Source organism: Cytobacillus sp. S13-E01 (assembly GCF_029193815.1).
Classification (GTDB): domain Bacteria; phylum Bacillota; class Bacilli; order Bacillales; family Bacillaceae_L; genus Bacillus_BV.
The window spans coordinates 1-40,951 of the sequence record NZ_JARFVC010000036.1 but is presented as its reverse complement, the minus strand read 5'-3'; the positions used below and the strand labels follow the sequence as shown (position 1 = coordinate 40,951).

General features: G+C 35.9%; 34 protein-coding genes, 1 tRNA gene and 1 riboswitch. Of the genes, 23 read left to right on the top strand and 12 right to left on the bottom strand.

Annotated elements, in window-relative coordinates; all coding sequences use genetic code 11:
• Positions 1-1,056: 1,056 nt before the first annotated feature.
• Positions 1,057-1,174: riboswitch (SAM riboswitch) on the top strand.
• Between the two features lie 736 nt (positions 1,175-1,910).
• The 7 genes from PY093_RS17715 (at position 1,911) to PY093_RS17685 (ending at position 9,561) form a co-directional block, all read left to right on the top strand.
• Positions 1,911-3,026, top strand: a complete 1,116-nt coding sequence (locus PY093_RS17715) for a methionine biosynthesis PLP-dependent protein (RefSeq protein WP_275647139.1) — start codon at positions 1,911-1,913, stop codon at positions 3,024-3,026.
• Positions 3,023-4,228 carry a cystathionine beta-lyase gene (gene metC / locus PY093_RS17710; protein WP_275647138.1) on the top strand — a complete coding sequence of 402 codons (1,206 nt, stop codon included), beginning with the start codon at positions 3,023-3,025 and terminating at the stop codon, positions 4,226-4,228. Before PY093_RS17715 ends, metC begins: the two co-directional genes overlap by 4 nt.
• A 138-nt stretch (positions 4,229-4,366) precedes the next feature.
• Complete coding sequence (locus PY093_RS17705) at positions 4,367-5,311, top strand: TAXI family TRAP transporter solute-binding subunit (RefSeq protein WP_275647137.1); 945 nt, start codon at positions 4,367-4,369, stop codon at positions 5,309-5,311.
• Positions 5,312-5,384: 73 nt separating this feature from the next.
• Entirely contained in the window at positions 5,385-5,900 is a 516-nt protein-coding gene (locus PY093_RS17700) for a DUF1850 domain-containing protein (protein ID WP_275647136.1), read from the top strand.
• Positions 5,893-7,869 (top strand): TRAP transporter permease, encoded by a 1,977-nt coding sequence (locus PY093_RS17695; protein WP_275647135.1) that lies wholly within the window; start codon positions 5,893-5,895, stop codon positions 7,867-7,869. Before PY093_RS17700 ends, PY093_RS17695 begins: the two co-directional genes overlap by 8 nt.
• A 150-nt stretch (positions 7,870-8,019) precedes the next feature.
• A complete protein-coding gene (locus PY093_RS17690; RefSeq protein ID WP_275647134.1) occupies positions 8,020-8,961 on the top strand; it encodes an RpnC/YadD family protein in 942 nt (313 codons plus the stop codon).
• 528 nt (positions 8,962-9,489) lie between these two features.
• Positions 9,490-9,561, top strand: a tRNA-Val gene (locus PY093_RS17685).
• 395 nt (positions 9,562-9,956) lie between these two features.
• On the opposite strand, the gene PY093_RS17675 is transcribed toward PY093_RS17685, so the two are convergent.
• On the bottom strand, positions 9,957-10,157 hold the full coding sequence (locus tag PY093_RS17675; RefSeq protein WP_275647140.1) for a site-specific integrase: 201 nt from the start codon (positions 10,155-10,157) through the stop codon (positions 9,957-9,959).
• A 32-nt stretch (positions 10,158-10,189) separates the two neighbouring features.
• Entirely contained in the window at positions 10,190-10,831 is a 642-nt protein-coding gene (locus tag PY093_RS17670; RefSeq protein WP_275647133.1) for a site-specific integrase, read from the bottom strand.
• 1,420 nt (positions 10,832-12,251) lie between these two features.
• Here PY093_RS17670 and PY093_RS17660 point away from each other — a divergent pair.
• Complete coding sequence (locus tag PY093_RS17660; RefSeq protein WP_275647132.1) at positions 12,252-12,428, top strand: hypothetical protein; 177 nt, start codon at positions 12,252-12,254, stop codon at positions 12,426-12,428.
• A gap of 302 nt (positions 12,429-12,730) precedes the next feature.
• Positions 12,731-13,558 carry a DUF2332 domain-containing protein gene (locus tag PY093_RS17655; protein ID WP_275647131.1) on the top strand — a complete coding sequence of 276 codons (828 nt, stop codon included), beginning with the start codon at positions 12,731-12,733 and terminating at the stop codon, positions 13,556-13,558.
• Between the two features lie 344 nt (positions 13,559-13,902).
• Here the strand turns inward: PY093_RS17655 and PY093_RS17650 are convergent, their stop codons facing one another.
• Entirely contained in the window at positions 13,903-14,511 is a 609-nt protein-coding gene (locus PY093_RS17650; protein WP_275647130.1) for a restriction endonuclease, read from the bottom strand.
• 101 nt (positions 14,512-14,612) lie between these two features.
• On the bottom strand, positions 14,613-15,746 hold the full coding sequence (locus PY093_RS17645) for a S8 family peptidase (protein ID WP_275647129.1): 1,134 nt from the start codon (positions 15,744-15,746) through the stop codon (positions 14,613-14,615).
• 421 nt (positions 15,747-16,167) lie between these two features.
• Here PY093_RS17645 and PY093_RS17640 point away from each other — a divergent pair, with 421 nt between their 5' ends.
• Positions 16,168-17,430 (top strand): helix-turn-helix transcriptional regulator, encoded by a 1,263-nt coding sequence (locus PY093_RS17640; RefSeq protein WP_275647128.1) that lies wholly within the window; start codon positions 16,168-16,170, stop codon positions 17,428-17,430.
• Positions 17,431-17,442: 12 nt separating this feature from the next.
• Positions 17,443-17,568, top strand: a complete 126-nt coding sequence (locus tag PY093_RS17635; RefSeq protein WP_275647127.1) for a hypothetical protein — start codon at positions 17,443-17,445, stop codon at positions 17,566-17,568.
• A 144-nt stretch (positions 17,569-17,712) separates the two neighbouring features.
• On the opposite strand, the gene cudC is transcribed toward PY093_RS17635, so the two are convergent.
• The gene (gene cudC, locus PY093_RS17630) at positions 17,713-18,243 is read right to left on the bottom strand and encodes a choline uptake/conversion transcriptional regulator CudC (RefSeq protein ID WP_275647126.1); all 531 of its coding nucleotides are present in this window, start codon (positions 18,241-18,243) and stop codon (positions 17,713-17,715) included.
• A gap of 299 nt (positions 18,244-18,542) precedes the next feature.
• Between cudC and proV the strand changes: the two genes are divergently transcribed.
• The 5 genes from proV to PY093_RS17605 all read left to right on the top strand — a co-directional run bounded on the left by proV (position 18,543) and on the right by PY093_RS17605 (position 27,117).
• Positions 18,543-19,793, top strand: coding sequence for a glycine betaine/L-proline ABC transporter ATP-binding protein ProV (gene proV / locus PY093_RS17625; RefSeq protein WP_275647125.1), 1,251 nt, complete (start codon positions 18,543-18,545; stop codon positions 19,791-19,793).
• Entirely contained in the window at positions 19,794-20,642 is an 849-nt protein-coding gene (locus PY093_RS17620; protein ID WP_275647124.1) for an ABC transporter permease, read from the top strand.
• Complete coding sequence (locus tag PY093_RS17615) at positions 20,642-21,532, top strand: glycine betaine ABC transporter substrate-binding protein (protein WP_275647123.1); 891 nt, start codon at positions 20,642-20,644, stop codon at positions 21,530-21,532. Before PY093_RS17620 ends, PY093_RS17615 begins: the two co-directional genes overlap by 1 nt.
• A 598-nt stretch (positions 21,533-22,130) precedes the next feature.
• Positions 22,131-23,168: a YeiH family protein gene (locus tag PY093_RS17610; protein WP_275647122.1), complete on the top strand. Its 1,038-nt coding sequence runs from the start codon at positions 22,131-22,133 to the stop codon at positions 23,166-23,168.
• Between the two features lie 658 nt (positions 23,169-23,826).
• Positions 23,827-27,117: an efflux RND transporter permease subunit gene (locus PY093_RS17605; RefSeq protein WP_275647121.1), complete on the top strand. Its 3,291-nt coding sequence runs from the start codon at positions 23,827-23,829 to the stop codon at positions 27,115-27,117.
• A gap of 55 nt (positions 27,118-27,172) precedes the next feature.
• Here PY093_RS17605 and PY093_RS17600 read toward each other — a convergent pair whose 3' ends face one another.
• The 4 genes from PY093_RS17600 to ku form a co-directional block, all read right to left on the bottom strand.
• Positions 27,173-27,685, bottom strand: coding sequence for a MarR family transcriptional regulator (locus PY093_RS17600; RefSeq protein ID WP_275647120.1), 513 nt, complete (start codon positions 27,683-27,685; stop codon positions 27,173-27,175).
• A gap of 24 nt (positions 27,686-27,709) precedes the next feature.
• Entirely contained in the window at positions 27,710-28,072 is a 363-nt protein-coding gene (locus PY093_RS17595) for a response regulator (RefSeq protein ID WP_275647119.1), read from the bottom strand.
• Positions 28,073-28,191: 119 nt separating this feature from the next.
• Entirely contained in the window at positions 28,192-29,400 is a 1,209-nt protein-coding gene (gene ligD, locus PY093_RS17590; RefSeq protein WP_275647118.1) for a DNA ligase D, read from the bottom strand.
• A gap of 157 nt (positions 29,401-29,557) precedes the next feature.
• Positions 29,558-30,442 carry a non-homologous end joining protein Ku gene (ku, locus tag PY093_RS17585; RefSeq protein WP_275647117.1) on the bottom strand — a complete coding sequence of 295 codons (885 nt, stop codon included), beginning with the start codon at positions 30,440-30,442 and terminating at the stop codon, positions 29,558-29,560.
• A 242-nt stretch (positions 30,443-30,684) separates the two neighbouring features.
• On the opposite strand from ku, the gene PY093_RS17580 reads away from it, so the two are divergent.
• The 6 genes from PY093_RS17580 (at position 30,685) to PY093_RS17555 (ending at position 36,440) form a co-directional block, all read left to right on the top strand.
• Positions 30,685-31,284 (top strand): DedA family protein, encoded by a 600-nt coding sequence (locus PY093_RS17580; RefSeq protein WP_275647116.1) that lies wholly within the window; start codon positions 30,685-30,687, stop codon positions 31,282-31,284.
• Between the two features lie 310 nt (positions 31,285-31,594).
• Positions 31,595-32,392, top strand: coding sequence for a TerC family protein (locus PY093_RS17575; RefSeq protein ID WP_275647115.1), 798 nt, complete (start codon positions 31,595-31,597; stop codon positions 32,390-32,392).
• A 159-nt stretch (positions 32,393-32,551) separates the two neighbouring features.
• Complete coding sequence (locus PY093_RS17570; RefSeq protein ID WP_275647114.1) at positions 32,552-33,688, top strand: DUF5667 domain-containing protein; 1,137 nt, start codon at positions 32,552-32,554, stop codon at positions 33,686-33,688.
• Between the two features lie 321 nt (positions 33,689-34,009).
• On the top strand, positions 34,010-34,753 hold the full coding sequence (gene sigI, locus PY093_RS17565) for an RNA polymerase sigma factor SigI (protein WP_481769318.1): 744 nt from the start codon (positions 34,010-34,012) through the stop codon (positions 34,751-34,753).
• On the top strand, positions 34,750-35,823 hold the full coding sequence (locus tag PY093_RS17560; protein ID WP_275647112.1) for an anti-sigma factor domain-containing protein: 1,074 nt from the start codon (positions 34,750-34,752) through the stop codon (positions 35,821-35,823). The genes sigI and PY093_RS17560 overlap by 4 nt, the downstream gene beginning before the upstream one ends.
• Before the next feature lie 110 nt (positions 35,824-35,933).
• Positions 35,934-36,440: a ferritin gene (locus PY093_RS17555; protein ID WP_275647111.1), complete on the top strand. Its 507-nt coding sequence runs from the start codon at positions 35,934-35,936 to the stop codon at positions 36,438-36,440.
• Positions 36,441-36,503: 63 nt separating this feature from the next.
• Here PY093_RS17555 and PY093_RS17550 read toward each other — a convergent pair whose 3' ends face one another.
• Positions 36,504-36,692, bottom strand: a complete 189-nt coding sequence (locus tag PY093_RS17550) for an alpha/beta-type small acid-soluble spore protein (protein WP_275647110.1) — start codon at positions 36,690-36,692, stop codon at positions 36,504-36,506.
• Positions 36,693-36,854: 162 nt separating this feature from the next.
• Positions 36,855-37,556, bottom strand: a complete 702-nt coding sequence (locus tag PY093_RS17545; RefSeq protein WP_275647109.1) for a DUF1836 domain-containing protein — start codon at positions 37,554-37,556, stop codon at positions 36,855-36,857.
• Between the two features lie 308 nt (positions 37,557-37,864).
• Between PY093_RS17545 and htpX the strand changes: the two genes are divergently transcribed.
• Positions 37,865-38,743 carry a protease HtpX gene (gene htpX, locus PY093_RS17540; RefSeq protein ID WP_275647108.1) on the top strand — a complete coding sequence of 293 codons (879 nt, stop codon included), beginning with the start codon at positions 37,865-37,867 and terminating at the stop codon, positions 38,741-38,743.
• Positions 38,744-39,540: 797 nt separating this feature from the next.
• Here the strand turns inward: htpX and PY093_RS17535 are convergent.
• Entirely contained in the window at positions 39,541-40,824 is a 1,284-nt protein-coding gene (locus PY093_RS17535) for an IS110 family RNA-guided transposase (protein ID WP_275645258.1), read from the bottom strand.
• Between the last annotated feature and the right edge of the window lie 127 nt (positions 40,825-40,951).

Here is a 40,951-nt window from a genome sequence, read left to right as displayed (position 1 = left end):
ATGGATATATCCGCAAAATACCAGTTTGTACACTCAAATTATTGAACCGCCGTATACGGGTCCGTACGTACGGTGGTGTGAGAGGGTCGAACGAATCAATCTTCTGATTCGTTCACTCTACTCGATTTATATAGGGATTTATAATACCTCTTATAGTAAAATAAAACCACTAATGACAAGATAAATTTAAAGGACAATGCTTATTGGACACTCAAAATTAAATGTCAATTGGGATGTCAATTCTTACACATTTCCATATACATCAGAAGTCATCTCCTAAATTAGTAACCAGTGATAGTTAAAATAAGAGGAGATTTTCCGGTTAAACTACGTAATAAGGCTTGGTTCGGGGTATATAAGCGGAGGTTTTCCGCTTAAGCAATGCAAAATGATCGCATTTTGACGTTTTTTGTGTAAATAGTCGGAATTCTTCCGTCTATTTAAGCTATTTTAAGTGCTATTTCGAAATTAAGAGAAATTTCTCCGCTTATTTATTAAACCATGCTGATTCCCTCATCTCTTGGTCCTTGAGGCTCGTCTTATGCTTGACTTGCACAGGATGTGCTGATGTCGATGTTCGCCACAGGACGTGGTGGGTTTTAATCGACGCGCCGATAAGCGGGCGCCCTGCGCTTTTTTTTAAAGATAAGAAAGTATAAAAGTTTGTACCTAGTTTTAGTGTCTAGCTCCGGGCGCCATCGGCTCGAGGTCATAAGCCAATCCGTCTGGAAGGTCAAAGAACAACCTTCCAGACGGCTCGTCTTATGCTTGTCGCCGATAAGCGGGCGCCCTGCGCTTTTCTTATTGTCATTTATAGGATTTGCACCTCAAAACGGAACCCATTAGATTACATGAACCCGGCGCTTTTTTTAAATATAATACATTAATGTAAATAGGAAAAAGCGGGAAAACAACAACTAAATACACGGTATCTTAACGGTACCATTCAACCAAATTAGCGAAGACAAAAAACTAAACTAAAAAAACCCTTGCAATTCATACTTCAGTAAGTTAAATTGGTAAATAGGAATTCAGAAAATTAAATAAACATATAAATTCTTATCAAGAGAAGCAGAGGGACTGGCCCAATGAAGCTTCAGCAACCATCCACGAGGAAAGGTCTGATACACCCTAAGTGTATCTTCTAGACCGGAACCAAATTTGTTTATAAATGCTTAGGAAATTCATTTCCCAAGCATTTATAAACAAATTCGATTCCTTTCAGCGACAGCTGAAATGCGCAGGCACTGTGCAGTTCTAGAAGATACTTACTAACCTACAAAAGACCTTTACGAGTCCACCCAGCGATGAAATGATTGGCCCCGCCAATCATTTCATCGCGACCATCCCATACAAGGGATGCAAACTCAAAACCTCAAACCGACCAGGTGCTAAATCCAGCGAATTGTCAAAACCAATTCGAAAGATAAGGAGAAGCCTGTGTAAATACAAAAGCCTTCTTCTTATAGAAGGCTTTTTTTGTATTTTTAACCGGATTACAAAGTATAAATTTCACCTAGTTTTAGTGTCTAGCTCCAGGCGCCATCGGACCTGAGATCATAAGCCTGTCTAGCTCCAGCGCCTAGAAACGAGGGGAAACTTCAACTCCTCCTACAGAAGCAAAGAACGCTTCTTTCGGCGGAGTCTCCAGTTTTCTCGTTTCTGACCAAGGCGCTTACGCATTTCGGGCAATCCGTCCGGAAGGTTAAAGAACAACCTTCTTAAAGGAACCGTCTTATGCTTGACTTGCACAGGATGTGCTGATGTCGATGTTCGCCACAGGACGTGGCGAGTTTTAATCGACGCGGGCGCGCCTTTCGTTTTACTTGCCTAGGAAGTTGATATTTGCCTGCCCGAATATTGCAGGAATTGGCTCGATTTACCTAATACACTATAAGGGGATGGAACAAATGACAAATAATAACATCGAAACAACACTAGCTCAAATCGGAAATAGAAGTGAAAACACAACTGGAACAGTAAATCCACCGGTCTATTTCTCAACAGCGTATCGACATGCGGGAATAGGAGAGTCAACTGGCTTTGATTATGTACGAACAGGTAACCCAACCCGACAAATCTTAGAATCTGCTATTGCGACATTAGAAAACGGAGATAGAGGCTTTGCGTTTAGTTCAGGAATGGCGGCAATTCAAACGGTATTATCCCTATTTAAAAGTGGAGATGAATTACTTGTATCCGCCGATCTATATGGTGGTACCTACCGCTTATTTGAAGGTTCAAGAAAATATGGTTTGTCATTTACCTATAGTTCTTTTCATAATATAGATGAAGTTGAAAGTAGTATAACCGACCAAACAAAAGCAATTTTTATAGAAACACCAACCAATCCCTTAATGCAAGAGATTGACATCAAAGCTATTGCGAATCTGGCAAAAAAACACTCTCTCCTTTGTATAGTTGACAATACATTTTATACTCCGGTACTTCAAAAACCTATTGACCTTGGTGCGGATCTTGTAATACATAGTGCAACAAAATATTTAGGAGGTCACAATGATGTATTAGCAGGTTTAATTGTTGCAAGAGGGGAAGAGTTATGTGAGGAACTTGGTAAACAACATAATGCGATAGGTGGGGTTTTATCACCATTTGATTCATGGCTGTTAATCCGTGGGATGAAAACACTGGCGTTAAGAATGAGGCAACATGAACAAAATGCGAAACGAATAAATGAATACCTACAAACAGCACCAGAAGTTACTGATGTGTTATACCCTGGAAGAGGGGGCATGCTTTCATTTAGAGTGGAAAATGAGGCGTGGGTTAATCCCTTCCTTAAAAGTCTAAAACTTATTACATTTGCTGAAAGCTTAGGTGGTGTGGAGAGTTTTATTACTTATCCAGCCACACAAACCCATATGGATATACCCGAGGAGATTCGTATAAAGAATGGAGTTTGCAATAGATTACTTCGGTTTTCAGTGGGAATTGAACATGAAGAAGATATTATAAGTGATTTACATCAAGCTTTTACTAATATGAAAGTGGGGGAATACAAATGAGTAAAAAAGAATATTCATTTCAGACAAATTTACTCCACAATAATTCAAAAGTAGATAAATATACAGGAGCCGTAAGTGTATCAATTCAACACGCTTCAACCTTTCATCAATCTGATTTCGATAGCTTTGGAAAATATGATTATAGTAGATCGGGAAATCCGACTAGGGAAGCGTTAGAAGAAATGATAGCAGAATTAGAGGGAGGGGCACGTGGTCTAGCCTTTTCATCAGGGATGGCTGCGATTTCGACCGCATTTTTGCTATTATCAAAGGGTGATCATGTCCTTATTACAGAGGATGTGTATGGTGGCACCTATCGCATGATTACCCAAGTTCTTAGTCGTTTTGGTGTAGAATACACATTTGTGGATATGACGGACCTCAATCAAGTAGCTTCACAAATAAAAAATAATACAAAAGTATTATATATAGAAACACCTTCCAATCCTCTTCTAAAGGTGACAGATATTAGAGGTATTGTGAAGTTAGCAAAGGCAAATGGATGTTTAACTTTCCTTGATAATACTTTCTTAACGCCAGCACTGCAAAGACCACTTGACTTAGGTGTGGATATTGTTCTTCATAGTGCGACGAAATTTTTATCAGGACATAGTGATGTGGTAGCAGGTTTGGCAGTAGTTAAGGACGCGGAATTAGGTCAGAAACTATACACATTACAAAATTCATTTGGGGCTATTCTAGGCGTACAGGACGCTTGGTTAGTCCTCCGAGGGTTAAAAACCTTGCATGTTCGGATTCAACAATCTTCTCAATCGGCGGAAAAACTGGCGAACTACTTAGCTAACCATCCTAAGGTTGAAGAAACCTACTATCCAGGATTAACACAACATAACGGGTATTCAATCCAACGTCATCAAACAGAAGGACCTGGTGCTGTTTTATCATTCCGATTAAGAGATGAGAAAGCCGTTAGAAATTTTGTTAACAGTGTTAAGATCCCAGTGTTTGCAGTTAGCTTAGGAGCAGTTGAATCGATTTTATCTTATCCAGCAAAAATGTCACATGCAGCAATGCCTTTAGAAGAACGGTTAAAAAGAGGTATTACTGATGGTTTGTTGCGACTATCTGTAGGCTTAGAAAATCCTGCTGATTTAATTGCTGATTTTGAGCAAGCTTTTGATATAGTAGAGAAAATTAGTCCAGATAATTTTCAAGCTGAACCGATAATCAATAAACTATAATAGAGTCGATCCGTATAAATTGTGAAGAATCAGTAGGACGTTAGAATATTATAATAACTTAAAATTATATTTATTGACAACTATCATAATACTTATGTACCATTAAGCTAGTATTAATTAAAATAAGGGGGAAAAGAAATGAGAAAAAGTAGATTATTTATCTCGTTTATAATGTTGTTAGGACTAACTATGATTCTTGCTGCATGTGGTGGAAAAGCCCAGCTAGCGCTTGTTACTGGTGGAACTGGTGGTACATACTATCCGCTAGGTGGTGAACTTGCAAACATAATCAATGATAACACAGACGCTGAAGTTACAAGTCAATCTTCAAACGCATCAGCTGACAACATGAAGGATATTCAAAAGGGTGAAGCTGACATAGCCTTTACTCAAACTGATATTGCAGCATATGCAGTTGAAGGAAAATTAATGTTTGAAGGTGCAGCAATCGAAAATGCACTAGCAATTGGAACTCTTTATCCTGAAACAATTCAAATCGTTACTTTAAAAGACAGTGGTATTACTTCTGTTGAAGACTTAAGAGGAAAAACAGTATCTGTAGGTGCTCCTGGTAGTGGGACATACGCAAATGCAGAGCAAATCTTAGAAATTCATGGTTTGACAATGGAGGATTTAGATGCTCAAAACTTAGCATTTGATGAGTCAACAGATGGTCTTCAAGATGGTAACATTGACGCAGCGTTTATTACAGCTGGTGCACCAACTGGAGCTGTTGAAGGACTTGCTGCATTAAAGGATGTTTCAATCGTTCCTTTAGCTCAAGATAAAATTGATGAACTAATTGCAAAATATCCATATTATGCACAGGACGTTGTACCAGCTGGAACTTATAAATTAGACGCTGAAGTAGCAACTGTTGCAGTTTCTGCAATGCTTGTTGCAAGCTCTGAATTAGATGAAGATTTAGTTTACAATATGACTAAAGCAATTTTTGAAAATGCTGATAAAATTTCCCATGCAAAAGGTGCTTTAGTAACAGCGGAATCTGCTGTTAAAGGTGTTGGAATTGAATTCCACCCAGGAGCAGCAAAATACTTTAAAGAAGAAGGCCTTATTGATTAATTAGTTATGAGGACCATGTTAATACAAGATAGGCCGATGTAATCGGTCTATCTTTTGTTAGGTAGGGTATAATATGAACGTAAAAAAGTATTTTAAAATAGCCATTCCAAGTGCAATTATTATTATGATTTTATTTATACCGTATAAACAAGTCCTTTCTTTTAGCTTCCAAAATACAAATAATGTACTAACGTATATACCTGTAGATATGAGGGGCAAAACATTTCAAATAAAGTTTACCCACACCATTCACCTTTCTGATGTAGTTGAAACCTATTCAATTGATTCAGAAAATACAATCCATCAAACGGAATTTATGTATGAAGATTTCAATGTAGGAATGCCTTCAAATGCAACTGGAGATGAAAAGTTTGTTGAGGAGGACGGAAAATATTATATTAAAAATATGAATAGAACCTTTCCTTTTATAGATATTAAGATAGCACAAACAATTCCGAAGCATCTTGTTATTTATAACGGAAAAGAATATTCGCTCTTAACGAATATCGAACCAGGCACATGGACAAGGGTTCAAAGTAAGAAAATAAGTTTATGGCAATTGATGAAAGGAGTGAATATGCTTGAGTAAAAACGATGAAAAGTTAGAAGCGTTAACAGCAGAAGAACAACAAGAGCTATTGGAAAAGTATGATCCAGAGGCAGCCACGAGGAAGCTAACAGGACTATTACGATGGGTTGTATTTATTGGTTTGCTCTCATTTTCTTTATTCCAGCTATATACAGCAGTTTTTGGGGTGTTTACTGCACAAGTACAACGATCAATTCACTTAGGTTTTGCATTAGCATTAATTTTTTTACTTTTCCCAGCTAAAAAAGGTACTATGAAAGAGGGTAAACTCCAAATCGAATGGTATGATGCGATATTATCCTTATTAGCTATCGGAGTCGGATTATACTGGCCCCTTTTTATTAATGACTTAGTACTTCGTGTAAGCGATTTAACAGCGTTAGATATGTTTATCGGTTTAAGTGCCATTGTTTTAGTCCTTGAAGCAACGCGGCGTGCAGTTGGTTTACCAATTACGATTATAGCGATGGTTTTCATGGGCTACTCTTTACTGGGCCCTTATATGCCAGGCTTTTTAAGTCATAGAGGATTAAGTATTGAAAAACTTATTCAAACGATGTTTTATACAACTGAGGGGATATTAGGAACCCCATTAGCAGTCTCGTCAACCTTTATTTTCCTATTTCTATTATTTGGAGCATTTTTAGTGAAAACAGGTGTAGGTCAATATTTTAACGATCTTGCTGTATCTATTGCAGGTAGAAGAATCGGGGGACCAGCAAAAGTAGCAATATTCTCAAGTGCTCTTCAAGGGACTATTAGTGGTAGTTCAGTTGCAAACGTGGTTACATCAGGTTCATTTACCATTCCAATGATGAAAAAGCTTGGTTACCGTAAAGAATTTGCTGGTGCAGTTGAGGCTGCAGCTTCAACCGGTGGTCAGTTAATGCCTCCAATTATGGGAGCAGCTGCATTCCTAATGGTTGAATTTATTGGTAATGGTATTACATATTGGGAAATTGCAAAGGCAGCCGCCATTCCAGCTGTTTTATATTTTACCGGAATTTGGATTATGACTCATTTTGAAGCGAAGCGTATAGGTTTGCGTGGACTTTCTAAAGAAGAAATGCCAAACCGTATCGAAGTATTAAAGAAAATTTATTTACTTATCCCAATTTTAGCAGTAGTCGTTTTACTAATGTCAGGTATGAGTGTAACAAGAGCTGCACTTTGGGCAATTGTTGTCACTGTCGTAGTAAGTGCGATAAGAAAAGAAACTCGAATCGGATTGGCCGGGATTATAGCTGCACTAGTCGATGGTGCTAGAACAGCTTTAGCAGTAGCAGCTGCAACTGCAGCCGCAGGGATGATTGTTGGTGTAGTCACAAAAACAGGATTAGGTCTAAAGCTTGCAAATGGTTTATTAGATCTTTCAGGTGGATATATCTTGCCGACACTATTCTTTACGATGATTGCTGCATTAGTGCTTGGTATGGGTTCCCCAACAACGGCTAACTATGTAATTACGTCAACAATTGCAGCACCAGCGATTATTTTATTAGGTTTCCCTGATCTCTCTGCACATTTATTCGTATTTTACTTTGGTATTGTAGCAGACGTTACACCGCCAGTTGCATTAGCGGCATTTGCTGCAGCAGGCGTATCTGGTGGAGAACCGATACGAACAGGGGTACAATCAGCGAGACTTGCGATTGCAGCATTCATCATACCGTATATATTTGTATTATCACCAGAGCTGTTAATGATTGATACGACCATACCGCAAACTCTATGGGTTGTTACCACTTCAGTAATGGGGATGATTGCAATAGGTGCAGGTTTGATTGGATACTGGATGAGAAGCACCCACTGGATAGAACGTATTCTTGCAGTAGCTGCTGGTTTACTATTGATTTATCCTGAAGGGTATAGTGACACAATAGGTTTAATTATGTTTATTGGACTGTTGGTGCTTCAGTATGTGATAAAAAGAGATGATGCACAGAAGCCCGTACCGGCAAACACATAAAAAGTACACGAAAAATGATAGGGATTTAAATTCCCTGTCATTTTTTTGTTTTCTATAAATGAAATACAATTGTAAAAAATATAATATCGAACATATGTTTTATTTGTGGTATTATTAATGTATAAAACTGAAATATAATGTGGTAAGCTAATGGTAAAGAACTATGTGTTAGAAAGGCCTCGAGAATATGATGCGGTCGATTATGACGGTCTTTGGAAAAAGCTGATTTATGAGTTGTTTGAGGAGTTTGTCCTGTTTTTTGCTCCTGATTTGTTTGAAGGGATTGATTTTTTAAAGGAACCAGAGTTTTTGCAGCAGGAGCTTTTTCAGGAGATTATTCAAGAAAAGAAAGGTAAACAAATTGCCGATCAATTCGTGAAAGTTTTTCTTAAGAGTGGCGAGGAAAAGTGGATGTTGATTCACATTGAAGTGCAAGGAGACCCTGATCCGAATTTTTCAAAAAGAATGTTTCGTTATTACTATCGTATATTTGACATCTACGATAGAGATATTGTGGCCATCGCACTTTTTACGGATGCCTCCAATCAGTTTAGACCGAGCGTATATCAACGCTCATCTTATGGAACAGCGTTAACTTATGAATATAATATTTACAAATTTAATGATCAAGATGAAGCAGGGCTTACCAATTCAAATAATCCGTTTGCTATTGCTGTGCTAGCTGGAAGATATGCAAATGAGGCAAAGAAGGATGCCGAGAAACGCTATCGCTTCAAAAGCAAACTTATTCGTCTACTATTACAAAAAAACGATTATCCCAAAGAAGAACGCCACATATATTTGTCAGCATTAATATACTTCATTGATTACTTATTACAAATTCCAATCGAGTTAACACAAAAGCTACGAAATGAAATTATTATTTCAGAGGAGGAAATGGAAATGATGTATCTAGATCGAAAAAATCCACCACCCACCTGGGGTGAAGTAAAAAAATTGGAAAGAGAAGAAGGAAGAGAGGAAGGACAAAGACTTGTTGCGCTTGAACTATTGAAAGACGGTATGCCGGTTGAACTAGTGTCAAAATATGTAAAGCTTCCAATTGAAGAATTGGAAAAGTTGGTGGAATAACACAACTACACCATAGCTTTAAAGATGTAAATTGTAAAAAATTTGCACGAAAAATGACAGAGAGGTAAATTCTCTGTCATTTTTATTGTTTAGGAATTTATAAAATTGTAAGGTTGTGTATAACTTCGTGTCTTTGTCTATCTACTTCTAGCTCCAGGCGACATCGGACCTGAGGTCATAAGCCATTTCCTTTAAGAAGGAAAAATCACCTTCTTGAATAAACCGTCTTATGCATGACTTGCACAGGATGTGCTGATGTTGATGTTCGCCACGGGACGTGGCGGGTTTTAATCGACGCACCGAAAGGCGGGCGCCCTGCGCTTTTCTTATGTTTATTTAAGCTTTTTTATCTTGTTTTTCTCAGATTCTATTCAAGCAATTGTCGAATAATATTTACTGCAGTTCTTGCCATAGCAAGTAATCGATCAATACTTTTAGAAGATTTTTCGAGAAACATTCCCTTTGACAATTCAAATAAGAGAGGCTATAATTCTATTATACAAGCAATGTATTTTCAATTTTCATATAGACTTGTTAGCTCAGTGGGAGAGCACTTCCTTGACAGGGAAGGGGTCGTGGGTTCAAGTCCCTCACAGGTCATCAGAAAATAAGAGCCGGAAACCTTAATTTAATAGGGATTCTGGTTTTTTTATTGTATAAAGGCATATGTACAATGTAGTTAATTAAAATGCATTTGCTAACATTCTAAACATGATTTAGTGCATTGTGAAAAATATCTGCCACATCATTATCTTTATTCGGTATTAAGTGAGCGTAAAATTCAAGGGTTACCTTTGGAGTTGAATGTCCTAACCTTGAAGAAACTTTTACTATATCTACACCCTCTGATAGAAGAATAGAAGCGTGAGTGTGTCGGTTATGGAGAGCTCAACATAATGTCTTAAATCATGAAATCTAATAGCCGATACCCCAGCGTTTTTTATAGCCCTTTTCATAACTCTCATCAAATTTTTTGGATCCTGGAAGGTTCCTGTTTAAGTACAAACGACTAAGTTACTGTCTTGGTAAAGAAGACCAAATCGTTTCTTAACTGTTTCTTGAGCAGCATTGAGTTTCTTTAATTCGTTAACGATAGTATCAGAAATAGGAATTTGTCTCATAGAATTTTTTGTTTTTACACTTGTTAATTGATATCCTGATTTAGGAATATGTGACAGAGTTCTCTCAACTCTGATTGTCCTATTAGAAAAATTTATATCAGACCACTTTAACCCAAGAATTTCTCCTTTCCTCCTTTCCTCATTCCCGTATATATTGCTAAAAGAAAAGCAATATATAGCCTTTCTTCTGAACAGCTCTTAAGAAATAACCTTATTTCTTCAAATGACCAAATCAATATTTCTTTATTAGTGTCACTAGGTGGATCGGTATTTTGAACCGGATTAAATTTAATTTTGTTCCATTTTACTGCTTGGTTTAGTGCAAGGTTAAGGATTTGGTGAATTTTTCTAACTGTACTTTTGCTGTAGCCTTCCTCTAATTTAACATTATAAAAGTTATCAATATGTTTGGTTGTAATGTGTAACAGAGGAACAGAAGAAAATGTATTTTCTTTGATTAAATGTTTTTCAATTAAGTATTTTCTACTTGAAAAGGTAGTTTCTTTAACTCTCCGTTTATAATGGTTCTCCATCCAATTCACAATGAAATATGAAAATATCTCACGACTTGGTTCGATAAAAGAGTCTTCATTTATTTCTGATAAAATTTTACTTAATGCTGATTGGGCATCCTTTTTCTTATGAAAACCACCTTTTGTCTTTTGTTTTCTTTTACCTGTAACCTGGTCTCTACCAGTATCAACGATATATGTATAGGTTTTTCCTCTTTTTACAATTGATCCTCTCATAAAGGCCTCCTTAATGAAAATTATTATTAACTTTTATTCCCATGATGTAAGAGGCTTATATCCTTTTTTAAAAAAATAGGAAGGTCTGCAAACGGGTTGTGATTCTTTCATACGAACGGGTACTGATCAAAGCAGGGTTAGTGCCCCTTCTTGTTGAAGGTCAGTTATATGTAGTATCTGTTCAAAAACATTGATATGGTGCACCCCTTATCATTATTTACATGTAACCATAGATAAGCCGTTTAAGGACTTGGCTTGGAGCCTCTGTGGGCATGATTGGTCTTGAAAGGCTGAAGCAAGTGTTTCAGTGGCGGATCAGTCTATCATACCCACCCCTCCAAGTAAAGTCCTATCGTTGTTTAAGTTGGAAACTATAATTAATAACTATATATAACTAGTAAACAAAGATAGGAAATAGGCTGTATTTGTAGCTTTATTAACGTTAATTACGGTCCAAAACCATACTAAATATAAGGGTCAGGATAGTTGTGCGAATTGTTCTTAGTTTAAATTGAGGATGGCAACATCACTCTGGTAAAGGCTAGGCAGATCCTATTTTGAACCTGAACTCTAGGGAATGACGGTACTATTACACTACGTTCTCATGAAGGAAAGAGAATAATGGAGTTGCTATCTTTGCTCAGTTGACTTTTAAACCATAAAACAAAGCACTCGCAGGAATCAGATATAATCTTTCTCACATCTAACTATTTTTTGACCACATTTATCCTAAATTATTAATTAGTTTTTGGAGGTTGATATTTTGAAGATAGAATTTAAAGACAATGATGGTGGAGATACTATTCACTGGAACTCCGGAAGAAATTTTAATGATATTTATCGGAAAATAATAAATCATTTTGAGGCTCTCATTCATATGAGGGCTTTATTATTTAAGAGAGAAGAGAATAATTATTCGAAAATTCTATTTTTAACTTCCTATATAAGTTAAGTATGGAACGATGGATGAAGGTTATGATTACACACCTATTTATCAACAACTTCTTCAAATGGATGCACATTTAATTATTGCCTATAACAAACGCAGAGAAGGAGAAATTGAAGGATTTGATTAACAGTTTGCTCCTACAAGTATAAAAGGGTAAGAATTATCCAGCTTTTAAGTGAAACACCTTATATGAATAGAAAGGGAGGTAACTCCCTATTATCGGAAATCGAACTTAGTGTGAAATCTCTATTGATATCCTTTGACGGGGGATTGTGCTGAAAAGGAATGCTCCCACTTGATTACTTTAATTTAGGGAATATTGACCCCAAAAAAACGTTTTTTGTCTAAAAAGTTAGAATTTTCAAAATATATAACAGATAATAAATGCATGTAATTTAATTCAAAAAGGAGGCTAAGTTTTTGTTTTGTACAAAGAAATAAAATTTATACTTTTAGGAGGGAATACTTAATTTGAAGAAGTTAAAAAAGTGGATTTCAATATTGGTCATTTCTCTTTTGTTTGTTCAATATTTACCTACAGCTACATTAGCAAATAGCTCTGAGTCATCTGTAGAATCACTCGTAGAATACGAGGAACCACAACTAACTGAGGAAATAAAAAAAGAAGCGAATATATTTTGCTCCTAAATAGGGATGCCATTTTTCTTATTGAATAAACGGGGTAATTAGTGGAAGAGGAAGCGATGAAATATATTGTAGTTAAGTGGACGAAGGTAAAATAAAATGATAGAGAAAAAAAGTGGAATGATTAACGAGATAGTATACAATAACACTGTTTACTATAACGGAAAATATAGATATTACCCAACGATTACAGATTTAAAGAGTATGTTAGATGAGATAATTAGTTCTAAATCAACTACCGATTATTTAAGAATTACTCCATTTTATATAAATGAATTATTGGATATGCAAATTGAGTTTGAAGAATGGTATGTCAACACTTAAATTATCAAAGTATAGTTGAGCAACCAAAAGTACCCAAAGAATCTTTTCCGCATTTTAGGGATTTTTGTTCAAAATATAAAGATCAAATCATATCTATTTTAAAAGAAAAAATGGTACAGACAAATGAGATTAGACGTTGTGGATACCTCTATCCAAGTTTCTCCTATGTTTATAACAAAGTAAAAAAGCCGTTAGCGTTGATAGAAATAGGAACCAGTGCAGGATTTCAACTTTTATGGGATAAATACTCTTATTCGTATTATTCGGATGAAGTATATGGGAAAATGGAGTCAAATGTTTACATTAAATCAGAAATTAAAGGAGAAAACTTACCAACGTTTTCTAAAAAAATCCCCCCCGTTTTTAACAGATATGGGTTAGATTTGCACATCAATGATCTATCCAACATCGAAGACTCCTTGTGGTTAAATTCTTTAATCTGGCCAGAACATAAAGAGAGAAGGGCATTATTCGAACAGGCTTTTGGGTGTGTTATGAATAATAAAGATGAACTCAATTTAATTGAAGGGGATGGTCTAGAATTACTCCCCCGTATTATCGAGCAAATTCCAACCGATTCGATTATATGTATATTCCATACTCATGTTGCTAATCAAATTTCAGAAGATGAAAAACATAAATTATTAGATAATGTTAAGAATATTGCGATTAAAAGGGATGTCTTTCATATCTATAACAATATTTGGGATAGAGACCTTCACCTTGACTACTTTATTAACAGTATTGAGCATAATGAAATATTAGCTGAAACTGATGGACTTGGAAGATGGTTTAGATGGATGCTTTAAATTGAAAATTCACATGAACGTGACTACAAAGACCTTCAATGGAAGGCTGTAGAGCCTATCCCCAATTACATTAAAGTTAGGGGACGACACCAAGTAAGGAGTAGAAACAATGCAAATTAGAGAATTGAATGTTAATGAGGAACCTCCTATTGGTTTATTGATACTGGCTGATCCTTCCCCTAAACTGATAAAATTTTGTGCTTAGTTTTAGTGTCTAGCTCCGGGCGCCATCGGACCTGAGGTCATAAGCCAATCCCTTTCCGAAGGCAAAAAACGCCTTCAGTCAGGGCTTGTCTTATGCTTGTCGCCGATAGGCGGGCGCGCCTTGCGCTTTTCTTGTTTAATTAAACTAATTCAGGTGTTGATTTTATTGTGTTTATTTTTACATTTTTATCCTCAAGGCCACGGATCCAATATTTCACAAGTTGTGTTCCTTGGATTAATTCGATATTTAAATCTTCTGCATATGATCTTGCAAGATTTGTAAAATCTCCAGTTGTGACAATGTAACCACCTTTTGCTTTTTTTTTAAGGATTTGGGAATGAAGAATAGCTATTGATTCAAAGCCAAGGTCTTTTTCTAAGCATTTTACTTGTCCTAGAAATAAACCATCTTCTCGTTCATGTTCAATGTTAACTCCGTAGTCAGATGGGGGGCTTAAATATACAATCCCTCCATAGTACCCTTCCAAAACATTCCCAACAAAGTTCTCAAATTCGGTGGAACTTTGTTTTATAAAAAGAGATGATAAATTTTGACTTGAAATGTCACTTGATTCTTTTCTAAACCGATAAAACAATCCCATCGCTAATGTTTTTTTAATTTCACTACTAGTTGAAATAGAGTCTGTGATCATTGATCGCAGCTGATCATTTTCCTTTTTACGTCTTATCACATCGAATGCCGCTAGAACTAAAAGAATTGCACTAACAATTGAAATAAATGTATCCATGTGGTCACTCCTTTACATCTTTAGTTTAGACGAAAGGAACTCATATAAACCTAAAAGTGAAAAGTGGCACTCTGAACTAAGTACCACCATGACAAAAGTTGTTATTGAATTGCTTTAAAGACGTTAATTACACCATTTCCGTAATAGAAGGAATCTCCAAGAGAGGTAGCGGTAGTATTTAGGCGTTCACGCACTTCAACATTTGTCAGTGTTGGGTGCTTAGCTAATATAAGTGCAGCTGCACCGGCAACATGTGGTGAAGCCATTGAAGTTCCGTTGTATGAATCATAGCTATTTCCTGGAACTGTACTAAGGATGTTAACACCTGGAGCCATTACTTCAATCTCACTTCCTACACTTGAGAAAGAGGCTCTAGTATTAGTAGAGTCAACCGCTCCAACAGCTATAACAGATGCGTATTTTGCAGGGTAGCCGATTGTATTACGCTTACCCTTTGAACCGCTGTTTCCAGCAGCGGCTACAACCACAATTCCACTGTTATATGCGTTATCAACTGCTTGTTGTAGGGCTGTTGAACCTTGACTACCACCTAAGCTCATATTAATAATATCCATATCATTTTCGATTGCCCACTCAATTCCTTGTGCAATCCCGCTATATGATCCACTACCAGCACTATCTAATACTTTTACTGCATAAAGCTCTGCAGCTGGAGCAACACCAAGCACTCCAAGTGAATTATTTAACCCAGCGACCGTACCAGCAACATGTGTGCCGTGACTATTACCATCTTCTAGGGCATTAGGTTCTCCGGCTATGAAACTAGCACCACCTGCTACATTTAAATCTTCATGACTAGCGTCGATGCCTGTGTCTAAAATAGCTACCTTAACGCCATTGCCTGTAACACCAGTTGACTGTACGGTATCAGCTTCAATATGAGGAATGCCCCAAGGTGTTGTTTGACCAATAGCTTCCATAGTTCCGTCTGCTTCCACAAAAGCAATGTTTGGGTTTTTAAGGAGGGCATTAACTGCTTGATCAGGTAATTTTGCAAGAATAACATTCATGTATTTATATTGAAGTTTTACTTTTCCGCCCGCGCCTTTTACTTCAGCTAACTCATCCTCTGATACTTTGGAGTTAAAACCAATTAAGTAATCTTTTGGAGCATTATCAGATTTAGCACTTACTGGTGATGTCGTACCAATGATCATTGCAAATGCTAGAATAAAGCTAAATAGAATACCTACAATCTTATTACTCTTTTTCATTCCATGACCTCCAACTTTTATTTGGCAACAATCAAATAAGAATGAATGGCTTAGGAGAAGGAAACTAAAAGTAGATTATTGTAATTCAATATGAGTCCCGGGAAGTCCAAATTGAATTATGATTATTGCTGGATTAAATCGTAACATTAATCTGAATGTTTTGTTATTGGGAAAATCACAACAAATAATAGTAACTAACAAAGAGTAACAGAATGAATTTTCCCAATCGTAAAAGTAAGTTTTCCGCAATATACTACTATGTAATAGTACAGTTTTAAAATGTAATCTCGGGATTTGGGATAATTGGTACTCTACATAGGATAAGAGCAGGATTTGAAGTTCAATTTTCCAAATATGTAAAAGCGAGATTATCAGAATATTATAAAGAATCAATACTATACTTAAAAGAGAGGAATGTGTTATGGAAATAGGAAATAGACTTCGCTTTTATCGAATACAGCAAAACATGACACAAGAGGAGCTAGCAAGTGGTATCATCTCTATCTCATATCTATCAAAGATCGAGAATAACCAGACCTCTGCAAGTGTAGAGGTTTTAGAAATGCTTTGTAAGAGGCTTGGCATACAATTGATTGAGGAGAGTGAGTATTCTCTTTTAAAAGAATTACATGATTGGTACTTTACTATTGTTAGCCGTAATAAAGAAGAAGCAGATTCCAGGTACGAGAAGTATGTTAATGTTGTTCAAAGCACAAATGATTCAACTGCATACATACATTTTGTTCTATTTGAATTGAGATATTTTTTATTACAAAGAGATCTCGAGAAAGCAGAATTACAGCTTAACAAAATTAATACATTTAAAGATATTTTCGATGATCAAATGAACTACTTCTATAGTAAATTTTTTGGTTTGTATAACTATATGAAAAACAAATTTACTACAGCGAAGGACTATTACAAGCTGGCGGAACGAATCTTAAATAAAAGTATTAACATCGAAAAATGGGAAGAAGCTGATTTATACTACTCCATTGGATTGACTTATAGTCAATTGGGAAAAATGGCTCTAAGCAATAGCTATACACATTTAGCACTAGCGATATATCAGTCTCGCTATGATTTAAAAAGAAGTGCTGAATGTCATGTTTTATTAGGTATTTGTTATTTAAGAACAGAAGAGTATGAGTTGTCTGAAGAAAATTACTTACTAGCAAATAAAGTGGTTGAAAGTATGAATGATTCGAACTTAAGAGGAATCATTTATCATAATCTTGGATATTTGTATTCGATACAAAAGAGGCCGAATGAAGCAGTTAAAAAATATGAGAAGAGCTTGAGTTATAAATTAGAATCAAATATTGAAGGAAAACTTGTTTCTATTCATGGAATTATAACTGAGTATTACTCAATAGAAGAGTATGGTTTTTGTAAGATTTGGCTTTTAGAAGCTAAAAGATTGCAAGAGGAATATGGTTTTAAGGAGTATAACGTCCATTTTGAAATTTATAACTTCCTAATCAATGATCCATCAGAAGAATTTGAGAAATTCATGCAGGATATTGCGTTACCTTATTTTCAGACAAAAGAAAATATGCAGTATTTGATAAAATACTCAGAGATATTAGGTAATTACTTTGAAAAAAAGTTTAAATATAAGCAAGCAAATCGTTATTATAATATAACGATTAAAGCGCTTAGGAAACTAAATTATATATACTAAGGAGAGAGTAGAATGAAAAAATTGTTAGTATTAGTTGTTGGTGTCGTTTTAACTTTAGGGATAAACCTTGCTTCAGATAATTTTGCAGGTGAAGCCGAACATCCGGATCCAACATCATATAGCCCTTATACTATCTAATAAATTAACCAGGCCAGGAGAATGTTTCCTGGTCTGTTTTTTATTTTAAACACGGAGTTAAAAGGCTTACACGCTCGTGTAAGCCTTTGAATAGTTCTATTTCAATTGATAAATACCATGGAAGTTACTATTATCCTCCATTTATTATCTAGGTATATAATTAAATATTTCTTTTGATTCAAAGCTATCGACTAACCGGTTTAACCAGTTGTAATAATCAAGAGCATTATGTAGCTTGTTGATGTCAGATTTAGCAGCATCCTTTATTTCTGTTGTTATGTTTTCTTGTGCGAGCAAGTCCTCTAGTTCTTTAAGTGACTTTTCTATTGCGGAGATATTTATTGAAACCCCAGTGCGCCATTTAATTGTAAAGAAATCAATAAACGTTTGGTGCCAATCCTCTTGAACCATATAAAGATCTTTTCGTACGCCCTTTTTCCATACTTTATCGACCATTTTAAGATCTACTAAGTTTCGTACAGAAGTACTCATGCTCGTTTTACTCATGCCAAGCTCTTCCTTCATGTCATCGAGAGTCATTGGTCCATCTTCAAAGTACATAAGACCATAAAGTCTCCCTACAGAAGGAGTCATCCCATATAAATTCATGTTTTGAGCAACCGCTTCTATCACACGTTCACGCGCTGTTTCAAGCTGATCCTTACCTTCCAACATCCTTCACATCCCATTATATTAACTATTAACTATAGCCTACCCATTTGTCCAATGAAAGTAAAGTTGCGTAATATGAAGGATGAAGGAGGAAATTAGATTAATTGTATGTAAACACTTTGTATAGTTCATACAGTATATTCTGTACGAAGTTTATGGCTGATTTCACCTCTATATCGGCTTTGAGTAAATTGGTAATTACTTCTACAATTATAAGGTCAAGTAAAAAATCATTGGTTTGGACGACTAGCCAATGTAAGATTATTTGTTTTACGAAGGAAAGGTTGACAAGAGGTGAAGGTATGGAAGAAGGCAAAAAAGTAAAGATTAGTGTAAATGATGTCACAAAGGTTTTTGGAAAAAATCCTAAAAAAGCTATAGAACTTTTAAAAAAGGGAAAAACAAAGCAAGAAATTCTACAAAAAACCGGCTCGACAGTTGGTGTAAATCAGGCTAATTTCGAAGTTTACTCAGGTGAAATATTCGTTATAATGGGTCTTTCAGGGAGTGGTAAGTCGACGCTTGTTCGCTTATTAAATCGTCTTATTGAACCAACCAGTGGGAAAATCCTACTTGATGGAGTAGATGTTGTCAAGATGAATAAGGAAGAGCTTCGGAATGTTCGAAGAAAAAAGCTAAGTATGGTATTCCAGCGATTTGCACTATTCCCACATAGGACTGTGCTAGAAAATGCAGGGTACGGACTTGAAATACAGGGGTTTCCTACATCTGAAATTGCAAGTAAAGCACAGGAATCATTAGAGCTTGTAGGGCTAAAAGGATATGAAAATCAATATCCTGACCAACTAAGTGGAGGTATGCAGCAACGTGTTGGTCTTGCAAGAGCTTTAGCAAATGATCCTGATATTTTACTTATGGATGAAGCATTTAGTGCTCTTGATCCACTAATACGAAAAGATATGCAGGATGAATTATTACAATTGCAATCGACGATGGAAAAAACAATTGTCTTTATTACACATGATTTGGATGAAGCACTACGGATTGGTGATCGTATAGCCTTAATGAAGGATGGAAATATTGTCCAAATAGGAACGCCAGAAGAAATTTTAATGAATCCTTCAAATGACTATGTTGAAAGATTCGTAGAAGACGTAGATCTATCTAAAGTATTAACAGCTGCACATGTTATGAAAAGGGCCGAAACAATGTCTATTGAAAAGGGACCGCGAGTTGCATTAAAGCTGATGAAAGATAATGGGCTATCTACGATTTATGCTATTAATAAACAAAATAGATTACTAGGTGCAATAACGGCAGGAGATGCTTCAAATGCGGTTGAACAGAATCTTAGCTTAGAACAAGCACTTACAAAAGATGTTATTACGGTAGCTCCAGAGACATTACTAACTGATTTATTTGATAAAGTTTCAACAGCAACCATACCTGTTGCAGTTGTTGATAAAGAAAATCGCCTAAAAGGCATTGTAATTAGAGGCGCTGTTATCGGTGCGTTAGCTGGAAATAATACATATATTAACGGTTTTGATAAGGATTCTCCTTCTAGTAACAACTTAAGGGAGGTGAAGTAAATGGAAGGTTTTTTACCGAAACTCCCTTTGGCTCGTTGGGTAGATGCCTTGGTTGATTGGCTTACGTATAATTTTGAAGAAATGTTCGACGGAATAGCAAATGGGTTAGAAGCATTTGTAGAGGGGATTGTAACAGGGTTATCCTTTATTCCTTCGATAGTACTTATTGTATTAGTAAGTTTACTAGCTTTAAAGATTTGTAAATGGAGAATTGGGTTATTTAGTTTCTTGGGTTTATTACTAATCGATAACTTAGGCTATTGGGAGCACATGCTTGATACGGTTGCACTTGTGTTAACATCTGTTTTTATAACCGTGTTAATAGGTATTCCTGTCGGTATTTGGGCATCTCAGAAAAAGAGGATTCACCAAGTTATAACACCGATATTAGACTTTATGCAAACAATGCCTGCATTCGTCTATCTCTTACCTGCAATCTTTTTCTTTAATATTGGCGTGGTGCCAGGAGTTGTGGCATCAGTCATTTTTGCAATGCCACCGACCATTCGCTTAACGATTCTTGGAATACATCAAGTTCCTGCTGAGTTAATAGAGGCTACAGAAGCGTTTGGTTCGACTACAAAACAACGTTTGATGAAGGTTCAATTACCACTTGCCATGCCAACAATTATGGCAGGGATAAACCAAAGCATCATGCTTTCTTTATCAATGGTAGTTATTGCATCCATGGTAGGCGCACCAGGTTTAGGTGCAAAAGTATATGAAGCAGTGACGCAAATTAAAACTGGAACTGGTTTTGAAGCTGGTCTAGCAATTGTTGTTATCGCAATTATCCTAGATCGGATTACTCAAAATATAGGAAAAAATAAACAAGGGGGAACTGTATAATGATACGTAAATTAGTAGGAACAACATTAGCATTAGGATTAACGATTGGACTGGCTGCCTGTGGAGGTTCAGAAACTAGTGGAAACGAGGATCAAACTGTTGGTGATCGTGTAGAATATAAGATTGTTGGAATAGATCCAGGTGCAGGGTTAATGAAATCTACAAAAACAGTAATTGAAGAGTATGGTCTTGATGAGTGGGAACTAGTAGAGGGATCGGGTGCGGCAATGGCTGCTGCATTAAAAAAGGCCTATAATAATGAAGAGCCTATTATCGTAACAGGTTGGACACCACACTGGAAGTTCTCTGCGTTTGATTTAAAATATCTAGAAGATCCTAAAGGTGTATATGGTGAAGATGAAGATATTAATACGATTGCACGTGTTGGATTAAAAGAAGATCATCCAACGGCATATGCAATTTTAGATCAATTCAAATGGACTCCAGAAGACATGGCTAATGTTATGGTTGAGATAATGGATGGGGTTGAAGCTGAAGAAGCTGCTGCATCATGGGTAGAAAAAAACGCCGATAAAGTTGCGAGCTGGACTGAAGGTGCGGGAACTGTTGATGGTGACGAGATTATGCTAGCCTATGTCGCTTGGGACAGTGAGATTGCTAGTACTAATATAATTGCCAATGTGTTAGAAAGTGTTGGATATGAGGTTACTCTTCGTCAGGTTGAAGCAGGACCAATGTGGTCTGGTGTTGCAGATGGTAGCGTAGATGCACATGTAGCTGGTTGGTTACCTTCTACACATGCAGATTACTATGAAAAATTTGAAGGGCAATTTGAAGACCTAGGTGCAAACTTAGAAGGAACAAAACTTGGATTAGTTGTTCCAACATATATGGATATTGATTCTATTGAAGATTTAAAAAACGAATAGGTTATACTGCGAGATATAAACAACCGGTGTCAGGCTCGTGCCTGACACCGGTTGTTTTTTTAAAAGATAAGCAAGGATAAAAGTTTGTACCCAGTTTATGTATCTAGCTCGAGGCGCTATCGAACGGTAACCAAAACAGCAATCTGATGCCCGAAATCGCGTAAAAATAAGAAAACGGTAACCAAAACAGCAATCTGATGCCCGAAATCGCGCGAAAATAAGAAAACGGTAACCAAAACAGCAATCTGATGCCCGAAATCGCGCAAAAATAAGAAAACGGTAACCAAAACAGCAATCTGATGCCCGAAATCGCGCAAAAATAAGAAAACGGTAACCAAAACAGCAATCTATCTTAAACGACGCGCCGATATGCGGGCGCGCCTTGCGCTTTTATTTAAGAAAGTTACTTCCATTCCATTAAGAGAGTAGGTAAAATAAGGATAAGACATAAGTATTCATAGCTTGTGAAGCAATGCAAAATGAAATTGGTAGTATTATTCTAGTGTATACAAGTTGAAATTATAGTATACTATCATATTGTGAGTTACAGTTAAGCTACTGCTTTAATTTTGATAAGCGGCGGTAAGGGGAAATTACAATGAGTGAAAACATTATTGGGAAACAACAGCTGTTAACTATATTTAGAAAACGTCCGCTGCCTCTACCTAGTTGGAGTTCTGGGATTATTTTACTTTTATTAATTGCAACTGTTTCGCATTTTTTCGGGAAATTGTATCCGTTATTTGGCGGAGTTATCTTTGCTCTTGTTATCGGCATAATTATACGTAACACGTTTGGATTACACATTATTTTTGAAGATGGTATATCATTCACCGTGCAACGAATGTTAAAAGTTGCAATCATTTTGCTAGGTGCTACACTAAGCTTTGGTCAAATTCTTCAAATCGGTGGACAGTCTTTTCTTACTATACTTGCTGTTGTTTTTGGTGGTATATTCTTTACTATTTTAATAGGAAAACTATTAAAAGTTGATCAGCTCTTATCTATTTTAATTGGTGTGGGTACAAGTATTTGCGGAGCAACTGCAATTACAGCTTTAAAAGGTACAATTAATGCTCGTGAAGCACAAACCGCATATGCTATTTCAACGATATTTTTATTTAACTTAATCGCTACCTTTTTATATCCTGTTATTGGTCACTTCCTTAATTTAAATCCATTACAGTTTGGGATCTGGGCTGGTACAGCAATTCATGACACATCGTCTGTTGTAGCGGTAGGTTATTTATATGGTAATGAAGCGGGAGATATAGCGACAACGGTTAAACTAGTGCGAACACTCTTTTTATTACCGATTATCATTCTAGTTCCATTATTACTAGTAAAAAATGATAATCAAGCTGGTAAAGTATCTTTTAAAAAAGTGTTTCCTTGGTTTATTGTAGGATTTATCCTTATGAGTCTTTTCAACTCGGTGGGATTTATTTCAGAGGATGTACAATCATCATTGGTTAGCATTGCAAAGTATATCATTCTCATGGTAATGGCTGGTGTAGGATTACAAGTGAATCTGAAGAAGATGATGAATATAGGCATCAAGCCATTTGCGATTGGTTTATTTGCATCAGTTCTTGTTTCAATAATTAGTCTTTCTCTAATATTTCTATTGGTGTAAAAATAAAAAAACAGAGTGTTGGGCACTTCCCGATACTCTGTTTTTTGTTGTTTAGGAAATTATAAAATTGTAAGGTTGTGTATAACTTCGTGTCTTTGTCTATCTACGTCCAGCTCCAGCGCCCAACGACTAGTGGACTTCCCTCACCTCCTTACGATAAGTCAACATCGAATCGCTATCGCTCTTTCGTGTTTCCTTTATCTCATGCGGCTCAGTCCAGTCCATACGTCGCTAAACGGGGCGCTTGTGCTTTTCTTAAAAGATAAGAAAGTATAAAAATTTGTACCAAGTTTTAGTGTCTAGCTCCGGGCGCCATCGACTCGAGGTCATAAGCCAATCCGTCCGGAAGGTAAAGAACAACCTTCCAGCAGGCTTGTCTTATGCTTGTCGCCGATAGGTGGGCGCCCTGCGCTTTTCTTATGTAAAAAAATAAGATACTTCGGCAATCCTTATGTTATTTTTCAGTATAACGTCAATACTAAAATGATTACCGATTTTTAGTTTGATATATGAACATTCAATGACAATTTGCCAGTGACTAGTGGGTCAATCAGAGTGATATGAGTTTACAAATGATAGTAATGATTATAAGATAAAAGAGTTGACTGTGTAGTCATAGCACTTATATATGCATATAAAATAGGAGAGGAGACGAGTCATGAAAATAAGTAATTTTTCGATACGACGCCCAGTCTTTACATTGGTAACAATGTTCCTGGTGATTATACTGGGGCTAGTGTCATTAATGAATATACCTTTAAAATTAATACCAGACATTAATCCACCAATTGGTGTAGTAGTTGTGAATTACCCAGGAGCTAGTCCTACAGAGGTAGTAGAAAAGGTGACCAAACCTCTAGAGGCAAGCTTATCTACATTGCCAGGTTTAAAGACAATGACCTCAACCTCGCAGGAAGGTGCCAATTTAACATTACTACAATTTTCGTGGACTACGTCGATTGAGGATGTAGAATCAGAAATTCAAAACAGAATTAATCAAACAATGCTTACAGATGATGCAGAAAAACCTCGCTTTTTAAAGTTTGATCCATCACAATTTCCAATCATCCAGTTATCATTAAGCACAAGTGATGATCTAAAAACATTACAATCGTTAGCAGAAAATTTAACGCAGGAATTGAGCAAGGTTGAAGGTGTTGCAAGTGTAACCCTATCTGGAACAATGATTGATGAAATCAAGATTGAATTAGATCAAACTAAATTACAGCAATATTTAATTAGTCAAAGTGATGTGGTCGATGCAATAAGAGCAAACTCCATCTCGTTACCGGGAGATACAATTGAAACAGATGGGAAACAGCTAACAACTCGTGTCATTAGTACAGTCGATTCTTTAGATGCTTTGAAAAGTCTAATCGTAACCGTTGACCAAACAAACGGTGAAAAAGTTACTGTTGCTGATGTTAGTGAAGTGAAAATTGCACCTCAAAATCAGGATTCGATTACAAGGGCAAACCAAGAACCCTCGGTATTACTGAGCGTGTTGCAGGAATCTGAAGCTAATACCGCACAAGTTTCAACAGCATTCCAAACTGAACTAAGTGATCTCTTAGACGAAGATAAATATCAAGACATACAATCAGATATTTTATTTGACCAAGGTGAATATATACAATTAGCAATTGGCAATATGTCTAACACCCTCATTTTTGGTGGTATTCTTGCCATGGTTGTCTTGTTCGCTTTTCTTAGAAGCTTAAAAAGTCCATTAATTATTGGAATAGCAATTCCCTATTCGGTAATTGTAACGTTTGTTTTAATGTATTTTTCAGGATTCACCTTAAATATTATGACACTAGGTGGTTTAGCCCTTGGAATAGGGATGCTTGTAGATAACGCCATTGTTGTTATAGAAAATATTTACCGTCATCTTTCAATGGGGAAAGATCCAAAGGAAGCTGCCGCTGATGGTACAAAAGAGGTTGGAAGTGCTATTATTGCCTCAACCCTAACAACAGTTGCCGTTTTCTTACCCGTTATTTTTATCACGGGTATTATTGGTCAGTTATTTACAGAGTTCGCACTTACGATTGCATTTAGTTTATTTGCATCGCTAATTGTTGCTTTAACTGTTGTTCCTATGTTAGCAAGTAGATTTCTTACCACTCCTAAAGGAAATGTCGAGAAGCTTCGTAGAGAATCAGGCTTTTTACGCACTATGGAAGGTGCAACAAAGTGGTCGTTACGTAATCGTGCTGCTGTATTAGTAACAACTCTGATTATTTTAGCGGCAAGTCTATATGGGCTAACAACAGTTGGTCAAGAGTTCATACCAAGCAGTGATGAAGGTTTTTTCACAATTTCAGTTGAATTAGAAAATGGCTCTACTCTTTCTGAAACACAGAAGGCTGTTACCGAAATAGAGAACGTATTAGAAAATAAAGAAGATGTTGCTGTTTATGTTAGTCTAATCGGTTCCACCCAAGAGGATTCATTTAGAGGAACTGGACAAACAAATATAGCAGAAATATATGTGAAAATGGTTGATTTAGATAAGCGTGGTAATTCAACTTTCCAATTTGTTGATGATACAAAACGTGAGGTTGAAAAGGCAGCTCAAAAAGGGAATAATACTGCCGAAATCTCGTTTAGCCTACAGTCTTCGGCTGGATCCTCGCCAAATACGCTTTCGTTTAGCGTCAAAGATTCAAATAAACAGCGCTTGGATGAAACTGTAAACAAAATAGAAAAGGCTTTAGGGGAAATAGATGATGTAACTGAAGTAACAACAGACCTAACCGAAACGATAGAAGAAGTTCAAATTACAATTGATCGCGCGGCAACATTTGATGAAGGGCTTGTTCCAATTCAAATTGCGAATACCGTCAATGATGTTACAAGAGGGACAAATGCGATTCAGTTAACTGATAAAGATAACAATATTTATACAGTAAACGTAAGCTATGACCGTGATGTGACAAATAACCTTGATCAGTTAAAAGGCTTACTGCTTAAAAAACCAGATAATACGTATGTTCAACTTGATGAAGTGGCAGATATTACAATCGGAGAAGGACCAATGTCTATTCAACGAATCGATCAATTAAATGCGGTCCAATTTACGGTTAAGTATGCTTCTTCAACTAATTTAGGGGATATTTCTACTGAGGTTGATAAAGAAATCGCTGATTTAGAGCTTCCAGAGGAAACCGAAGTTACATTTGGCGGTGATCGTGAGCTCTTAGAATCTTCACTTGATCAAATGATTCTAGCGTTTGCTTTAGCAATTGTATTTATCTATATTGTTATGGCTGCTCAATTTGAATCCTTTAAATACCCATTTGTTATCATGTTTACAGTACCACTTATGGTAATAGGTGTTGCGATTGCATTAGTTGCAACGCGTACGCCGATCGGATTAACTGCAATAATAGGAATTATAGTCTTAGCCGGTATTGTGGTTAATAATGCAATCGTCATTGTCGATTATATTAATCAAAAGAAAGCAGACGGAGTAAAAACATATGATGCAATTGTCGAATCCGTCAAAGATAGAACAAGACCAATATTAATGACAGCGACTACGACTATTCTCGGTCTATTGCCTCTAGCATTCGGTATTGGAGAAGGATCTGAGATGAACCAACCGATGGGGATTGCTGTAATTGGGGGATTAATTAGTAGTACATTTTTAACATTATTTATCATCCCAATTGTCTACAGTCTATTTGATAAAGACACAAGACGATTAAATAAAACATATGTTACACCAGATGGTCAATTGATTCCGGCCTACCTTTTAGAGGACCGCTACATTGCACCAGAGAACAGACAGGACCAAGATGACGATAATGAAGAGCAATTACCTGCAACACAGCAGAAGCAGAAGCAGTACGAAAAAGAGGATATGGTATTCATGCTTGAACAGCTTTTAAATATCGTAAAGGATGACAAAGAGACAAAGGGCAAAGACGAGGAAAACTCTTAATAAATGAAGATAGCGACCTTAATGTTTTAAGGTCGCTATCTTCATTTCCAGTTCTCTAGCGGGTAGTACTAGTTTTTTTATCGTGGTCCTCTGGTCCTTGTATCTTAGAAGTTCTTTCAATCCATTCAACAAAATCCCTACCGTGAAAATGTTCATTGAACTTTTTCTGGAACGATGAAAGTGTCTCAATGAAATTTGAATCCTCGTTTAAAGTACTTAAATAATCAAGGGTTTTATAATGATATTTTGCTGATTCAGCTCGTATAGCGTCACCTTCATTTGTTAAAATGCAGTATGAAATACGACGGTCATTATCATGTTTTAGTGTTTGGATGTATCCTTTTTTCTTAAGGCGGTTGGCGACTTGTACGACAGTAGAGATATCCCAAAGCCCAACTTCGGCAATTCTTGTCATAGTTACTTCTTTTTCAAAATGAATAATCCACAACATATGTTGCTCTGCAGTAGTCAAACCTAAATCCTTTGCAGACGTTTGCCAGTCATGTTCTAACGCTTTATACATTCCTCGCCAGTGGTTTATTAGAGCGTGCAAAGATACATCATTCATAAAAAATATCACGATCCTTTAGTCCTAGGGTCCTAAGGCCTTTCTTAATACCAAAATGAGATTATCAAAAAAGGGCTTTACTATAAAATCACTAGCGCCTGCACTTAGTGCTTCAATTATAAGCGATTGTTGGCCAAGTGCGGAACACATAATGATAATACTATTAGGGTATTGTTGTTTTATTGTTTTTAGAGCAGTCAGACCATTTATCTTTGGCATTGTAATATCTAAGATGACAAGATCTGGTTGATAGATGTTATATTGCAAGATGGCTTCTTCACCGTTACTTGCTTCAGCAATAACTTCGAAATCATTTGTAGTAATTATGTTTTTTAGCAATGAACGCATGAACTTTGAGTCATCTACTAACAAAACAGTCTTTTTCACTATTTCACCTTCTTTACTTTATATGTAGGTGGTATATTTGTCTAGTATAAAAGTAATACAAAGATGATGTTTTTAGTTCTCGCTTCTATAGTTTAAAGTTTTAGTATAAAACTAGAATATCAATTAAATTGCTTTAAAAAATGTAATACAGGCTCAAACTTTTGTTTTTCTTTTGCTTCAAAGTAAGTTTGAAACGGGCATCCTTTTTCTTTTAATCGTTGTATGGTTTTGTCTAAAGGAAAAGCTTCAATTGAAAGGTTGTCCGCTAATTCGTCCCAATAAAGAGGGGTTGCTGTAAATGCACCATCATTTCCTCTAACCGAATAAGGAGCAACAATGGTTTTGCCTTTTGCATGCTGCAAATAATCGACATACAATTTATTATGGCGATTCTTTTTTAATCGTTCAGTTGTAAAATAGGTAGGTTCTTTTGTTACCAAATAATCGGCAATAAACTCAGTGAATTGCCTTGTTTGGTCATAGCTAAACTGATTTTCAGGTAAAGGGATATAAATTTGTAAGCCTTTATTTCCAGAGGTTTTTATAAATGTGATCAGCTTTAATCCTTCAAATACCTCTTTTAAAATTTTTGCTGCTTTTATAGCAAGATGAAAATGATCCCTTGATGGCGGATCGAGATCCAAGACAATCTCAGAGGGACCATTTGAATGGATTGTTTGAAACGGAATATGAAACTCAAAAGCAAGCTGATTGCCAAGCCAGTAGAGTGTTTCAATGTTGTTACAGACGATATAGTTAATTCCTTCATGCATCTTGGTATCTATAAACTCTGGAGCATATTCGGGACAGTTTTTTTGGTAAAAAGAATCACCATATGTACCATGTGGGTAGCGAATCACTGTTAATAATCGCTCCTTTAAAAATGGTAACATATAGGGTGAAACATCTTGTAAATAGTTTAGATAATCCTTTTTAGTTATGGTCTTATCCTTAAAGAGTGGCTTATCAGGATGACTAATTTTTATGTTTTTTATTAGTGGAGTACTATCCGTCAGTTTTTCTAACGTGCATGAGGTCCACTCAATATCAAATAAAAAATTCATAAAAAAAGGGCTTTTAAGGTGCCCGTTTTCCAAGGAAGTATAGCTAAGTTCAACACATATACCAGGCTTAACATTTACAAATGTTGTAGTTTCAGTTAACGAGTTATTCAAAATGACTTGTAAAAGAACAGCATGTTCTTCCTTTGATAGCCCTTTAGAAAAAGCACCTACTTTTTTTATTTCATTATTGTGTAAAACAGCAACATCAAAAAATTGAGTTAGTTTATTATAGCCGACTATGAAAAAACGACCTAATTTTTCCAATTGAAAATCAATCCTTTTCATTTCATTCAGGTAGGGAATATGTCTTGTATCAAAAAATTCCAACTGGTTTTGGAGAACAAAAAATTGTAACAAAGACAGACTAGATTAATAAGTACGTTCCAAAGGGGGATATAGGGGCTATGTTAGCCCCGACTATTCAAGATCCAAGTTTTTTACGTGTAGTGCGTGTTTTCGTTTTTCCATCGGTAGCAACTGTAGCTTCAGCTTTGGTTCCTGAACGTGCAGAAGGAACTACACCAGGTTTTTCCTTTGGTTTTGTTTTTTCGATACTAGCTTGTAATGCGCTCATGAGATCAACTACATTTGTGCGTGGTGCTTCTTTTGATGTCGTACCTTCATTATTTTCAATTTTAGATTGAATTAACTCCATTAAGGCAGTCCGATAATCATCTTTATATTTCTCAGGATCAAATTCTGTTGTCAACTGATCTATTAGCATGATCGCTGTATCAAGTTCTTTTTCATGAATTTCAATGTTTTCTGGTACCCCAGGAACTTCACCAACATTTCTAACCTCATCTGGGTAATGAATGGTTTCCATAACTAAACTATTTTTATATACTCGCACAATTGCCATATGTTGTTTAGAACGAATTGACATCTCAGCTATCCCGATTTTACCTGATTTTTGTAGAGCTTCCCGTAATAAAGCATACGCTTTACTACCGTTCTCACCAGGCCCCATGAAGTAAGAACGATTGAAATAAATGGGATCAATATCCTTTAGATCAACAAAATCAATGATTTCTACACTTTTGTCTTCATGTTCTTCTTTAAGTTCTTGTAATTCTTCGTCACTTAAAATAACAAATTTCCCTTTGACATATTCATATCCCTTAACAATATCGTCATTTGAAACTTCTTTTTCACAATTAGAACATGTCTTTTCATATTGAATCGGTGCATGACATTCTTTGTGTAAATTCCGTAATTTTATATCTTTATCCTCGGTTGCAGAGTACAACTTAATTGGTATATTAACAAGACCAAAACTAATCGAACCTTTCCACATCGTGTGCATCTCGATGTCCACTCTCCTTTGCAAGGTGTCAGATAGGTAGACACCAACATTTTTTTAGGATTATTCTTACCCATTTATTTGATAACATGCCCTAATTAGAGGACGATTAGTAGTATTCTTCATAAACCAAATAAAATTGGTAGTGAAAAATGTTGTTGATTTCCTAACAAAATTCAAGTAGATTTTAACAGGGTAGAAAAAATGTTGTAAAATGGGTGGGGACAGGTGGTGATTTTATAAATATGGAAGATCTTATTATTGAATTTATTGAGTTTTTAAAAGGCTTATCTTATTTTGGTGTTTTGATTGCTTTAACATTTGAGTTTGTTCCAGCAGAACTTGTCCTTCCATTAGCAGGATACTGGGTTTATCAGGGTGATATGAATTTATGGTTAGTCGTTCTTGCCGGTACAATTGGTGGTACTTTTGGCCCTTTAACATTGTACACACTTGGTCGCTATGGGGGTCGTCCCTTCCTATTAAAATACGGAAAATATTTTTTTATCAAAGAAAAACAGCTGAATAAGGCTGATGAATTTTTTGAAAAACATGGGGGGAAGGTAGCATTTACTGCAAGATTCCTTCCAGGAGTCAGAACATTAATATCTATTCCATGTGGAATGGCTAAGATGAATGTATGGGTTTTTAGCATTTATACGTTTATAGCAATGCTTCCGATTACATTTCTTTACGTCTATTTAGGATTTAAACTTGGGCCCCAATGGAAAGAGGTCGGTGCCTTAGCAAACGGATACTTATTACCAGCTGGAGCGGGTGTCCTGATCATTTTTGTGCTGTATGTAATCATGAAAAAGACAATATTAAAAAAGCATACTGTGTAAAAGTATATAAAATTAGTCATTGACATGATTTCTATTTAATATTATAGTTAATATAAATTAATAAGTGTTTTCTTCCGACAAAGGGGAGTAGCGTTCAGGGAAACCTGAAAACAAAAGTCGTCATTACATGGAACATTGCTTCCATCGGCTTTGTTGACACATGATCGTGTTTAGCAAGACCTTTGCCTATTAAGGCAAAGGTCTTTTTTGCGTTCTTTTTCCGTCCTTTTGCCTAATAGGTGAGAAGTTATTATCAAAAATAGGGTGTTCAATTAATCTTTGAACAAAAACAAATAGGGGGAATAGAAACATGGATTTATCTCTTTTAATGGAGTACGGTTGGGTTTTACTTGTGCTTATTGCGCTTGAAGGTATTTTAGCCGCTGACAATGCACTGGTAATGGCTATTATGGTTAAGCATCTACCAGAGGAAAAACGTAAAAAGGCATTGTTTTATGGGTTAGCGGGAGCATTTTTATTCCGTTTCGGATCATTATTTGCAATTTCATTCTTAGTTAATGTGTGGCAGGTTCAAGCAATTGGTGCTATCTATTTATTATTTATTGCAATAAATCATTTAGTTAAAAAATATGTAAAGAAAAAACAGATAGATCTTAATAGTGAAACGAAAAAAATCGAAAAGAAGTCAGGATTCTGGATGACTGTTTTCAAAGTAGAGTTAGCTGACATTGCTTTTGCAGTCGATTCGATTTTGGCAGCAGTTGCTTTGGCGGTTACACTTCCCGTTACTAATCTACCAAAAATTGGTGGGATTGATGGTGGTCAGTTTGCAGTTATTTTTGCCGGTGGTCTTATCGGATTAGTGATTATGCGATTTGCAGCAACTTACTTTGTTAAGCTTCTTCACCGCAAGCCAGGTCTTGAAACGGCTGCGTTTATGATTGTAGGTTGGGTTGGGGTAAAATTAGCTGTTTATACACTTTCACATCCGGAGTTGGCGATACTTTCTGAGAGCTTCCCTAAATCACCAGCATGGAAGATTACGTTTTGGGTAGTGTTAATCGGAATTGCTGTATCTGGCTGGTTGTTCTCTAAAGATGTTGAAGAAAACAATGAAATAACTTATAAAAAAGCAGGGAATGCTTAATAACAATAGTAAAGGAAGCAGATTTTGTCTGCTTCCTTTTTGTAATGTGTTTATAGTTTTAAAATAAAATAATTAACTTACCCCCTCAAATAATTATTTGATCTCGTAGTCTTTTAATGACTCGAGCGCGCTCAATCAAAAATAGATGAGGTGGAAAAAATGATGAAAAACGTTTTAGCAAAAAGTTCTTTAGCACTTATTTTAGCAGGATCATTAACATTACCTACAGGTGTAGCATTTGCAAGTAATGACGCTGGCACTGCAAACGTAGAGGTAGTTTCAACTAATGACATAACAACTTCTACTGATGATACTAATGCAGTAGTAGTGGATACTGATACATTTGCCGAGGTAGAGAGTGAAACAACAATTCCCACATTACTTCCTGGAGAATTCTTTTATTTTGTAAAACAAGTGATTGAAAAAATTCAACTTGCTTTAACTTTTGATCAAGTAAAAGAAGCAGAGTTACTTTCAAATTTTACTGCAGATCGTCTTGCTGAAGTAGAGGCTTTATTTGCTCAAGGTGAAGAAGATAAAGCTGCACAAACAATAGAAAAGGCTTTAGAATACATGGAATTAGTTGAAACAACTATGGAAAACGTAGTAGATATAGAAAGTGAAACGGATGAAATGTCAACTGAAGAAAATGACAACGTTCAAGCAGAAGAAGACACTAAAGAATCTGACGTAACTACTGAAGATGATACGACTGAAGAAGTAAGTTCTGAGGTAACAACAGAAGGGGAAGCAGAAGTTGTCGTTGAAAAAGACTATGCTAAAATTGAACATTTAGCTACACAAAATATTATTGCGTTAACGGCTGCAATGGAAAAGGTGAAAAATCCAGTTGCAAAAGCGGCATTAGCTAAAAATATTGAAAAAAGCTACAAGAAGTTAGCGTTAAAACTTGCGACTTTTGAAGAACTTTATGCTCAGGAAGAATCTACAGAAGAAGATGTTTCAGAGGCTACATACAAAGATGTAACTGAAGAATTGGCAGTAGATACGGAATTAGAAGCTGAGGTTGACTCTGAAGTAGAAACAAAAGAAGTTGCAGTGGAAAAAGAAGTAGCAGTAGAAGTAGATGCTGAATTAACAACAGTTGTACCAGTTATTAAGAAAGAGCAAGTACAGGCAGTCCAAGGGCTTGTTAAAGAACAACGTAAGGAAGTAAGAGAGGCTGTAAAAGTAATCCGTGAAGAAGCTAGGGTAACACCAAAAGAAAAGCGTGAAGAAACCAAAGGAAACAATAAAGGGAAAACTAACGAAAATGGTAATAAAAACGACAAATAATAGATTATATTCATTGATAAATATAGTCACCTATTGGTGGCTATATTTACTCTTATAAACTTCCCAATTTCCTCTAGTAAGAAGAAACGCAATTTTATCCCGCATTAACGGGCAGTATGACCCCCACTTCAAAGCTTAGAGAATTCGTAGAAGTTTAGGAGGAACTTATTCGTAAAAACGTGTCTTATCAAGGAACTACTTCTTATTTGATCTAATACTCAAGTACTATCTTTTCAAACCCCAAGATTTTCTCATTGTAACACCCTCAAAAATCCGCTACCATAAACGAATACTATAGTGGGGAAAAATGAGGTGATACTTGTGCTTAGTTTACTGTTCAATATCGGTAAGAAGAAAAATACGCTTGAAGACACCGTCCTTCTCATTCAAGAAGGTAATGCCAGATTACAGAATAAACTTATTATGAAATATAAACCGTTTATTGCTAAGACAGTTTCGTCAGTATGTAAACGATATATAGATGAATCAGATGACGAATTTAGTATTGGACTTATTGCTTTTAATGAAGCAATTGAAAAATATTCAGTAGATAAAGGAAGTTCACTATTATCATTTGCTGAACTACTCATTAAACGAAGGGTCATTGATTTTATTCGTAAGGAAGCTCGCGTTAAAACAGTAACTCTTGTTGCAGCAAACGATTATGGTGATGAAAATGCTCAATCAAAAATTGAATCAGATTTGTCGATAGAAGAATTTGAGAAACAGGTAGAACAAGAACATCGGAAAGAGGAAATTACTCATTTTCAGAGAGTATTAACCGAGTTTGGACTTTCTTTTTCGGACCTACTGGAACATTCACCAAAGCATGCAGATGCTAGACAAAATGCCATGATAGTCGCAAATACATTAGTTAAAGAAGATGATTTAAAGCGGATCTTGTTTGAAAAAAAACAATTACCAATTAAACAGTTAGAATCAAAAGTCGAGGTAAGTCGTAAAACGATCGAAAGAAATAGAAAATATATAATAGCAATGGCAATCATTTTGGTTGGAGATTATGTGTATCTAAAGGATTATATAAAGGGGGTGCTCGGGGCATGAAAAAAGGTGTAATAATGGAAGTTAATCATGACTTTCTTATAATGATGACGCCAGAAGGGGAATTTTTGAAGGCGAAAAATCAAAATCATCACTATGAAATTGGAGAAGAACTTGATTTTTTTCCGGTAACAGTGGATAACGTAAGAGAAACACCCAAACAACGTTACTTCCAATTTAGCAAGTTAAAGTTGGCATTTGTAGGTTTTGCTGCAGCACTTTTATTTCTTTTAACATTCATTCCAAATTTAATAGCTACACCGGTATATGCTTATATGTCAATTGATATTAACCCGAGCTTTGAAATAGGAGTTGATGATCGATTACGTGTAATAAGTCTAGAAGCCCTTAACACGGACGGTGACAATATTCTAAAAGACTATACATCCTGGAAAAAACAGGATGTTGAAATGGTTGCTGAGACTATTATCAATAAAAGCCGTGAAGAAGGTTATCTAGCTGAGGGAGAAGAGGTCTTAATTACTACAGTTCTCAATGAAAAAAAGGTTGAGGATGTAAGCATTGCCCTTGCAAAAGAGTTAGAATCAATTTCAACTGTATATGAAAGTGAAAAAATAGCTATTACCGCTGTTGAAAGCGATAAAGAAACGAGAGAAAAGGCACAAAAACAAGGGGTTTCTACAGGAAGATTACTTCAACTAGAAAATAAATTACCAGCTAACAAAGATCAAAACAACGATAAAAAAGATGATGAAAAGGTAAGTAGTGAAAACAAAGATGATGATAGTGATGAACAAAAGGATGATTCTAATAAAGAAATAGATTCAAACGATCAAAAAGGAATAGGGAAAGAGAAAGTAAAGGAAAAAGCGGAAGAAATAATTAAGGAAGCAGATACGAAAAAAGAAAAAATACGTGAAAAAGTAAAAGAGAATATTGACAATTCAAATATGCCAGATCACGTTAAAGAAAAAGTAAAAGACAAATTAAATGATTTAGGGTCGAATGGCAAGAAAAAAGATGATGAAGAAGATGAAGATGATGACAATGATGAAGAAGATGAAGAAGATGAAGATGATAAAGAGGACCGAGGCAAAGGTCGCGAAAAATGATAGAGATAACGATTAAATCCAACGAATTATTTTGTTGGATTTTTTTTTGAATATAAGTAAGATAGGTAAACAGTGATATAATAGTAAAGAAAAAAAAGGAGGCGAACATTTTGTTGAGTGAAAAGTTACATAAGGGTTTAAATGATCAAATGAATTACGAATTCTATTCTGCACATGCCTATATGGCAATAGCAGCATATTGCTCTTCTGAGTCTCTTGATGGCTTTGCTAATTTCTTTTTAGTGCAAGCAGAAGAAGAAAGATTCCATGCTATGAAATTGTATAATTTTATTAATGCAATGGGGGAAAGAGCAATAATTGATGGCTTTGAAGCACCGAATAATGAGTTTTCCTCTGTTCTTGATGGTTTTAAAAAAGCGTTGCTCCAAGAAAAAGAAGTGACAAAACGTATCTACAAACTATCTGATATCGCTTTAGATGAGCGTGAGCATGCAACGATTAATTTCCTTAAATGGTTTATTGATGAACAAGTCGAAGAAGAGGATATGTTTGATTCAATCATTCAAAAGCTGAAGCGAATTGAAAATGATAGTAATGCGTTTTTCATGCTTGATAATGAGTTTGCTAAACGAGCTTTCACACCAGAGGCAGAATAAAAGCCTGTAAAAAACCTAGGAATGAATCCTAGGTTTTTTAGCCATAATATTTAATTGTATAGATTATTTTAAATTTTGTTGCTGTGCCCTAGAAATAAGGCGTTTGGTAATTTCGCCACCTACAGAACCATTTGCACGTGCTGTAGTATCAGAACCAAGCTTTACACCGAATTCTTGCGCAATTTCAAATTTAATTTCATTTAATGCTTGTTGTACTCCAGGAACTAGTAGTTTGTTACTACTTCTAGCCATAGTTCATTTCATCTCCTTACTGACAGTTTGCAACGATAACCGTTGCATTTTTTAGTATGGTAAGAAAATAAACATTCATACTGGTAATGGTTTCATGCTTAGTAAGTCATATTTTTTAGAAAATAGCTTTATAATAGAAATAGTTCCAAAATGAACATATTGTTACAGTCGATTATTATGTTTTTGCAAGGTGGTAAATAGATAGCTCGCCGATTTTACTTTATATAAGGAGGATTGAACTGCAAGAACAGCTAACACTAGTAAATTTTTAACTATTCCTTTTTCGTTAGCATTAAGTACAACGGTAGTATCCAAAAATAGTTCTGCTTCACTTTCAATCCATTGTTCATTCGGCATTTTTTGTAGTTCAGATATAGAGATTAATTTTTCGAATATGCTCGCATAGCCTTTGTAAAATGTTACAGGATCGATAATATCATCCGTTCTGTCTGCTGGGTTGTTGAAAATAAGAGTTAGCATTTTTCTAATTGAATCAAAGTCTAATACCATCTTTAAATCTTCTACTATAAATAAAATAGTAGCCTGATCAATTGAGTATTTTTTACCTTGCGACGGGGAACCGATAAGTTCTTTAATATCTCTTTTAACCCAATTTTGAATGGCGGTAGAGGTGACATTTGCATATTCTATCTGATTCCCAATTGTGGCAATTTCATTAAGAGAAAAACCATTCGTTCCACTTTTTGTTCGTTTCATTTTTTGTAAAATAAAATAGATATCAATCGTGTTATTATCAGTAGTCGTTATTTGTTCAACTGTAGAAATACATTTATCGATTGTTCCCTCTCTGATTAATTGAAGTAGTTCCGCAAGAAAGAGCCTCTTACATCGGTATATCTCCATATGCACACCCCAAATGGAATATTTGTGAAAAAATATTATAATTTTTTAAAAGATAAGAAAGTATAAAAGTTTGTACATAGTTTTAGTGTCTAGCTCCGGGCGCCATCGGCTCTATGGCATAAGCCAATCCGTCCGGAAGGTTAAAGAACAACCTTCCAGCCGGCTTGTCTTATGCTTTTCGCCGAAAGGCGGGCGCCCTGCGCTTTTCTTATTCGTTTAAACACTACTATATAGTAAAAGTAATTGCATTTTATTGAATATAGTTCTATAATAAGTTCATATGAACTTAAAATCAAGGGGTGATTTGTATGGGAAAACGATTGTTTTTACTTATAGCCACAAATATTCTAGTAATGGTAACAATCGGAATTGTATTATCTATTCTTCCAATTGGATCATACATTACAGCTAGTGGGAATATAGATTTCTTATCACTATTAGCATTTAGTGCAGTGATAGGTTTTGTTGGCGCATTTATGTCACTAGCAATGTCTCGTTGGATGGTAAAGATGATGATGGGTGTACGAGTATTAAAAGAAACAGATTCTTTATCACATATGGAAAGAGATTTAGTTGCGAGAGTACACAGATTATCTAGAGCGGCAGGTATTGCTAAAATGCCAGAGGTTGGTATTTATAAATCACGTGAGGTCAATGCGTTTGCTACTGGTCCTTCAAAAAACAGATCACTAGTTGCTGTTTCATCTGGTTTATTACAAGAAATGGACAACGACGCAATTGAGGGTGTACTTGCGCACGAAGTAGCCCATATTGCAAATGGTGATATGGTTACTATGACACTTCTACAAGGTGTTGTTAATACATTTGTCGTATTCCTTGCACGTATTGCTGCATGGGGTGTATCACGTTTCGTAAGAGAAGATATAGCACCAATCGTCCATTTTATTGCAGTTATTGTATTCCAAATCCTATTCTCAATTTTAGGAAGTATCGTTGTACTAGCATACTCAAGATATCGCGAGTTTCATGCTGACAATGGGGGAGCAGATTTAGCAGGCAAAGACAAAATGGTCCATGCACTCCGCTCACTACAACAATACACGAATCGTGTAAATACAGAACAAGCTTCAATTGCTACATTAAAGATAAACGGTAAGGGTAAAAATATGTTATTCTCAAGTCACCCTGATCTTAACGAACGTATCCGTAGATTAGAAGCTAAATAATCATTTTCAAAAAGTGGTATCAGTATTTGTCTGATACCACTTTTTAATTGGGTAATGTGAGTGAGTGATGATGCATCGAAACCGTGAAAAAAAGTGAAAAACGGTTATCAGAATATAAATTCTCATAAGAAAAGCGCAGGGCGCCCGCCTATCGGCGACAAGCATAAGACGAGCCCTGACTGAAGGCGTTTTTTGCCCTCGGGAAGGGATTGGCTTATGACCTCGAGCCGATGGCGCCCGGAGCTAGACACTAAAACTTGGTACAAATTTTTATACTCCCTCATTAAAGTAAGGTTTTTCTCTTGTTTTCTCTGTTTTTCTCAGTATTTCAAATTTCAATAAGACTGCACTTTAATGGACTAACAGAACTTTATTTGTATTTTAGAGGAGGAGGACATAGTTAAATAAACCCTCTTCTTCTATTTTTTTACAAAAAAGGATAATATCTAGAAATATGGTCGCTATTGGATCCCACAATGTTCATGGCGGCACACCCTCCCATTTCTCACGGCGTCATATGAAAAATATGCGCATACATTCCTTCGTTCTGCCTATCCATGAAGTGGGGTCGGCGATGCTTTCTTGCGGGGTCATTGCCCAATAGTATAAATGCTTGCCGACTGCTCCTAGCTTCTGTTGTAAGTCTTCTTCAAATTGAAACAACTTTAAAATACTTCGACTACTAAGTGAATAAAAAATGAGAATTAAATATTGTCATCGATACTACTGTTTATGTTATATAAATCTTCGACTATTTTCTGCACCTAACTTCTTTTTGATCACTTTACCCTATCCTTTTAAGCAGCTTCTTGCATACTAAAATGAGGAATATCTTGTAACATTTTAGCTGGTTCAAACTCAATTTGTTTCTTTCCAATCGTAAATAAAATACGAATTAATTTACAACATATAGCGATGATAGACTGCTTCTTTTTTAATGGATTTTCATTTCGTGTAATAAAGTACTGATGTAGTGCCTTAAATGCAGGATTTTGAGCTACAAGAGGCAACACGACTTTAAACAATAGTGCCCTTAATTTAGGACGCCCTCGTTTAGTAATAATTGTTTGCCCTTTCCACTTTCCTGATGTAGCTAGTTTTAAGTTTAATCCTGCTAACTTAACAATTTGGTCGGGATGTGAGTACTTTTGTAAATCACCGACTTCTGCAAAAAAGGAGGCTACTGTAACTTGTCCAATACCTTTAATATCTCCCATCTCTCTCGCCCCTGGAACATCTTGTATGATGTTCTCTACTTCACTCCAGACGCTCTCTAATTGTTCTGAAAGAAGATCGTATTGGTCTAGTAAGCTTTTTAATTTTAACCTAGCTAGACTTCGCCCCTCTTTAATGCCTACTGAACGAAGGGCAACGTTTTTCAACTGAACAACCTTCTTTATTCCCACACCTTTTTTAACTTCTTTACGAATTTCAGCTAGAATTTCCAAGTCTTCACGCTCTAATAACTCATCAGGAAAAAGTCCCATTCTTAGAACTTGTAGAGAAGCTTTTCCATCCCACTTCCCAAAGACCGTTAAATATTCAGGAAAGAAACGGTCGAGCCATTGGTGAACTATATTTTTCACAGCTGTTAGGTCCTGTACCAATTGGTTATATAGGTTCATACCTTCACGTAAATCCGAGTATATACCTTCCGGTAAATTGGGCTCCGAATATCTTCCGCCCTCAATAAGTCTAGAGATAACTCTAGCATCCTTGAAATCATTCTTAGTAGGAGAATTGTCATCTAACTCCTTTGTTTGCTTAACATGAGCTGGATTAACTACAACCACCTTTTTTCCTTTTTCTTTTAGCCAATAAGCCAACGGAAGCCAATAATGTCCAGTAGGTTCCATCCCAATGATGACATCTTCCTTAGACTGTTTAGCTTTGATTTGATTTAACCAGTTTATGAAACCTTCAAAACCCTCATATGTGTTTAAAAATGTATGAGCTTTTCCAAATTGTATACCTCTATAATCTTGTGCTCTTGCGACATGCTTATGTTTAGCAATGTCAACCCCTATAATTAAGGTTTTTTCTGTAAGTTGCAGAATCTTGTCATTTTGTTTATACTTCATTTTATGTCCTCCTTTGGTTATTAAATGTCCTTTGCGCTGATCAGCTTGGACACTTTGTATCATACCAAGGAGGCTTATTTTATTCAAATCTCATTTTGCTTTAATACAGGAATGCTTTCTTATCTTT

Excerpts from the sequence above, each read along its gene's own strand:
- PY093_RS17715 (WP_275647139.1), top strand. The coding sequence starts at position 1,911 with ATGACAAATAATAACATCGAAACAACACTAGCTCAAATCGGAAATAGA.
- metC (WP_275647138.1), top strand. The coding sequence starts at position 3,023 with ATGAGTAAAAAAGAATATTCATTTCAGACAAATTTACTCCACAATAAT.
- PY093_RS17705 (WP_275647137.1), top strand. The coding sequence starts at position 4,367 with ATGAGAAAAAGTAGATTATTTATCTCGTTTATAATGTTGTTAGGACTA.
- PY093_RS17700 (WP_275647136.1), top strand. The coding sequence starts at position 5,385 with ATGAACGTAAAAAAGTATTTTAAAATAGCCATTCCAAGTGCAATTATT.
- PY093_RS17690 (WP_275647134.1), top strand. The coding sequence starts at position 8,020 with ATGGTAAAGAACTATGTGTTAGAAAGGCCTCGAGAATATGATGCGGTC.
- PY093_RS17670 (WP_275647133.1), bottom strand. The coding sequence starts at position 10,831 with ATGAGAGGATCAATTGTAAAAAGAGGAAAAACCTATACATATATCGTT.
- PY093_RS17655 (WP_275647131.1), top strand. The coding sequence starts at position 12,731 with ATGGTATGTCAACACTTAAATTATCAAAGTATAGTTGAGCAACCAAAA.
- PY093_RS17650 (WP_275647130.1), bottom strand. The coding sequence starts at position 14,511 with ATGGATACATTTATTTCAATTGTTAGTGCAATTCTTTTAGTTCTAGCG.
- PY093_RS17645 (WP_275647129.1), bottom strand. The coding sequence starts at position 15,746 with ATGAAAAAGAGTAATAAGATTGTAGGTATTCTATTTAGCTTTATTCTA.
- PY093_RS17640 (WP_275647128.1), top strand. The coding sequence starts at position 16,168 with ATGGAAATAGGAAATAGACTTCGCTTTTATCGAATACAGCAAAACATG.
- PY093_RS17635 (WP_275647127.1), top strand. The coding sequence starts at position 17,443 with ATGAAAAAATTGTTAGTATTAGTTGTTGGTGTCGTTTTAACTTTAGGG.
- cudC (WP_275647126.1), bottom strand. The coding sequence starts at position 18,243 with ATGTTGGAAGGTAAGGATCAGCTTGAAACAGCGCGTGAACGTGTGATA.
- proV (WP_275647125.1), top strand. The coding sequence starts at position 18,543 with ATGGAAGAAGGCAAAAAAGTAAAGATTAGTGTAAATGATGTCACAAAG.
- PY093_RS17620 (WP_275647124.1), top strand. The coding sequence starts at position 19,794 with ATGGAAGGTTTTTTACCGAAACTCCCTTTGGCTCGTTGGGTAGATGCC.
- PY093_RS17615 (WP_275647123.1), top strand. The coding sequence starts at position 20,642 with ATGATACGTAAATTAGTAGGAACAACATTAGCATTAGGATTAACGATT.
- PY093_RS17610 (WP_275647122.1), top strand. The coding sequence starts at position 22,131 with ATGAGTGAAAACATTATTGGGAAACAACAGCTGTTAACTATATTTAGA.
- PY093_RS17605 (WP_275647121.1), top strand. The coding sequence starts at position 23,827 with ATGAAAATAAGTAATTTTTCGATACGACGCCCAGTCTTTACATTGGTA.
- PY093_RS17600 (WP_275647120.1), bottom strand. The coding sequence starts at position 27,685 with ATGAATGATGTATCTTTGCACGCTCTAATAAACCACTGGCGAGGAATG.
- ku (WP_275647117.1), bottom strand. The coding sequence starts at position 30,442 with ATGCACACGATGTGGAAAGGTTCGATTAGTTTTGGTCTTGTTAATATA.
- PY093_RS17580 (WP_275647116.1), top strand. The coding sequence starts at position 30,685 with ATGGAAGATCTTATTATTGAATTTATTGAGTTTTTAAAAGGCTTATCT.
- PY093_RS17575 (WP_275647115.1), top strand. The coding sequence starts at position 31,595 with ATGGATTTATCTCTTTTAATGGAGTACGGTTGGGTTTTACTTGTGCTT.
- PY093_RS17570 (WP_275647114.1), top strand. The coding sequence starts at position 32,552 with ATGATGAAAAACGTTTTAGCAAAAAGTTCTTTAGCACTTATTTTAGCA.
- PY093_RS17560 (WP_275647112.1), top strand. The coding sequence starts at position 34,750 with ATGAAAAAAGGTGTAATAATGGAAGTTAATCATGACTTTCTTATAATG.
- PY093_RS17550 (WP_275647110.1), bottom strand. The coding sequence starts at position 36,692 with ATGGCTAGAAGTAGTAACAAACTACTAGTTCCTGGAGTACAACAAGCA.
- PY093_RS17545 (WP_275647109.1), bottom strand. The coding sequence starts at position 37,556 with ATGGAGATATACCGATGTAAGAGGCTCTTTCTTGCGGAACTACTTCAA.
- htpX (WP_275647108.1), top strand. The coding sequence starts at position 37,865 with ATGGGAAAACGATTGTTTTTACTTATAGCCACAAATATTCTAGTAATG.
- PY093_RS17535 (WP_275645258.1), bottom strand. The coding sequence starts at position 40,824 with ATGAAGTATAAACAAAATGACAAGATTCTGCAACTTACAGAAAAAACC.